A 45721-nucleotide genomic window follows, 5' to 3' on the forward strand; every position below is an offset into this window, starting at 1 on the left:
TTAGAGGTCCCTGAAGAGCCGTTAAAGACTATGACGTTGATAGGTTGGGTGTGTAAGTGCTGTGAGGCATTGAGCTAACCAATACTAATGACTCGTGCGGCTTGACCATATAACGCCAAAGCGATTTACTGAAATCGTTCCAGACGATTTTCAGCACTTCCTCCATCCCTGGAGGTCGTACGCCATACATAGATGAGTGTTAAGCAAGAACAGAATTCAGCATTTTGGGTTTCCACAACTTTTTCGCCTGGCGACCATAGAGCGTTAGAACCACCTGATCCCATCCCGAACTCAGTAGTGAAATGACGGATCGCCGATGGTAGTGTGGGGTTTCCCCATGTGAGAGTAGGTCATCGCCAGGCACCACTATTTACCTTGGGTTCGCTCAAGGCTGAAAAACCCCAATCGAGCAATCGGTTGGGGTTTTTGTTATGGGCAAAATAAGATGCTCTCACCCAGCGCCTCCAGTTGCTTAATGGAGCATCAAATAAGGAAAAGAGAGAAAAGCCAGTGCTTTCAGCGCTCCCATCACCAGGCTCATGATCAGGGCCCAGCCAAAATTGCGTATTTCAAAACCATCAACCAGGTTGCTGGCGAAAACCAGAATAAGGGCATTAATGACCCAGGTGAAAAGCCCTAAGGTCAGAACCGTAATCGGGAACGCCAGAAATGAAAGAATGGGCTTGACCAGAAGGTTCAGGAAAGTCAGTACCAGAGCCACGATCACGGCGTGCTGATAGCCTTTTATCTCAACACCGGGCAGTAAGCGGGCTGAAATAAAAATAATGAATCCGTAGACGGCGAAAACAAGTGCCTGAAACAGTAGAAACGATACAGTATCCACAATGTAATCCTATGGCATTTATGGGGATTATAGGGATTGTAGGTCATCATGAATGATCGTTCTTTACTCAGTGAACAGCATAGGGACGAAAACAGGCTTGAGTCTTATTTGTACGACAAAGTATTAGTAAATAGAGGGCCTTTTTTGTTTTGAAAGATAGAGCCAGTTGGCAAAGAAAATATTGGCACTGAAGACGGGTATATGTTCTTCTTACCCGTTTATTTATGCCTAGTTCAAGGAGTTTTTCATGGGTGGCGTCATGAGAGTATTGCCGGGTCTGCCGGTCATCATGCTCAGCTTTCTGCTGGTTGCCTGCGCCAGCGGGCCCAGGGTATCGGAAACCAACAGTGGTTTTTTATCGGATTACTCAAAGCTTGCGCCACTGCCAGAGCAGGAAAAGGCCAAGTTTTTAGGGTACAAGGCAAGACGATGGAAGATGCGGCGTTACAGCAAGGTGATTGTTGAGCCGGTTGTAATACACATCAGTGAGGAGACTCGAGAACGTTGGCAGGTCAAGGCTGAACGCTCTGCCATGCTGATGAACTACTTTCATGAAAGGCTCACAGAGCGAATGAAGCTTAAATACACGCTGACGGATCAGCCTGGCCCAGACACCTTGCGGCTCAGGGTAGCGATCACCGGTGGCGAGCTGAGCATGAAAGAGCTGGAGTTCTACCAATACCTGCCTTATGGGCTTGTCATTAATGGTATTGGTGAGCTGACGGGCTTGAGGGATAAGGTACTCAATATTATTGAAGAAGGTGAGCTGGTCGACAGCCAGTCGGGAGAACAGGTTGTTGCCCTGGTGGGGGGGATCCAGTATGGCCCGATTGATATGAGTGACTTTAAGAAAAGCTCTGCAGAGCAGCTGAGGCCTTTAGTGGATGCCTGGGTAGACTCATTCTATAACAATCTTCGTTAAGCAACAGGTTCATCATAAGCGTCTATATAGTGACGACTATTGGGGCAATAGAATCCTGCCCCTTTTTACTGCTTTTTCATTTCATATAAAACGGCGGTGGTCTTATTCAGTGTCTGCTCCAGAGAGGGGATCAAAGCTGAGGCTTCTTTGAGCAAATGGTCTTTGGCCTGGAGTTCAATCTCTTTGGCAATATCAGCAAGTACATTGGCTCCAATATTATTGCTGCTGGATTTCAGTGTATGAGCTGCTCTGATAAGCACTTTGGTGTCGGCATCACGGGAAGAGGATTGGATATCCGCAAGCAGCTTCGGGGCATCTTCAACATAGCTGTCTATCAGGGCTGAAAATTCCTCTTCCATAATGTCCTCCAGGGCCCGGTAGGTATCCAGGTCAATCATGGCCTGGCTGTCGTCTGTTAGCCTGGAGGTTTCTGTGTGCTTCTGGTCCTGTGGATACTCAGGATCCGTTATGTTCCCATCTTGCTTTTCCCCCGGTGCCCGGTTGTCTTTCACCAGCCAGTGCGCCAGCATTTCTTTCAGTCCATCCATTTTGATGGGTTTGCTCAAGTAGTCATCCATGCCAGAGGCTATGCACTTTTCCCGGTCACCGGGCATCGCATTGGCGGTCATGGCAATGATCGGAAGGCGGGAGGTTTGCCGGGTCAACTCATTCTGTCGAATGATGCCTGTGGCTTCATAGCCGCTCATTTCCGGCATCTGGCAATCCATCAGTATCAGGTCATAAGTGTGCTTCCGGTGCATGGCTACAGCCTCTTTGCCATCCTCCGCTATATCAATAGTGCTCAGGCCCAGTTTGCCCAGCATACTGATGGCGACTTTCTGGTTGACGACATTGTCTTCCACCAGCAGTAAGCGAATACTGTCAGAAAACAAAGGTGGATCCTCTTTCTGCGTTTCTTCCAGGGCTGTGTCTTGACCTGCTCTGTGGTGATGCATGACCTGAAGGGTGGCATCCAGCAACCGTGACTGGCGAAAAGGTTTGCTGAGACAGGCAGATATACCGGCCTTCTTCTGAGCTTTTTGGGAGATGAATCCCGCTGAACTCAGCATGATTCTTCGAAGAGGGTTCAATTGAGGGTCTTCCTCAATCGCTGCAGACAGCATCAGACCATCCATGGATGGCATGTCCATGTCGAGAAAGACCAGCTGAAAAGGCTTATGGGTAGATTGTGCTTGTCGCAGGCGTTTAAGGGCGGATGGGCCGTCTTCCACTTCATCATGATCCATTCCCCAGGCCGTCAGATAGTGGCGGAGTATTTCCCGGTTAGTGGCGTTGTCATCAACAATAAGGGCTCTGATTCCATCCAGTGACTGGGCTGAGCCTTTTTTCAGAGGACGGCTACTGGATACTTCCATTTCCAGAACAAAAGAGAACGTGGACCCCAGTTTTTCGGCACTGACAACGGATATATGGCCGCCCATCAGTTCAACCAGCTGGCGTGATATGGTGAGGCCCAGCCCGGTACCCCCGAATTTGCGGGTGGTGCTGCCGTCGGCCTGGGTAAATTCGGTAAACAGGGTTGGTAATATGGCTTCAGGAATACCAATACCGGTATCCTCAACGGAAAACTCGATTCTGGCAGTGTTACCTTCCCGCTCTACCAGATTGACCCGAACCGTAACCTCCCCCACCGATGTGAATTTAACGGCATTACCCACCAGGTTGGTCAGCACCTGACGAAGCCTGACCGGGTCACCTTTGACGATTCGTGGAAGGTCGACATCGGTGAGGCAATTCAGCTCAAGCTTTTTCTCATGGGCTTTTCTGGCCAGGAGTGCACAGATGTCTTCGCAGATATCGATCACGCTGATATCAATACGTTCAATTTCCATTTTTCCCGCTTCGATTTTGGAGAAGTCGAGAATGTCATTGATGATTTGCAGCAGGGAGTCGGCGGAAGAATGAGCGGTTTCCAGAAAGTCACTTTGTGTTCGATTGAGCTCTGTATCCCGCATCAGGTCAAGCATACCAAGAACCCCGTTCATGGGGGTCCGGATTTCATGGCTCATATTGGCGAGAAATGAGCTTTTGGCTTTGGCGGCATCCAGGGCTGCCTCTTTGGCCTCGTGCAGTTCAGAGATGTTTTCTTTCAGCTCTTTGTTGGTTATGTCCAGTTCATGGGTTCGGTCCCTAACCGCGGTCTCCAGGTTTTCGCGGTGTTGCTGGAGCCGCTGGTCCCGCTCTTTTACCTGGGTCATCATTTCATTGAAACAGTCGTAGAGCTGGCCAATTTCATCCTGGTTGAATTTAGTGACATGGCGGTCGTAGTGCTGATTTCGGGTGATATCGCTGATGGTGTCTGCCAGCTCAGTGATGGGCCGGGCCAGAAGCTTTTGCAGCCGGGAGCTGATCAGGGCAGCCAGGATGACCGAAATCAAGGCGGCCAGGAGGGCCAGTAAAAGGTTCTGGGTCAGTTGCAGATAGAGCTGGGATAAGCTCGATTGGATGTAAATGGCACCGATCAGCTGACCATCCATGACAATGGGGCGGTATAGGTGCAGCCGGGTTTTGCTGAACAGGGTGACCGGCTGATTCAAGTCATTCAGCGTAAAGGCCCAGGGCAGTTTCTTACTGCGATAAAAAGCGGCGATTCTTTCTCCGGTGCTGTTCAGGAGGTAGGCGTTTTCGATATCAGAAGCATGGGTGAAACCACTGAGCAGCCTTTCAGCGGATGCGGTGTCTTCAAACATCAAGGCGGCTTCTGCATTGGCGCCAATGACTTCAGCCATGGTTTCCAGGTTGCTGACCATCAGTGAGCGTGATTTCAGCAGGTCACTGATGGTTTGGAAGGAGAGGGTGACCAGCAGGACTGCATAGGCTGTCAGCAGCATAGCGTATCTCAGCTTACGCTTGATCGGGAGGTTCCGGAAGGTCACCATGAAGGTTATTTGGTCCGTTTGGCCATTCCGATCAGCTGGGAGTCAATGGTCAGGCCGGTTCCCTGAGTTGCGCTCTGGCTGATGGCAAAGCGAATGCGGCTTCCAGTCCGGTAAAGGCCAATCATGCCTCCCTGGTTGGCAAAGTTGTCGTTGTCGCTGATGGTCAGCACCGGTTTGTTTTTGAGTCGACGGGTGACATCCAGTGTGGTTTTGATATCGGTGCTGTGGATAAAAACAAGGTCGCAGAGTTTATCCAGGGGGGCGGTAGGGGCTTTATGGGTGACCGAAATACGTCGGCCGAGGCTGTATTTATGGTTGATTTTCAGTAGCTCCTGATTGATAGGGCCACTGCCAATGATGCACAGTGCCAGGGTCTGCTTTTTGGCAGGCCAGGAGACAAACTTGGTCAACTTGTAAATAATGGCGGCTTTGACTTTGTCTTCCTTGGTAGTGGCAGCTCCAGGCGGGCTGAACAGGGTCAGTAATACTAAGGCGGTAATGGCCACTCTTAAGGTGGTCGCGCTTATCAGCAAGGGCTTGATGATCGGCATGAAGCTGCTCTCCTTCATCCGATTAATGTTGCCAGCGCAGTTGCAGGTACCAGGCTTCCTGCACTTCGGTTGCGCCCAGGCCACTGAATATTTCGCTGAACTCCAGTCGCTGCCGGTCGAACAGGTTTTGCCCGACCAGTGACAGCTCCAGATTCTCTCCAAACTTTCTGGCAACTCTTACATCCAGTGCGGTGTAGGCGCCAATCCTGGCATTGGTGAGGTTATCCATATAGCGGGCCCAGATATCCAGATACCATTGATTCGGAAGATTCATGCTGGACCTTAAATTGGCGGTATTGGCCGCGCTGAGCTCTTCAATCAGGATCTCATTTTCTTTGTGGTAAATCTCGTCCTGATAGGATCGGGCATCCACCTGCAGGTTGCTGAAATTAGCCTGGAGTTTCCACCAGTCTTTCACTTGCCAGTCGGCAACCACCTCTATGCCGTAGGTTTTGGCACTCAGGCCGTTGGTGAAGGTGGTTGGGAACTCCAGTATGGCGTCTACGCCCAGGGTGCCTGAAACCACGCAGAGGTCCACCGGGCCAGAGGGTGAGTTAAAAGAGACAGTTGTTGTATCTTCCAGGCAGGTGCCCTTGGCTACGTAAGCCAGAATATCATCGTACTGATTGAGAAAGGCGGTGACATCCAACCGGAAAGTGTCATGGAACTGCTCTCGATAACCCAGTTCAAAAGAGGTCAGGGTTTCTGACTTCAGGTTCTCATTGCCCGAAATACTCATCATGTAGGGTGGGCGGGATATGGAGGTCAGCAAAGGGTTGATCATATCCTCGGTAAGGAAATTAATACCCCGGGTGGTGACGGAATCCTCACTGATGGAAGGGGTTTTTACGGCCCGTGAAACAGAAGCCCAGAAGGTTCGGTCCTCGGTGGCTTTCCAGGTCATTCTGGCATTGGGTTGAAACTCATACCCGGTGAAGTCATTGTGCTCAAAGCGAGAGCTGAGTGTCAGACTCCACTGGGGGGAGAGTGTGATACTGTCCTGAATAAATGCGCTGTACAGTTGATCGGTTCGAGAAGCCTGGGGTGTGGTGATGTAATAATCCATATCGCTGAGGTTGTATCCTGTCACCCGGTATCCCAGCCCCCAGGTCAGGTCGTGGTGCTCCCAGGGCCTGATATGATGTTGAATTTCCAGATCCCCGGTATCCCGTTTTTCCGTAATTCTGAAGTCGAAACTTTCATACCGGTCGTAATAGGCTCTTATGGAAACATCACTGCCATCATCCAGCGTTTCTTTATAATTGCCAATCAGGTGACCGCCTTTCTGGTCCCTGGATTGATGGGTGACGATTTCATCTTCCAAAGTGTTTCGATTAAATAGCTTTAAAGGTGGCCTGGTACTGCCCTGGTAAATTTCACCCTGAATATTGATGCTGGCTCCCCTCTGGGTCAGCCAGTCGGTGCGAAAGCCGGCCCGGTTGATGTGCCAGTCATCGGCGGCAGACACATTCTTCTCATTCAATGCCGGAGAGTTGGCCAGCCCATCACGTTTGAAGGATTTGAAGTAGACCCTGTAGAAGCCATCGTCGCCGAACTGCCCCCCATAGCGGTAAGCGCCGAAGGCCTTTTCTTCAGTGCCGATACCTGCGGATAGCAACCCCCCCTGAGTATCAGCCGCGTGCTTGGTGATGATGTTAATGACACCGTTGACCGCGTTGGCTCCCCAGAGGGCAGCCCCGGGACCCCGGATGACTTCAATCCGGGCAATGTCCTCCAGCATCGTGTCCTGAACATCCCAGTTGACCCCTGAGAACAGAGGGGAGTATACGGTGCGCCCATCAATCAGCACCAACAGCTTATTGGCGAAGATGTAGTTGAATCCCCGGGTGCTGATGGACCAGGTGTTTCCGTTAAGGCGAGCTACCTGGACTCCTGGAACCATCCTGAGAGCCTCCGGTATAGAAGTCACGCCGGAACGTTGAATATCTTCATCGGTGATGACATAAACAGCAGCCGCTGAGTCCATCAGGCGCTGTTTTCGACCGGAAACCGAAGTGACATCAGGTACTTCCAGGGAGATCAACTCTTCCAGACTCAGCTCAAGAAAGGCATCCTCTTCCTCCGGTTTTTCCAGATCATGGTCGGCCCAGATCAGTGATGAGGGGTAAAGCAGTGATGAAAAAAAACCTGCCAGCAGTAAGGGGTGATGTACTTTCAAATCTCCGCTCCGTGGAAAGCATGGCAGAGAACACTGCTGGGGAACTCTGCGGTCTGATTGTCTTTAAAAACAGTCTTACTTAAAACCTAGCTGAAATCTGTCCAGTTGGACGAATAAATTCCCTGGCATCAGGGCTCTTTTTGAACAGCCCTCAGGAACGCGGCAGCATCGATAATACCGGCACCGCATCTGGATTTAGAGCAGGTGCTCCCTCCTGGAAAAGGCCTGGCGGTCTCTTTTAACAGTGCTTCACGACGCTGGGGGGAGATCTCGGGATTAATGGCATAGCTTAAGGCGATCACTCCAGTGACGTGGGGTGCAGCCATACTGGTGCCCTGGTAGTAGCTGAGAGTGTTTATTGCTGGATCTGTGAGTCCTGAGTTGGACAGCGACAGGATGCCATTGCCCTGAAACCGGGTTTCTCCGCCGGGTGCTGAAATATCCACCTGATTGCCAAAATTGGAGTACCAGCTGAGGTTGGCTCTGCGGTTGGTCGCTCCGACGACAATGACATTTCGGCAATTGGCAGGGGTTGAAAATGCAGCATTGCGCCTTTCGTTTCCTGCCGCAACCACCACCGTAATATTATTGGCCACCAGAAGATCAATGGCGTCCTGGTAACTTCGTGGGCAGCCCAGCGCCTCTCCCCCCAGACTCATATTCACCACCGATACCATATGTGGGTTTTCCGGGACTGTGCGAAGCCGGCCTTTGCGGCTGCCTGCTGCATGCTCCATGGCAGAAACAATGTCAGACAGGTAACCACCACAGCGTCCCAGGGCCCTCAAGGGCATGACCCGGGATTGCCAGGAAACACCTGCTACGTCCTGACCATTGTTTGAGACAGCACCAATGGTACCCATTACGTGAACACCATGCCAGCTACTCGAGCTGGCATTCATGGGGATCAGATTGCCATCACTGACGCCGCAGTCACCTGGCTGGATGGAGTCCCCCATATCCGATGGGTTACTGTCCCAGCCATCGCCATCATTGGCTGACCAGGCGTTGGAGATAAAGTCATAGCCTGGTACCAGATTGGCTTTAATGTCCTGGTGGTCCGTCATGCCGGTATCGATGACTGCTGCAACCACTGCGGGGTGACCGGTGGTGATATCCCAGGCTTCAGGCATATTGATTCCGGCAATGGGTTCAAAATAGTGCCATTGCTCGTTGTAACGGGTATCGTTTGGCACCCGTAAAGTCTGCATGATCAAGTCCGGTTCTGCATAGGCTACCTGAGGATCGTCTTCCAGCCCTCTCGATAGAGAGGTGACTTCATCTATTTTCAGCTGTGTGCCTATTTCCAGGACGTCCCTTATCTTGCCTGCTGCTACACCAAAGCCTCCGTAGGTCACGCCATGTTTTATAAAAGCAATGGCATTGCCCTCTGTAGGCTTGGGGTGATAACGCACAATAATCTGGTCCGTGCTGTTCAGAATAAGGGGCTCATTATTGGCTTCTGCCCAGCTTTTATCCATAACTGCGGTAAGAGCGAGTAATAAAACGATCCTTGTTTTCATGAGAGTGATTACCTTGTCTTTCCTGAAGTCCCTGGCTTAAAAGAGCTTCTTTAATTGAGAACGCCTGGCTGTAAAAATGACTATAAAATACGGTTAGATGTCTTTTTCCCTTCTGGTTATTTTGGATTGGCCAGAGGCATGATTTTCATTTGCCTGTCCGGGTTGACGTAACGAATACGTTTCATTTGTATCAGCTTGCTGATGATTCTCCGGATCCGGAATGGGGTCGGGTTATCGACTTCCACCAGAATAGCGCTATTACCAATAGACCTGATCAGAGAGATTTCAACAGGCTGTTTCTCTTTCCACTGGGAATTAATGTTTTTTATGATGAACTGCGTTGCCTCAACAGCTCCTCCCAGCTCCTCAAATGCTTTGTCATGAAAGCCAATAATCAATCTGGAGGGAGGTGGTGAGTCATAGGCCAGTATAGGGTGGGCTAAAAGCCCAAAGTAAATAATGACCGTCTTTAAAATAAGATTTTTCTTCATGGTGGGTATTAGCTGTATTTCCATATTAAAAAAAAGTATGGTTGATAGACAGGAGTCCTTCAAAATTAGAATGCAGGGAGGCTTTTATGGCGCCATCGGCGAAGTATGAAAAGTGGGCAGAAGGCAGATGAATGACTGAATTTCTTCTGAAGTTTTCCAGTCATCCCTGGGCTTTGGCAGGTATTATTGTCCTTGCCACTTATATTCTCGAGGATGCTGCCATTATTTCAGCGGCATTAATGAGCGCTGATGGCATTATCCTTCCTGAGCTGGCTTTTCTGGCGCTGTTTATTGGCATTTTTACCGGTGATGCCGGTTTGTATGGTATTGGCCGCTGCCTTGGGAAATGGCAGTGGCTTGATAAAAGACTGGATACTGACAAAGTGCGCCAGGCTGGACAATGGCTGGAAAGGCGGATGGTCAGTACGATTTTTCTGGTTCGCCTGGTGCCGGGTCTGAGATTACCCTCCTATGTGGCCTGCGGGGCTTTTCGATTGCCGTTGGGGCGGTACCTGTTTTTGATCTTTCTGGCTTCTCTGATCTGGACCGCGATTATTTTCCTCAGTTTTTTTGCCTTTGGAACCTTGTTCTGGTCTGAGTTGGCTCAATGGAAGTGGTTACTGCTTCCGGTCTTTATCCTGCTGGTTCTGATCATCCATAGAAGAATAACAATTGCTCCAGGGGGCTCTTCAGGGAGAATATCGTCATGAACACCCAGGAAGTCCGACTTGAAACGTCTGCTAATGCCGATGCCTTTGACTCAGTTTCTGAACAGCCTGTTTTTTCCGACTTAAATAATCCTTCTCTGGTGACTTCATTCCTGCAAAAAACGGCACCGGACAAGCCGGTGCATCCGGGGATGCCGGAATTGCAGGAAGTTGAGAGGCCTCTTTCTTTCTTTGAGTTCTGGCCCGGGTACTTGTTTTATATACCAGTGGCGCTCCAGTGGTTTGGGTTGTCCCTGTGGCACCGGGGAGTGAGCCTGCCACTGATTGCCAACCCGTCCATTCCACTGAGCGGTATGGTTGGGGAGGCCAAGTCGGATATCTATTCCATGGCAACCGGTGTAGCCCGGGATAAAATGGCTCCCTGGATTGTGCTGGAGGAATCGGCTGACTCAACGGTCAGACTGGGAAAAGCGGTTCAGGAATTGCAGGCTTCTGGCCTGGATTTTCCGCTGGTGGCAAAGCCGGATATGGGGTGCCGGGGGGCAGGGGTTCAGACCATCAGCGATCGAGCTGAATTGGCCAGATACCTTGAGGCTTTTCCTGAAACCGGTCGGGTTGTCTTGCAAAAACTGGTGCCCTATGAAGCGGAAGCCGGTGTTTTTTATGTTCGCTATCCCGGGAGTAAAACCGGTGAAATTATTTCCCTGACCCTCAAATACCCCCCTTATGTAACCGGTAATGGTGTAAGTACTCTCAGGCAATTGATTGAGCAGGATCCCCGGGCGGGCCAGTTGAAGCACCTTTACCTGAAGCGGCACAGCGATCAGTTGAATGATGTGTTGCCCAAGGGGCAGCCTTTTCGCCTGGCATTTACCGGCAGTCACAGTCGTGGTTGCATATTCAGAGATGGACGGGAATATATTACCCGGGAGCTGGTGGAATCTTTCGACCGGGTATGTGATGACCTTCCTGAGTTTTATTACGGTCGCTTTGATATTCGCTTCCGGGATATTGATACCCTGATGACAGGCAGGCACTATTATATATTGGAAGTCAATGGAGCCAGCAGTGAAGCGGCTCATATATGGGATTGCCGGAGTTCTCTGGCAGAAGCGTTCAGAGTGCTGTTGTTTCAATACAGGACGCTGTTTCGGCTGGGAGCAATCAACAGGCGCCGGGGATTTTCCCCCCCTTCACTTGCAGAGCTGTTCAAAGCATGGAGGCGGGAGAAACGCCTTGTTCGTCAATATCCGGAAACGGAATGAGGAGGTTGAGAGCCATGCATCTTTTTTTAACAACAGCCGGCAGAACCGTCACACTTCTTCTGCTTTTATTCAGTGCTCATGCTGTGGCTGATAAGCACGTGTACACAGGGTGGTTCAGTAATAAAGCGGTCAGTGGCTACGATACGGTGGCTTACTTTACCCAGGGAAAAGCGGTGAAGGGAAGTGCACGGTTTAAAGCGGAGCACCTGGGGGCAGAGTGGTATTTTTCTTCTGAAGAACACCTTAATCTGTTTAAACGTCATCCGGAAAAGTATATGCCTCAATATGGGGGCTATTGTGCCTGGGCTGTGGCTGTCAAGAAACAGCGGGCTCCAGGGGACCCCAATTATTGGAAAATTGTGGATAAGAAGCTTTATCTGAATTATGACGGAAGTATTCAGAAAAAGTGGTTTGAAGATATTCCGGGCTTTATTCGGGCTGCTGACAAAAACTGGCCGGAAATGCTCTGAATCCATTGCAGGAGGCGATGATGGTTTATAAAGGATTTATCTGGTTGCTCAGTCTGTTTATTGCAGGGGTCTTTATTCAATCCCTGTTTTTTAAATTTACCGATGCCTATGAAACCCTTCATATTTTTGGGGTGTTGGGTGCCTGGTCCGGCTTTCAATGGTTTGCGGATTATGGGGCTTATGGTGTTGGAACCGTTGAGTTGATTGCGTCCATTCTATTGTTTACCCGCCTGAGAATGTATGGGGCCGCTCTGGCCAGCTGTGTGATGGCAGGTGCTGTTTATTTCCATCTTTGTACCCCTCTTGGTGTGGCTATGCCAGTATTTGATGAAGTGGGAAATGTTGTTGGGGATGATGATGGCTTACTGTTTTATCTGGCTTGTGGGCTTTTGATTTCGGGGTTGGTCATTACGGTCCTTGAATTTATCCGCACCGACAACAGGGTCAGGCGCAAGCTTTTTGGTTGATCTTTTCTTAATGGAGCAGGCCATAACTGGACGGTTTGTGGCCTGAGCGTTAATCAAACCGTCACTTTCTATTCACTCGCCTGTCATTTCGTACGCATATCTTTAAATGCAGAAGGTTGTTCAAAGGTCATCGTTTCACTGAAAAAAATAAAAGGACAGGGAAGATAAGATGCAGAACTCACCCTTTCGTCTGCCAAGAGTAACACCCCTGGGGGTATTGGAGTTTCTGGCAGAGTGGTTGCTCGGTCTGAAAGCCCTTGAGCGTCTTTATCTGAAAATCGGTGGAGGCAGCTATAAGGGTAAAGCGAAAGGCAAAGCATTTCTAAAACGGGTTCTTCAGGCTTTTGAGGTGGACTACAGAGTGACTGCAGGCTCTCTGTCTTCCCTTCCAGAGGAGGGGGCTTCGGTGGTGGTTGCCAATCACCCTTTTGGCGGAATCGAGGGGGTTGCCCTGGCGGACCAGTTATTGCAGATCCGTCCTGATGTGAAAGTGCTGACCAATGAATTGTTGTGCCGAATTCCTGATCTGCAGGATGTGTTTATTGGCGTGGATGTGCTTGGCTCCAATGCCAGGGAAAAAAACAGACAGGTCATCGCCCAGGCAGAAGAATGGGTAAGACAGGGACACCAGTTGTTAATATTTCCTTCAGGGGAAGTATCCAGCTTTGATGCAAAGTTGAAGAAAGTCAGTGATCCGAAATGGAGAAATACGGCGGCAGCCATTGCCCGCAATACTTCTGCATCCGTGACGCCGGTTTTTGTGGAAGGGGCCAATGGCTGGTGGTTCCAAATGCTGGGCCTGATTCACCCCAGGCTGAGAACAGTTCGATTGATTCGTGAGCTGATCAATAAGCGGGGCAAAACCATCCGCTTTCGAATTGGCAAAAGCCTGGATAAGGCGGATATGGCTGCTTTACCCTCCAATGCCGCGTTGACCAATTACCTCCGATTGAATACCTATCTACTCTCCTCCAGAGAGCAGGAACCGCCAAAGTCGTTCATGAAAAAAGAGCGGACACTGGAACCCCTGGTTGACCCGGTTTCCAGCCTGGCGGTTCGGGCGGAGATAGGGTCCCTGCCAGAGGATGCCCTGTTGATGGAGAAGGGGGAGATGGCGGTTTATTGTGTGGCTTCAGGGCATATTCCTTATACCTTGCGGGAAATCGGTCGGCTGCGGGAGCTAACGTTCAGGCGGGTCGGAGAAGGCTCAGGGCGAGCACTTGATCTGGATGAGTATGATCAATACTACCTGCACCTTTTTCTCTGGAATCGTGAAAAAAAGGAAGTGGTTGGCGCCTATCGAATCGGACAAGTGGATCAGATTCTGAGAGAGCATGGGGTCCATGGCATATACTCCCGCAGTTTGTTTCGTTACCACGCCGGCTTTATTCATCGTCTGGGCACTTGCCTGGAAATGGGGCGCTCTTTTGTCCGTCCTGAATACCAGAAAAGCCTCAGTGCGTTGATGCTGCTCTGGAAAGGTATTGGTGCCTATGTGGCCGCTCACCCTCAGTACCGGGTGTTATTTGGGCCGGTGAGTATCAGCAGTGATTACAGTGAGGTTTCGCGTCAGCTAATGGCCGGTTGTCTGGGGGTGAATCATTCCGACCAGGCATTGGCGGAGATGGTCAGGCCAACCGTGCCCATAAAAAGCAAAGGCCAGTTCTGGTCCTCGGGCGACTTACAGGGGCTGAAGAATGTAGAGCAGCTTTCGTCCCTGGTTCAGCAGATTGAAAAAGACAACAAGGGAATTCCAGTGTTGTTGAGGCAGTATCTGAAGCTCCGGGGTGAGCTGGCGGCTTTCAATGTGGACCCTGATTTCAACAATGCCCTGGACGGCCTGATCATTGTCGACCTTGTGAAAGTGGATGAGCGGACGCTCTGTAAATACATGGGAGCTGAAGGTGCCCAGCGGTTTTATAACCACCATCGCCAAGTCGCTTAAAGGAAGGCGCTTAAAAAAGGTGTTTAATCAGGAGACGTCCTGTTTTTCTTCGCTATGGGCTTTTGATCGATAAATCCGTGTTGAGGTGGCCAGTCCAAACGCTTCTGGTGGATTTCGACCCAGTAAATTCAGCAAAACGGCCACCAGAGCCATATGATGGATGCTGTGACTCTGCAGGAACAATAATTCACGGATGATTCCTGAGCGAGTGGTTACGGACTCACCCTTGATATTGATCTTGGCATTGAGTGACAGTGTTTTCTGACCTTCACCTTCCTGGCTATATTGGCCTGATAATTCCGATAACTGTCTCTGGATCTCTATGAGCTCTTGTATTGCCTGGGTACGATGCGTTTCGAAAAGGGGGTTTCTTGGGCGGTTGTCGTAATCCACAGAGCCTTGCTGAAGACCCCGGAAGAATGCCTGATAAAACTCTATAATATGCCGGACATGGTCTCCCACCGGGCTGGCTGTATTTGGGGCGAGCTGTGTGACAGGGCGGTGGTAATCCGGATCAGGAAGGGTTTCAAGCGTGGTTAACAGCTCGGCAAGAAGCTGTTGATTGCAGTGGCAGACTTTACTGAGAGACATTCGATCCTGAACCTTTTTTACAGGGCGTGTCGCCTTATCAGGCAGACGACGTTTCCTTTCCCTGGTGGTGAACTCTGTGTTTTGTTTTAACCAGTCTGGCATAGCAAATACGTTCATGTACATAACAGATCCTGATTTAGCTCAAGCCTGCGAATAAAGCCAATGAGCTGCTAAGCTGCACCCCTGGCAGGCAATGGGCGGAATTACCGAACCATGGCTATGTAATCTTGCGGGTAAACTGTTTAGAATGCCTGCCTCAGGCTGCCATGTACGAAAATATGTGCATGAAACGAAGTTGACTACTGGCGTCAAACGAGGACTTTCTGAATGAGTAACATACCTTCTGAGTTACGGTATCTGCGTTCCCATGAGTGGGTGAGACTGGAAGATGACGGTACCGTCACCATTGGTATTACTGACCATGCCCAGGAGTCTCTTGGGGATGTCGTGTTTGTTGAGCTGCCTGAGTCAGGTGCCACCCTGGGGGCTGGTGATGAGGCGGGTGTGGTTGAGTCTGTCAAAGCCGCCTCTGATATCTACGCGCCCCTGACCGGAGAAGTGATGCAGGTGAATGAACTGCTGGAGGATGCTCCTGAGACGGTCAACACCGACCCTTACAATGACGGCTGGTTTTTCAGAATGAAGCTGGAAGATGAGGGGGAACTGAACGACCTGATGGATTCAGACGCCTACGCAGAGTTTGTTGAGTCTGAAGCCTGATGAACGACGATCAGTTACTCCGATACAGCCGTCAGATCATGCTTTCCCAGGTGGATATTGAGGGGCAGGAAAAGCTGCTCAATGCCCGTGTCCTGATTCTGGGCCTGGGAGGGCTTGGGTGCCCGGCCGCCCAATATCTGGCCGGTGCCGGTGCCGGAGAACTGGTTCTGGTTGACCCGGATACGGTGGATATCACCAATCTGCAAAGGCAGCTTTTATACGCCAGCCAGGATCTGGGTTTACCTAAGGTCAAAGCGGCTGCCCAGAGGTTGTCGGCCATCAATCCTGACTGCCATATTGAGAGTATTCAGGCCAGGCTCGAAGGGGATGCATTGAGGGAACAGGTGCAAAAGGCCACGGTAGTGCTGGATTGTACCGATAACTTTGCCAGCCGGTTTGCCATCAACGAAGCCTGTGTTTCAACCGAAACACCACTGGTCAGTGGGGCCGCCATCCGGCTGTCTGGCCAGCTGGCGGTATATGACCATAGACAGCCCGATGCGCCCTGTTATCGCTGTCTTTATGATGAGCAGAGCAATGAAGAACTGAGTTGCTCTGAGTCAGGCATTCTAGGGCCGGTGGTCGGCACCATAGGCACCATGCAGGCTCTGGAAACCATTAAGCTGGTCAGCGGTTTTGGCAGGAGCCTCAGTGGCCGATTGATGATTTTTGATGGCGCCACGATGGATTGGCAGACCCTTGGGCTTTCGGCGGATCCGGACTGTCCGGTTTGCAGCGGGAAACGTCTTTAAGTGGAATGTGTTTGATGAGCGGGGATCAGGAGTTTTCCTCAACAGCCTTCAGCAGCTTTGCTTTGTGCTCCTGGTTCAGCTCGTTCCAGTGAGTACCAATAAGTGCTCCCTCAAGGGCATAAAGAAGAACCTTGGAAACTTTGAAGCCCCGGTCTCTCACTTTGCAGTAGGCAGCAACTGATCCCACTTCGTGGAGTTGTTCGAGCGTTCTGATGCCGACAGCGTTCAACCATTGTACGGACGTTTTACCAAGGTTTTTTAATTCGATCAGATCAGTCGCCATAGAGGTTCCTTAGTTCAACTCTAACGTCCATGCCAGAGGCTGTATTTTTCTGAAAGCAGGAATCAATTTTTCTTTAAGAATAGACCAGACTTTTGAAGTCCTCCCATAGAGTCATCAGTTATTACAAAAAGAGTTAAATAGAAGGTCCGCATTGTGGGTTCAGGTATTGAGTCAGCTTGTTTTTCAATTCCTGTTGCCATTGGTCACAGCCGGTGTTCACTGATATCAGCCATTTCTGTTGTTGTTCCGTCAGTGGTTCAATCCATTTTTTCTGGTGTTGCAGAGTCTCTACTGTTGCTTCCGAAGGCTCATCGTTTTGGGACCGGCGTAAACGGAGGCGCTGCTCAAGATCCGTTTCTTCTGCAATACACTGGATAATCCATTTTGGGATGTTCAGCTGTGAGGCCAGACTGAGAAAGCGGTCTCTTTCAGAGACCCTTAAGGCTGCTGAGTCAATAATGACTGGGTAGCTCTCCTGTATTAACTGCCTGGCCAGCTGTTCCATTTGTTCAAAGGTTTTTTTGTTGGTCTCCAGGGTATAAATATCGACGCCGGCTTCATGGCTTGACTGCAGGGGCGATAGACCCGAAAGGCGCCTTCGGACAACGTCTGCACGAACCCAGGCTGCCTGGAAGGTTTCAGCGATAAAACCACTGACGGTGCTTTTGCCTGAACCGGAAAGGCCACACAGAATGATCAGAAAAGGCCTGGAAGGCCTGCAGGGGGGAGTGGTCGGTTGCAGCCATTGATGGGGATTATTCATAAAAGAAGTATACGCTAAGCCTCCCTAAGTTGATCAGTGGTAAATACCATTGGCCAGAGGTTGGCTTGGCGTATAATCGGAACCATGGTCAAAAAAGTAGCCCGAAAAAAAAGCAGAACCCCCTCCAGAAAACAGCAGGGAAGATCGGTTCGCTGGAAGCCATTGCTGTTCAAACTTTGTTTGACCCTGGGGGTTGTGGTCTGTGCCTTTGCTGTTTATCTGGATGCCATTGTTACCCGCCAGTTTGAAGGCAAGAAGTGGGCGATACCGGCCAAGGTGTTTGCGCGTCCGGTGGAACTGTTTGAAGGCAGGCTGATTGCCCAGAGTGACCTTCAGTCACAGCTGAAACGTCAGGGCTACCAGGCGGTTCAACAGGTTACAAGACCGGGCACTTTTTCCCGAAGCGTTAACCGGTTTGTGATTTACAGCCGGGGGTTTCATTTTCCGGACGGCTCCGAGTCATCCCGCTATGCCCGGGTGGACTTTGTGGGTGATCGGGTGGTCAGTCTCACCGGGCGGCAGGGCAATAAACTCCCCTTGTTGAGGTTGGACCCCCAGCCTATTGGTGGCATTTATCCTTCCAGTTATGAAGACCGTTTGCTTATTCGTTCCAGCCAGGCCCCGAGCTATCTGACACCGGCACTTCTGGCAATAGAAGATCGTGACTTTTATGAGCATCATGGGGTATCACCCAGCTCAATTGCCCGTGCTTTGCTGGTCAACCTGAAAGCAGGCAGCGTGGTTCAGGGGGGAAGCACAATCACCCAGCAGCTGGTGAAAAACTTTTTTCTGAGCAATGAGCGCAGCCTGAGTCGCAAGTTCAAAGAGGCCATCATGTCTTTGCTGCTGGAATTCCACTACAGCAAGGATGAAATACTGGAGACCTACCTGAACGAAGTCTATCTGGGGCAGCAGGGACGGCGAGCCATTCATGGCTTCGGTATGGCCAGCCAGTTCTATTTTGCCCAGCCCATTCAGGAGTTGAACCTGGCCCGGACGGCGTTGCTGGTGGCGATGGTCAAAGGCCCATCCTGGTACAATCCCCGTCGTTATCCTGAGCGGGCACTGGAGCGGAGAAACCTGGTCCTGGACGTGCTGGCGGAGCAGGGGATTGCGACGGTGGCTGAAGTCGAGCGATCAAAGCGGCTGCCCCTGGGGGTTGTGAGTCGTGAGCAGGTCAAGACCAATGAATTTCCAGCCTACATTGATCTGGTCAAGCAGCAACTTCGCGAGGACTATCACGAAAAAGACCTGACCAGTGAAGGCCTGAGGATCTTCACCAACCTGGATCCGATCATTCAGCGCCATGCCCAGCGAAGTGTCAGTAAAACCCTGGATGATCTGGATCGGGATAAAAAGCTTCAGGGCGCCATGGTGGTGACCTCGGCCCAGAACGGTGATCTTCTGGCGGTGGTGGGAGACAGAAACCCTGGTTATGTGGGTTTCAATCGAGCCACTGAGGCCATACGACCTGTGGGATCATTGTTGAAGCCTGCCATCTATCTTGCCGCCCTTGAGCAGCCCTACAGCTACACCCTGGTGACCCCGGTCAATGATACGGCGGTTAAAATCCGAAATGGGCAGGGAGGTTACTGGGAGCCGCGGAATTACAGCCTTAAATCCCATGGGCAGGTGCCGCTTTATCTGGCTTTGGCAAAATCCTACAATCAGGCAGCGGCGAATACGGGGATGGAGCTTGGGCTGGACTCAGTGCTGGATACGCTTAAACGGCTGGGGATTGAGCAGAAGCTGCCTCCTTACCCTTCTGTTTTGCTGGGGGCTGCCTCCATGGCTCCCATCGATATTGCCAGAATGTACCAGACCATTGCCAGTGGTGGTTTTCGGATGCCTCTGAGAGCCATTGATGCAGTGGTGGATCGGCAGGGACGGCCGTTGAAGCGCTACAGCCTGTCGGTAGAGCGTGCTGTTGAGGCGGAACCCATGGAGCTGCTACGCACCGCACTGGCCCTTGCCATGAAAGAGGGAACCGGTCGGCGTGCCTACCAATATGTGGATAAACAGCTTCGCCTCGGGGGCAAGAGCGGGACTACCAATGATTTGCGGGACAGCTGGTTTGCCGGGTATTCCGGGAACCTGATGGCGGTCACCTGGCTGGGGCATGATGACAACAGCCCAACCCGGCTGACCGGCAGCAGTGGGGCTCTCAGGGTGTGGGGGCAGTTTATGGGCAGTGTCCCCATTCAACCGGTCAGCTCCTTGAACAGTGCGAACATTGAACTGGCCTGGGTGGATCCGGCCACCAATGCCCGTAGCCATCAGTATTGTCAGGGCGCCGTGGAGCTGCCTTTTATCAAAGGATCGGTACCCAAAGCGTATAATGGCTGTCAGTCCGATTCAGAGCCTTCAGTGATTGATAAGATCAAGGCATGGTTTCAGTGAGGCAAATGAGTAATTCCAAGGTGTTTTCTGTTCGTTATGGGCCGCTGTTGCTGGCAGCAGCAGTGATGGCAGGGTGTTCAACACCCGTTGTGCAACAGGGTGAAGTCCAGGATTCCCACTCACCCTACGAGCAGCGTGAAGATGCGCTGGGCACGTTGTTAAATGAAGCCTGGAATGCCAGTGCAGAAGGTCGCCTGGATGAGGCTGAGAGCCGTTTATCCAGGGCCATGCGAATCAATCCGACCGCCCCTGAGGTCTATTATCAGATGGCGCTACTGAGGCAGCAGCAGGGGCTCCTGGAGCAGGCTCGTCAGTTGGCTGGGCGGGCTATGAGTCTTGGACCGGATGACCGGCTTGAGCGACAGCTCAGTCGCTTATTGAACGGACTGGATAGTTAGAGCGTGTCTGTAAACATGTCGAGAGAAGTTGTAGAACTCCTGAATGAAATAGAGCAGGAGCTTCGTCGTTTGAATGCCTGGATGTCCATGCCCCCATCTGTGGAAGCAATGGCCAGCACCACTCCTTTCTGTATGGATACCATGGCTTTCAGTCAGTGGCTTCAATGGGTATTTGTGCCCCGGGTCAGGGCCATTCTTGATCAGGGAGGGCCGTTGCCGACAGGTTCCAATATGAAACCCTATGCGGAAGAGGCTCTAAGGGTTGAGAAACTTGAATCGATAAAGCTGCTGGAGCTGGTTGAGAAGTTTGACCACCTTATGAGCTGAAGAGCGGCCTCATGAGCAAAACTCTTTTTGTAACTTCTGGATTCGCTCAATTTCTCCCTGGCGCTCATCCTTGCCAAGAATTTCATATTCGCCATCGGGCCGTTTAACTCTCACTCTCGGACTGCTCTGAAGGGTTTTGATGTTGTTGGCAAGGGCTTTACAGTAAGCAATTTCTTCCGGAGTTTTGACTTCGGGATCTAAACTTTGAGCCTCATTGTTTTCCTCTTCCATCCCTTCCTCGTCACCCTGGTTTTCTGTCACTTTATTGGCACCCGCCAGGTCATGGAGGTCCGGTTTTGCCATAATTTCGGCATTTGGGTTGCCTTTGGGTGGCTTGGCCGAAAAGTGAACGACGCCACGTTCATCCGTCCATGTATAGATATCTTCTGCCGCCAGAGTCAGGCTCAAGGGCATCAGAGCAAGCAGTAACATCAGTGTTTTTTTCATGACCCCATCCTTGGCAGATGACTTTCCCTCACTGTTTACCACTTAAGTATTGTCCTTTTTTGAGGAAAATGCGTATTAGCCGAATTGTTGGCCGTATTTGTATTGACTGATGGCGTCTGAAAGTAAAGAATGGCATCTCCTGAAGCTGCCCAAGAAGCCGCATTGGGAATTATGCGACAACCTGAAACACTTACCTGTGAATTAGGGTGATAGCATTCCTTAGTGCACTGACTGGCCGATCTTGTGCTGAGATGGTTTGTTGGTGTACTGCTCCTACCCGCACAGGAATGTAGCAGTTCTGCAAGCCAGGACTGTGAGTCTCAGGCAGCCTGGAGCTGCACTTGTTGGTGGCTGGTGCTACGTCATCTGCTGCCCGTTTTGATACTCGATGAATCACGGTATTCACCCGGGTATTTTCAGGTTAAAAAACCATTCCATATAAAGAGTAAGGCCGAGGGTAAGCAAGTGGAGCAATTATCCGGCGCGGACATGGTGGTCCGATCACTGGCTGATGAAGGAGTTGAGTATATATATGGGTACCCTGGTGGTGCCCTCCTGCACGTTTATGATGCCATTTTCCGGCAGAAAGCGGTCACCCACATTCTGGTACGCCATGAGCAGGCTGCTACGCATATGGCCGATGGCTATGCGAGAGCAACCGGAAAGCCCGGTGTGGCACTGGTCACTTCCGGACCGGGGGCAACCAACACCGTTACCGGTATCGCCACGGCTTACATGGATTCGATTCCCATGGTGGTGATTTCCGGTCAGGTGCCTTCTGCCTATATTGGCAGCGATATGTTTCAGGAAGTGGATATGGTGGGCATTTCCCGGCCTATCGTAAAACACAGTTTCCTGGTCAAGCGGGCGGAAGATATTCCCGCAGTGATTAAAAAAGCCTTCCATCTGGCACAGACCGGCCGCCCCGGTCCTGTGGTGGTGGATATCCCTAAAGACATCACGGATCCGGGTCAGAAGTTTGATTATCAATATCCGGAAAAGGTCAGGATCCGTTCTTACAACCCCCCCACTAAAGGGCATAATGGCCAGATTCGCAAAGCGGTCGAACTTCTGAAGGGAGCCCGAAAGCCCATTATTTATGCCGGGGGCGGCGTTATTCTCGGTAAGGCCTCCGCTCAGCTGACGGCTCTGGCTCAAAAGCTGAAGGTACCGGTGACCAACACGCTGATGGGGCTGGGTGCTTATCCGGGTTCTGACCGGCAGTTTGTGGGCATGCTGGGGATGCACGGAAGCTACTGTGCCAACCAGGCAATGCATAATGCCGACCTGATTCTGGCGATTGGTGTGCGCTTTGATGACCGGGTCACCAATAACACCCGGAAATTCTGTCCGGACGCAAAAATCGTTCATATCGACATTGACCCGGCCAGCATTTCCAAAACCGTCCAGGCTGATGTGCCTATCGTAGGGCCGGTGGATGCGGTGCTGGATACCATGCTTCGCCAGATTGAGGAAACCGATACCCGCATTGAGGCGGATGCCCTGGAAAGCTGGTGGCGACTCATTGATGAATGGCGTGAAGGTCGGGGTGGGCTGTTCCCGTATGATGAGGGTGACGGCACGATTCTGAAACCCCAGCAGGTGATTCAGACTCTTTACGATGTCACCCGGGATGAAGACACTTACGTCACGTCTGATGTGGGTCAGCATCAGATGTTTGCAGCCCAGTACTACCCCTTTGACAAGCCTAACCGCTGGATCAACTCCGGAGGGCTCGGCACCATGGGCTTTGGGTTGCCTGCTGCCATGGGAATCAAACTGTCATTCCCTGACAGTAACGTTGCCTGTGTCACTGGTGAAGGCAGTATCCAGATGAATATCCAGGAGCTGTCGACCTGCCTGCAATACGATCTGAATGTCAAAATCATCAACCTGAACAACCAGGCCCTGGGCATGGTGAAACAGTGGCAGGACATGCAGTACGACAGCCGTTATTCCCACTCCTACATGGAGTCCCTGCCTGACTTTGTGAAACTGGCAGAATCCTATGGTCATGTGGGAATGAAAGTGACCGATCCTGCTAAACTGCATTCGGCCATGGAAGAAGCCTTTGCCATGAAAGACCGGCTGGTCTTTATGGATATTCAGGTAGACTCCAGCGAGCATGTGTATCCGATGCAGATCAAGGATGGCAACATGTCCGATATGTGGCTCAGCAAAACGGAGAGGACCTGATGAGGCGGATTATCTCTGTACTGGTTGAAAACGAACCCGGCGCCCTCTCCCGGATTGTCGGGCTGTTCTCACAGCGGAACTACAACATTGAAACCCTGAATGTAGCCCCCACGGAAGACAACACTTTGTCTCGCCTGACGCTGACCACAGCGGGTAATCCCCAGGTGATTGAGCAGATCACCAAACAGCTCAACAAGTTGGTGGATGTGGTCAAGCTGGTGGATCTGTCGGAAGGGTGCCACATTGAGCGGGAAATGATGCTGATCAAGGTCAGGTCCAGCGGTCCCCTCCGGGCTGAGGTGAAGCGGACTGCGGATATTTTTCGGGGACAGATCGTGGATGTCACCAGCTCGGTCTACACCATCCAGCTGACAGGCACAGGGGATAAACTGGATGCCTTTATTGAGGCCATCGGCCAGGCCCAGGTGCTTGAAGTGGTGCGCAGTGGCGTTACCGGGATTTCCCGGGGAGAAAAGGTGCTTTCCTGGTAATAGCGGGTGGAGCGTCCAGAGATGGGCGCTTCCGTTTTTCCCGGTTGGATATCTTGTTCGCAGGAGACGCCTTGAAGGGTTGTTTTTCATCTTCTTCATAGGGTTTTATCTGGCGCAACTTCCAGTAGCCATTCCCGTAATTGACCAGAAGCTCTTCACCAGGTTCGATATTTCTGACAGCTCTGATATAAATCCAGGGAGCTTTGATATCATCACGGACAACATACTCGACATTGAAGCGCTTGGAACTGTGGTTGATAAAACTGCCGGCGCCTCTTCGGAAATTTTTTGCGAAAACGGGATCTTTGTAACCTTTCATTACTTTAAACTGATCAAAGGCAATGGTATGGCTTGACGCTTCCAAGTCTTTCAGGTGCTCTTGTCTTTCTTTGGGTGTCAGCAGTTCTGTTTTTCCGTCAACCCAGGTTGGAAATTCCTTTTTACGAATAAAAACGTCAGCATAGACACCATTCCCTTTTCCTGGGCTGTTCTTTACCGTGAGACCGTCCCCAACAACCAGCATTTCTTCCTCTGATTTTGGATACGTTGTTTTGAGTTTCATAGTGGGGTGGCGCAGGGGAGGGACCTCTGGTACTAGAAGAGGGGGTTCGTCAATCTTATGATTTATACTGTTTTCCGGGCAGTCAGAGCTTGTAGATACTTGCCTATATAAAGCCGGTATTTCGGGCAGTATTGGTGGTGAAAGGCCCTCCTGGGGGTTGAGAGCTATTGAGCTCTTTCTATCTGGTTGGGAAGAGCATGAGAAGTTGAACTCATCTGTCTCGTTCATTGATTGATTGGTATGAATATCCGGTTCACTTTCATCCAGTGAACAATACCCTTCTGAATCTAACTCAGGGGCTTTTGGGCATTCAGAATCATCAGAAGAAGGTACTGCGCTGTCTGGAGAGCCAGGGGGAGCGAACTCCCTGGGCTCTTTCACGCGCTTTAAACAGAGTCCGACTCCGGTGGGTTTAAGTTCACACTTGAACATTGCTTCACTGATTGAACGCTTAAAAAGGGTTTTGGGGTTAACAGCCGGCTCTGCAGCGTCGAGTGAATCAAGTTCACTTTGAATCCTGGTTTCTGAGAGGGATATATTGGTCAGCGTTTTTGTATCAGTGGGACTGTTATCGGGGGATGTAGGCTGATACTCATAAGACTGCGCAGGGGATTGCAGCGAAACAGCGCATAGTGAAAATGGCATGGTAAGGCTTCCTTCCCAGGCAGATATCAGTGAGTTCAGGAAAAGAAAGCTAGTTGAATAAAGGGGGAAGTTCACTAACAGAGAGGTCAGCCTGGCTGACAATCTCGCTGAGATTAGCAGCCGGCCAGGTTAAAAAGCTGGTTATATAGGAGTATCCAGTGACCGTTGAAGAATCAACGCCATGGACAAAGCGTGACGCTTGACCAGATAGGGTGCCATAAAATCCTCTTTTTGCATGGCCGCTTTCAGGAACCGCCATTTGGGCAGAAGGGTTGGGTCTTTGACCGGTGAGTTCGCCAGAGATTTATCCAGGGACTGAATCTGCCCCTGGAAGTTGTACATCTCCATAATAGGCAGGCTGGTGTAGGCTTCGGAAGCCATAAAGACATAAATGGAGGCCAGCTGAAGAAGGGTATTGATCTGATAGGCCCGGGTAGTTACCTGTTCTGAGGGGCTCATGACATCTTGAATAAACCGGGTGAATGCCTGCTGTGAGCTTTCAACACCTTCGGCCTGTGTATGTCCTGGCGCATTGGTTTTCTGCCAGTCCAAAGAGAATGTTTTGAGAGACTGGGTCATTTCATTAATGGACTGCTCCAGTAGACCGTCGTAGTCGTCCAGATGCAACTGGCTCTGTTGCATATTCAATTCTCTGGGGCGGACATCAATACCGGGTCCTTCTTCAGAGTAGGCGTACTTTTCGGACCAGGAAATCATCTTCATCTCATAACTGTCGATCATCAGGTCAAGCAGAGAAATATCACTGCCGGTCACCGCTCGGCCGTAAGGGCTGATGACCAGTCCCAGAGACAGCAATAGGCTGAGCATAATAAATCGCTGAGAACAAACCCTGTATCTTTTTTCCACGGTTACATCCCTTTATTTTTGATTTTTCGATGAAGGATAAAGTCTGCTCTGATGATAAATCTATGTCAAAAAAGGCCACTTATCCCGGGGAGCTATAAAAAAAGACAGAGGTAGTTAATTTAGTTCTGGTAACTGTGACCAGAAGGCCCGGACCAAAGGGTTTTTAAGTTTTTTTTCGAGCACGCAAAAACCAACGTCGTATGGTTTAAGGTCTGGAGTTATGGCCAATATACGAACGCGGTCTGATAGAGGGCTGTTGTTCAGGACAATCTCTGGAACCACGCCGACACCAAAGCCCAGGCTGACCATGCTGACAATGGCTTCGTTGCCGGCCACTTGAGCGTAAATGTTGGGCTTCTTGCCCATTTCCCGAAACCATTGATCCAGCCTTCTTCGGGCGACTCCCTGCTCTGGCATGATCACCGGGCTGTCGGACCATTGTTCTGCAGACAACGGGGCGGTTAAGGGCGAGCCAGGCTGTGGTGAGTGAACCGGAGCAATAAACACCAGCGGGGATAGGGCAACCTGTTTAAACGCCAAACCGGTGGGCAGGTTGTCGGGCCGTGCGGCGATAGCCACGTCATCCTGCTCTGCAAGCACCCGATGGATAGCCAGTTCCGGGTCCCCCGTATGGAGTTTGATGGAGATCAACGGGTAACGGGGACGGAATTGGTTCAGGATGTCATAGAGAAAACTGTAGCTGGCGGTGACCGAGCAATACATGCTGAGAGAACCACGCAGTTCCCGGGCATCAGACATCAGGTCATTATGGATGACTTCCCATTGCAGCAAGGCTCCCCGGGCATAGTGTCGGAATTTATCACCCTCCGGAGTCAGGGTCACACTCCGGTTGTCCCTTTCAAACAGCGAGACTCCCAGTTGCTCTTCAAGTTGCTTGATGGTTCGACTCAGGGTCGATGGGCTGACATGGCAGGCGTCACTGGCACGGCTGAAGTGGAGTGATTCGGCCAGTGCCAGGAACTGTTTGAGTGGTCGGAGGTCTACTGCCATGGTTAAAGCCTTTATCAGGGGAGGGGCTGGCTATTTTGTGGTGCATTGCAATATATAAAAAACAGAATTGCAAATATATCACTAACTGCAACTATACGCAGGATCACCTATGGGGTATGGTGTACCACGAATCGCCGTGAGTCCTGGTAACAGGGTTAAACCATTGGTCTTGAAAAGGTCGTGAAAAACAGTTTGCTTTTTAGGCATGGGTGAGCGGCCTTAACCATCTTTCAGGAGTTTTCTGATGAAAGTGTATTACGATAAAGACTGTGACCTCTCTATCATCCGTGGCAAGAAAGTCTCTATCATTGGATACGGTTCCCAGGGCCATGCCCATGCGAACAACCTGAAGGATTCCGGGGTCGATGTGACCGTTGGCTTGAGAAAAGGGTCTGCTTCCTGGGAGAAGGCTGAAGCTTCTGGCCTGAATGTTGCCGAAGTGCCTGCTGCCGTTGCTCAGGCAGACCTGGTTATGATCCTGACACCGGACGAATTTCAGTCCCAACTCTACAAAGAAGTCATTGAGCCAAACCTGAAGCAGGGAGCCACCCTGGCATTTGCTCATGGTTTCGCCATTCATTACAATCAGGTAGTGCCCCGTGCCGATCTGGATGTCATCATGATTGCTCCGAAGGCTCCGGGCCACACAGTTCGTTCCGAGTTTGTTAAAGGTGGCGGTATCCCCGATCTGGTGGCTATTTATCAGGACGCATCCGGCGAGGCCAAAAAAGTGGCCCTCTCTTATGCCTCAGGAGTGGGCGGTGGCCGTACCGGTATTATTGAAACCACCTTCAAAGACGAGACGGAAACGGATCTGTTTGGTGAACAGGCGGTATTGTGCGGTGGTGCCGTTGAGCTGGTAAAAGCGGGTTTTGAAACCCTGACCGAAGCCGGTTACGCTCCTGAAATGGCCTACTTTGAGTGCCTGCACGAGCTGAAGCTGATTGTTGACCTGATGTACGAAGGCGGCATCGCCAATATGAACTACTCCATCTCCAATAATGCGGAGTATGGGGAGTACGTTACGGGCCCCAGGGTTATTAACGATGAGTCCCGTAAAGCCATGCGCGATGCACTGAAGGATATCCAGAATGGTGAATACGCCAAGAAGTTTATCTCTGAAGGTGCTCACAACTATCCGTCCATGACCGCCTATCGTCGCAACAATGCAGCGCATCCTATTGAAAAAGTAGGTGCCCAGCTGCGGGAGATGATGCCTTGGATTGCTGCTAACAAGCTGGTGGATAAAGCCAAGAATTAATCGCAATGGTCTCCATACAAAAAACTCCGTCTTGTACGGAGTTTTTTTTGGTAACAACTTGAATATAACCAGTACAATCAATTTGCAGGTGCAACTTGCATAGGCTCAGGCAGGGGGTTCAGGCGCCGGATGGCCTCTTGCCGGACTGTTTGTTTTAGTTGATTCAGCTTTATGGTTCTTAAGTATCTGGCTCGAACAGCCTCTGAAAATTGCTCTTCAGTTAATAGATTGGATTTATCATCTGCCTCCAATGTTTCTGGAAGTCTTAGGGCTATGTCAGGTGTTAATAATTCATGAATGTAGAAATCGAGCAAACGAACCGGAGAATCTTTAATAGCAATATAAGCTTCTGCCATGGCGGGAATCGCGGGCTCTCCAAGGCGAGCACGTTCCATGAAATCATCAAGAACTTGTTTAACATGGTTATAACCTGCAAGCTCTTCAGTGGGTACTTCAAGTACAAATGTTGTTGCCTTCATTGTTGGTAGAACTTTGTCCAAATGTTCATCTAAATTTTGCTTGAATTTGGAGAATGAGGTTTTTTCATGTTGTTTATTTTTGGCCCTAGGCTGCATCTTTTGCTCCATTACTTCGCAGGTGTCTTTAAGGCAATCTATACTGGCAAGCTCTCTGAATTCCTGAGCCAACTTTAAAACATAGAAAGAAACAGAGCTTCGTTCATTGATGATAGCTTCAAGAAGTGTCTGAAATTTCTCAAGATTGCCGCGGCTTTGCGCAGCAACTCTTTTCACATCGGTTCGTGAAGCACTGATCAGATCAGGTGTTACTTTAGGCTCTTTTCGAACACCTTCACCGGTTAATACTTCCTTCGTGGGTGTGTCGAGGCTGTCAATACCTTCACCCAGGAATAATAAGAAAAAACTATCAAACTGTTGTAAAAATCTGGCCAGACTGGATAAGACTCCCTTTCCAATTGCGGCAATACCTTCAGCTTTTAATGCATCACTGATGGATATTTTTCCATTTGAAAGTTCATGTGAGTGGGTAATAAGGGCTGATCCAAGAGAAAAGACCCCTTTTGCTCCAAATACAGTAAGAATTCGACGCCAGGCGTTGGATTTTCTTAAAAATGCAACGGCTGCCGAGTAGCAGGATGACGCTGTTTTGCCCATGCCGGGGTACTGTCTGACATGTTTTTCTGCCAACGAGCAAAACCCGTTGACAAACATTTCGGCGGCACCTTCCATAGGGGCTACGAAAAATGAGGCCAGGTCATAACTGGCTGCATATAGACCAAGTAGCTGAAGAGCTGCCCCCAAGCCATAAAAACGACATGAGCGATTTTGGAATGTTTCAAAAATATCCAGGTCATGCTGGCTGAAGACTGAACCTTCAGTATTTATTAGAACGGGTATAGCATTAGTACCGTACATATCAGCCAGGCGTTGACTGTCAAATGGGGATAGCTCTGAGCCGTGATAAAAATTCCATAGTGCTTCATGGCGGCTTTTAACGTCTAATCTGGATCTCAGGTTTTCGTGAATAGAGGTGAATTCATTTTGAGCATTCAGTATATCCCATGGTGTCATAATAAGGGCTGTTCCCTGTTGCAATGCGCTTTTGGTGACCACATTATTATATCCTTTAATAAAATTCTGTGGACCCATTCTGGAAAAGGAGTCAATTAAGCGCTTATCATTTTCACACATATGATATTGTTCGTTGTTGGCAACCCCCCCCCTTATGGAGGCACTTCTTTTAAAACACCTTGCTGCATAATTTAGAACTCTCAATGGAAAGGCAGCCGTTTTTTTCCACCAACTATCACCAACAAAATTATATTCAGGAGAAAGGTACTTTAAGGATAAAGCAGAAAGAAAATCGTTGAATCGGTCCCATGAAGACGCATAGTGATAATAAACCTTCTCTGGGCTACTTTTTGAATCTAGGGACATTTCTGCGGACAAGACCAGGTAATGTCGAACTGCATCGCACATAAATTCAGATGAAGGACCTGATAATGCCCAGGGGATTCCTTTACAGGATTTGAGCATTTCGTTGGTTTGACTGTTGTCTGAAAACAGGGGGGCAATTGTTAACAAGGAGACAGTTTGTGCCCAAGTTGACATGGCGGCTGAAAGCCAGTCAATACCAAGGTCTGGAACCCATGGGAAATAGGTAGATCCTATGGGTAGCGTCCCCCCACTTGGGTATTCAGCAGTGGATACTCCATGCAATTCAGCCAAGTAACGAGATATTGTCATTACCATATGAGATGTAAACCACATAACATAGGATACACCACCGTGGTCTTCTGCAAATCGGCCGGCTCTAACCAGCCAGAATTCACGAATTTCTTTTGTGGATAAGGTTTCACCATGATGAACTCTTGAGACCAATGCGAAGTACTCCCTTAATAATGTAACTGTTTCCAGTTTCTCCTGAAGGGAATGGGTGTCTTTAATTGATAAAAGAGATTCAGAGGCGGATGAATCTTGAGAAGGGGGGGGACTCATATGTATTTTTTGTGTCATTTCTTCAGGTGTTTGTTTTTCTGATTTTAGATCTTGTATCACCCTATCCATTGACTCCGTGATTAGCGATAGACCCAATTTAGAGTCGGTTTCTTGACCGGTCGCCATCCTGGTTTGTTGGACTTCAGCAAGTTTAGTCGTTATCGCTTCTTTAATTCGTTCAGTTATGTATGAAAGTACTTCGGTATCAGATTTGCGAAGCCGGTTCAAAGCATCCGTGAAATCAGGTTCGATAGGCTTTCCTTCACGCTGCATTTCTCCTAGTCGCTCGGCATAGGAGACTTCAATTCTATACATCCACTCAGAGTAGATTCTTTGTGCCAAGTTATAGGTTACGCTTAACTGTTGTTTTTCAATAGCTGAGACTGTGCTTTTACTTCGAAGATGAAGGCTGGCACCTTGTGTAAACTCAATAAGGGCCAATGCATTCGATATTTGAGAAACACTGGGCATAATGCTTCTTATCTGAAACATAACCTCCTGACGAAGTAAGCTATGTAAAATACCCAAATTGACTAACTCCAGGAGTTCAAGCATTTCCTCTGGAAGGTCTATTTTAATTGCCGCTGGTTTGTCTGGAATTGAAGCACTGTCAGTACGTATAGATTCCATATTTTCTTTGACTTGTTGAGACTGAGCTTTCAGGCTATCCATAAGTTGATGGCATAGCTGAGTTGATTGATCAGAATTAGGTTCACTACTGTCAGAATCAGATTGTTCCAAGTCTTCTTCTGTGGAAGTTATGACTCGGCATAGCTCTTGTACAAAAATAAATAACTCTGGCTCTACCTCGGTAGTATCTATGGGCGTGTCAATATGGCTTAATACATGACCGATTTGGTTGTTGATGAGAGTAATGACGTTATTATATCTGGAACCAAGTTTGTTTCTTAGTTGCTCAGAACTGTTGTGTTGGATAGTAAAACGGAGGTTCTTTAGCATAGTATACCGGATAGAGTTCCAAAGGGTGTTAGTATTGCCCTCCTCAAACGCTGTATCATGACCTGGTATTGGCTCTTTTAATACACCGTATTGGTTATGACGTGCACTGGTATCATGGATAAAGCTTGGAATAGGGCGCCTGGTTGATCGATTAAAAATTTCTAATGAATAAAGTGGGTTATCTTCCTTTTCTCTGAGAAGAATACTTTCCTCAATCCAGTTCGCAGGCTGATTTTCCCATGATAATTTATTTTGCGCTCTCCTTATAAGCCTATCCATTTTTCCTGCAATCCACATAACGGGCTTATGTTCTCTTACCAGTTGCGTTTTTAAAGACTGAAATTTAGGTGGTTCTTTTCCCCTGACGCTTGAGTAATGACGTAGTAGTTTGAACAGAGCAATATGAGTTTCAGGTATTGATTTCAAGGAGCGTAAGTGGTCGAGTTGCTGCATCATATGGGCTGCGGTTGCCTGGCTTTCCTGAGTCATCAGGGTATGTAAATTTCGAGAGAATGACTCTTCCATCTCTGTAACAGATTGTTCTAGATGGTGTAATCTTGGCCTTTGCATCCAGGTTGAGCGGGAGGGATCACCTAGCTCATCTTTAAAAAATTGTGTCATTCCTTCGGTTAGAGATAAAAATTTAAAATAGATATCTGAGCCGTGGGGTGAAAGTTTTAGTAAACTCTGATCATAGTTTGCAACCAGCACCTCCATTCTATAGTTAAAAAACATCATATCAGAAATAAATTTGCTTGTACTCTTTGAGAATGCCTTGTCGTCTGTAGATAATAACATTGTTGATAAGATTTTTTGCTCAAAATCATCTAATGAATTATGAACACTTGCATGAGTGTATTTTTTTAAACCTATGAAGAAAACAGTAGTCTCATGAGTCAGGATGATATCCGTAAGGCCTTTCACTAAACACAGAGGGCAATGTGGTCTTGGATCGGTTAGAAGTAGCTTTCGGTATTCGTTATTCCAATGCTGGATAGGAATTCTTCTTGAAATTGATTTGGCTTTTTCCTTGGCTTTTTCTCTGTCGGCGTATTCTTGGGGAGAAAACTTCTTCAGTTTTTCAGTCAGTTGTGCCGTGGCTGTTTTTTTTATTTCTTTTAAAGAGAGCCCAGCTAACGATAGGTATCGGCGACCATTGTTTCCCCCAATACCTTTTATAGTTGACTTCAATGGCGAGTCGTGAAGTGATGCAATAAAAGCGTCTGATACAAAGTTGTGTATCAACCAATGCTCAAAGAGATCTTTGCTGTTATCAGGATTATCTGTACTCATGTCAACAAAACGCCGTTGAAAAGATTTCAGAGGTTCGGTAACCATGGAGTCGGCTTCTTTAAATCGAGAGTCTACCAACTCTACAGTTTCATGATGAAACTCGAATTCTTCACGGATTAGCTCTTCAGCATGTTCATCACTTATTGCACTAATTATCTCTTTGAACGAGGATGGTGATGTTCTCTGGCTTTTGGTTGTCTTTAGATATGAATCAAGAACCATTCCTGGTGTAGGCTTAATTCTATGTAGGATTTTTATAAAATTAATTATTAAATTTCTGTTTTCTCTGGCCGCATAGCCAGGCCTGGGGATTCCTATAAATGTGATTAGCTGCTCAATTAATTTCAAAGGTATGTTGTAGGACCTCAGACTATTTTGAAGTTCAATAAGCATGAAAATAGCATCTAAATATTCAGTATTTATAGATGTGACTGGTCCTGTTAGATTCTTGATGGTGTGTTTTGCAGATTCTAAAACCCTAACTTGATTTGGTAATACTTCCTGGAAAAGCTCAGCAGTTCGGTTTACTTCCCGGAATAGATGAATGTTGTTAATAATAAAATTTAATTCACCAATATACTGGTTTAACTGTTTAATAAATCCTTTTGTTGCTTCTGGTGGAATGGCAGGAGAGTGTTCAAGAAGTTGAATAATTTCATCAACTTCAGTCGTAAGGCGAACTTCGAAGCTCGCAATAGGTCCGTAATCTGTCTCCTGTTTTTTTTGAAGGAGTGCATCATCAACTCGAGAACCACTTTCTACTGGCGGAGGAGGAGTATCATCACCAGTAGAATCCTGTATATTTATAATTGTTTCTTGATGATCCTGGCTCGTTGTTGAAATGGCTGAGGTTTGATGTTCTGAAGTTTTACTGTAGGCTAGGCTGGCTCCTTGGCTGTTAGTGTTTGTTTCTGGCTCTGGGGTAGTCAATGGAAATGATATACCCCAATGGTCATCCCCATTATGATAGATGAAAATATTTTGATTGAGATCCTCAACTTCTAATGGTCGGGTTGAGCCTTCAATAGTAGCTATGCTTCCTTGAATATTTCCTAGATGGTCAGGTACTACAAATACTATGTTCAATTGAAATAGTTCTGATGCCACTGGAATTAAAGCCATTTCTCCCCAGGAAATATTGCTGCTGAAACGACGAAGCAGTGTCCTGGCCTGATCTTCACCGGTCTGTTCAATAATGCGATGGCTATCCTCCCTGAAGTCACCATTGGTTACGATTTCCTTAAGTCTATCTACAATTTGCTGCCTGATCATCTGTACATCAGTTCTTGTCACTTTCGATGTGTGTTTTTGCTGGTGTCGGTAATGAGCAATTGCTCTGAAAAAACATTGCCCATCTCCTAGAATGGAAATATTTTGTCGTCCAGTTAATAAACGTTCTAAATTCGAGGTGTAGCTGGCTGTAGATGATCTACTTAATTGAACTGGAGATTCTTCGATACTTTGTGGGGGGGGGGTAGTTGCTTCATTACCAGCACTTCCACATTGTGATTCGGAGTTGACTTGACCCTCATGTGCTTTCGTTTTTTTATCAAAGTTGAGGATGTACTTTTTGAGATGATTAAAGGTAAGAAGAACGGACTCTTCTTTTGTTTCAACATCTGCTTTTACATAGACTGAATCTGTTAATATCTGTAGAAGTAGTTCTAATACTTCAGGTGGAGTATCTTCAGGGGGGGGGGAGGTGGAAAGAAGCCTGACTAACCTTTTAAAAGTATCAATAGGCACAGCATGGTTTTCTTGTTCTTTATCATATATAAAAAAATGTGCAGGAACCTTTTCTTTTTTGATGGTTCCATCACTGTTCCATCTGATAAGAATTATTACTGGGCTACCGTCTTGGTTGAATGAAATAGTGGGTGCAAAGTGAGCAGTATACTGAAGATCTTCCCGTAATTGGTTAAGCTCATCCTCGGCTGCCTGAGGAAAAAGTGTTTGTGCGAGATAAGTGCTTACTGAGCTCATTATCTCGTGGACTATGGCCGGAGGGTGTAATTGAAGTATCCAGTTCATAGCGAGGTTGATTGCCTGGTACTTCTCATTGGGAAAGTGGTAAGGGAATGGTTTGTGATGATCGTTATAATCTGTCCATGGGTCGGTATCTCCCGATGGAAAGGAATCTGAGCTTGTATCTTGAGGGGGGATTATGGATGGATGAAATGAAGGGCTTGACACCCTGAGCTTTACTTTTATTGATGGGTCAATGACGGTGACTTTTGGTTTGTTGCTAGCTGCGTTTGAGAATGTGTAAGTTTTATCACCCACCTTGAAATACGAACATTTTTCTAAAACGGGGTCATAAATGACTATTTTTCCACTTTTGTAGGGAGCGGGTTCAAACGTTGTGAAGTGATACTGCATCCCAGATATTCTTTCTATGCCAGATTTTGGTTGTCCTAATTTTGACATTTCCTGCAAAGTCAAATTGTTGATTCTTTGTTCAGTGCATAAATGGATTGCCCAAGTTAGGGCGCTTGGTGTGAACTCGATGTAGCTTTCATGATTTCTACCTGATTTCAGGGCGCTGTTTATAACAACTGGAATAGGTGGAATGCTCTTTTTGCTATCGGATGATGGACGAAGACTCTCTATTTTTATTCCGGCAGGTTGAAATTCTGAATTAAAAACTTCAATCACCCATTGAGACCTCTCTAACTCACTCATTGCTTCAGCGTAATCGCCATTTAATGGGTGAAAGTCTTCATCAAATAAATGCCCTTTGGTTACAGCTGTGAACATGGCCATTGTTAATGCGACGAAACAAGCTCGCTTTATCGGTTTGGTCTTTATTTTAGTCTTCGCTTGTGATGCTGTATCCCTTTTTCTTTCCATGGCTATTTTAAATAGAGTAAAGTGCATCAAGTTATACACCTGTGTAGTTTATTGAGTACTTTAATAAAAAAACAAAAGCTGAATTAATATTGCTTTTCACTTTTTCAGTGATCTTTGTTTTCTGAGTTATCAATGCCACAAATTTTCCGTTTTTAGAGGTATAGTAACATTCATCATGAATACAATCTTCTTGTAAGGAGGTATTTTTTCGTATCGATAGATATGCTGTAAGCAAGGGAAATAATAGTCGTTTATTCTATATATTTTCAAATTTTCATGTTATATATTTTTGCTATATTGAATCGCAATCATCCCCCTCTTTTTTCTACTGCGCTCTTTGCAGGCAAAGTAGCATAAAAACGCATTTTGCTTTTCTTAAGGGGGCGAACTTTTTCTGTTGGGAAAATACGGTAGCTAACGTAAGAGGTGATAGTTGACGAGTGACGCCTGTTATCTTCGAGGGTTAAGAGAATTTTGTTTTAATGCCATTATTGATCATTCCGGCATTTCTATTGGTGTGCATTGATGAAGCTTTAAAGAAACTAACCAGTGTCATGATGTATGCTTTGATTTTTTTGATGCAGGCTAGAAATGTACTCGCGTTCTGAATACGAAAATTTACTTAGAGAAAGCGAAATAAGAAAAGTGGCTAATATTAATGCTTTGTTTTGGTCTCATATTCCTCTTTTCTCAATTTACGAGAGTTGCTAGTTATGATGAATGAATATTATTTTTGCTTTAGTTTGCTTTTCATGGTTTTCTTTTCTTTTCTTGGTGTTTTTATAAAAAAATATTCCGTGATTTCTGTTTTGATAGGCTTGTTTTTTCAAGCCTTTTTTCAAGAAACAGTGAGTGCGAGCACTTTGAAAATAGCTGTTACGCCTGACTTCAATGACACGCTACAGTATTTGTCAAGTCAGTTTATGAGGAGAGAGCCTGGAGTTGAATTCAATCTTGTTGTGGGTGCTTCATCAGAACTTTTCGATCAGGTTATGATTCCTGGCAGTAATTTTGATCTTTTGTTTTCTCCTGACATTGCTGTCTTGAATCGGCTTCAAGAAGAAGGCATGCTTTTTAAGGATTCACGAAAAACCTATGCGTTCGGGAGGCTTGTGTTCTGGATTTCACCTCATACAGATCTTCCAGTTAATCAGGAGCCTAATTCAATTCATTCAATGTTGAAGTTTCTTCAGCAAGAGCTTCCGGCACTGTCTATAGCTAACTCAACAAGTACGACCTACGGAAATAGGTCTGTTGAAGTGTTAAAAAAAATGCATGTTTACCATGCAATGAAAAAATTTTCTCTAATTCATGAAGGGGATGATGTGTACGATGTGTTGAACGTTATTAATGGTGGCACTGCATTGATTGGGATTCTTCCTGGGTCATTGATTTTGTCTCACACTGAAGAAATGAAAGTTGATCATAACAATGTTACAAACACTAATATTACTAGTGTGCCAGATGACTATTATGACCCTATTGAACAGCAGCTTGCTATTTTGACCAGCACTAATCAAAGTGAGATTTGCTGGGAGTTTTTAAATTTTATTTTGTCTGCCGAGAGTCAGCGGTATATTGCAAGCCGGCGATATACGCCTGTTATGGAATTAGACGATATTATCATATCACAGTTGCAATGGACATCTTTTCAAGTCGCCTTCTATGTTACAAGCACTATCTCAGTGGTTGCTGCTATACCTGTGGCACTATACTCTATTGTTCTTCATAAGACAGTGTGGGCTAATTGAATAGGTTGTCAGCAATCCTGTTTATAATCATGGGCAAAGAAAAGTCAGTTATATGGCAAAAATCAGGTGTGGCTCAGTGAGTGATCGTCGCAAGGGGCTGGCCATTCTTGGCCTCATAATGGCCACTGTATGCTGGGGAGGAAACAGTGTTGCCGGCCGCCTCAGTGTGGGAGATATTCCACCAGTGTCCCTGGCGTTCTGGCGTTGGACCTGTGTGTTTGTAATATTGCTGGTTGTTGCTGGAAGCAATGTCTGGGATAAAAGGCAACAGCTTTGGTGCAGTGTGAGGCAGTTGCTGCCTCTGGCCCTGCTCAGTATCACTTCGTTTAACTCGTTGCTTTATATTTCTGCGCAAACGACTCAGGCCGTCAATATCGGTCTGATTCAGACGACACTGCCGGTTATGGCCATGCTGCTGAGTATACCAATACTCCGTGTCTGGCCTGTGTTCGGGCAGGTGCTGGGTGGTTTGATTGCGATTCCTGGCATGTTGCTGTTATTCAGTCATGGCAGTATTGAAAGCCTGGTGGATTTGAAGTTTGGTAGCGGTGATTCGGTAATGCTTCTGGCCACCCTGGGCTGGGCACTCTACACCGTGTTGTTACGCCGGTTTAATCTGCCTTTCTCGGGAGTGGTTCTACTGACAGTGCTGGTAGGGCTGGGCGTGCTGATGTTGCTCCCCTTTTATCTTTGGGAGCTGGCTGAGAAAGGCGGCTTTGCAATGAATGCTCATAACCTGGGTTTGCTGACTTATGTGGTGTTGTTTCCTTCACTGCTGGCTTATCTGGCATGGAACCATGGTGTAAAAGTACTGGGGGCCAGCCATGCGGCTATGTTCAACCTATTGATGCCGGTTTTTGCGGCGCTGTTTGCCATTCCCTTACTGGATGAGCCTCTTGAGGGGTACCATCTGCTGGCTGCCGGTTGCATTTTTACCGGCATCTGGCTGTCCGTTCGAAAAGAGAGACAGCCAGATGACTCACCGGTTATTCAGCCCTGAGGGCTTGAATAAACTGCCTTGACTGGTCAATGGACTGTTGCATCTCTTTCACCAGCTGATCTATGTCGGCCTTGATGCTCTTGAACTCCCCTTTCAGGGCATTGATCGCCCTGGCATTGAGATTGTGTTTCAAATAAAGCACCTGGTCCTGGAAGGCATCCAGAACCGGTTGCATTCTCTGCTCGGACTTCTTAAGGCTGGCCATCATTTTCTGATAGCGAACCCGGGTATTTCTGAGCTTTTGGGCGCTGGCACGTTTGAGACTTGCACTTTTGTAGAGCTGCAGTTCCTCTTCCCACTCTTCAAACAGCGCTTCTGAAACGCTTTCCACACTGGCAATGCGATCCCTGACTTTTTCCGCTGCAGAGAGGCTGTCTTCGTATTCGCCATTGAGGTCGTTATAGGCTGATTCCAGATCACCGCCATCAAAGTTGATGACGCTCTGGAATTGTTCCAGGGCGGTTTTGAACTGCTCCTGAGCCTGTTCCTGAGCGATCTGGGTGTCTTCGATTCGATCCACCATAATATCGCGCTTGTGGATGCCAACCTTTTCCATGGCACTGTAATAGGTGCTCTGGCATCCGGACAGGAGCAACGACATGGCCACCATCACCGTGACCAGAAAAGCGGTATGCTGTTTTTTGTTCACCAGGGGCAGGCTGAACGGTTCAACGATTGGAGTACTCATGATTTCAGTCTTTGTTTTCAATGGCTTCAATCAGCGCTTTGTTGCGTTTGTCCGCAAGATGGGTGTTGACAACAAAAAGCGCGTGAATCACTCCGGGTATCCACCCCAGCAGCGTCAGAATGATGTTGAGAACGACCTGAAAAGGTTTGCCACAGAGGAGCACGGCCAATGGAGGAAGAATGATTGCCAGGAAGTAGCGCATGGTATTCACCTTTTATGGTTCTTTTATTGTGTAAGTTCAGGTTATCTATTTTTGAGCTTTGTACCATAAACCCGCTGTTATGGCTAAAGGTATAGTCTGGACAGTAATGAGTGTATTTTACGCCGTCATAAAGCGATGCGGCCAAAATAGTTCAGTACTGATCGGGCCTATTGATCTACCTTATCCCTGATATCCCGATTTCGTGATAGAGTCACCTGCTAGTTCTGTAACCAAGAGCAGATGTGTCAATGACTGAGAAAGCGGAAAAGCCGGAGAGTAATCACGATGCCGTCGACGGCTTTTTTCCTGTAGACGAGCACGAAGAAGAGATTATTGAGGGTGGTGAGACCATTCGCCGCAAAGGCATCTACCTCCTTCCCAACCTGTTCACCACCGGCAACCTGTTCTGTGGCTTTTACGCCATTATTGCTGCCCAGGCCGGTCATTTCTCCCAGGCCTGTATCGCCGTATTTGTGGCCATGATCCTGGATGGCCTGGACGGGCGGGTGGCCCGGATGACCAATACCATGAGCAAGTTCGGCGAGCAGTATGACAGCCTGGCCGATATGGTTACCTTCGGGGTGGCGCCCGCCATGGTGGCTTTCAGCTGGGCGCTCCACGATTTAGGCAAGTTTGGTTGGATGGTGGCGTTTATTTATGCGGCCTGTGGAGCACTCCGCCTGGCTCGTTTTAATGCCCAGATTGAAGTCACTGACAGCCGTTACTTTACTGGCCTGGCCAGCCCTGCGGCGGCTGCACTGGTAGTGGGTATGGTTTGGGCATTAAGTGATTTTGGTATAAACGGCGACTCTATTGTGGTCGCGTTGCTGGGAGCCTTGATTACGGGACTGTCCGGTGTGCTAATGGTGAGCAATATCCGTTACCACAGTTTTAAAAAGATTGATCTGAAAGGCCGGGTACACTTTATTTTTGTGCTGGTCATTGTGTTGACCTTTGCGGTGGTATTTTCAGATCCTCCCCGGGTGTTGATGCTGATTTTCCTGGCTTATGCCTGCTCGGGGCCGATAATGGCGATGTTGCGTATGGGGCCTGACAGCAAAGAGAAAGCTTCGGATTAAGTAACACAGAGTGACGTTGAAAAGACAGCAAAGAAGCCAGCAGCTGCTGGCTTCTTTGTTTTTAAAAGCAAGAAATTTATTACCAACAATAAAAATACCCTCGTAGCCTGATAGCCGTCATAATAGGTGTGAAGAGTGCTCCAGGAAGGACGGTTATGCTTCTGAAAATAAATAAACCCTCGGACATTTCGCCCAGTGAGATAACCCCCGAAGGGGTCTATCAGGGTAGAAGGGCATTCATACGACAATCTGGTCGTATTGCCCTGGCGGGTCTTGGAATGGCTATGGTGGGTTGTACTGAAGACCGTTCAGCTGAAGCAGCGGTTGGAGTGTCAGGAAAGGGGCTGGCAATACCAGAGGCTTCAAAGGTTCCGGGCTGGTTGGCTACACAGGTCGCCAATTCCAGAAACGGAGGCTTTTCCACATCAGAAAGCCAGACGCCCTGGCAGGATGTCACTACCTACAATAATTTTTATGAGTTTGGCACTGGCAAAGGTGACCCGGTTAAACATGCCGGCTCCCTGAAAACCGATCCCTGGTCAGTAAAGATCGACGGAGAAGTGGGCAGGCCAGGAACTTACACTCTGGAAGACATTCTCAAGCCGCACGCCATGGAAGAGCGGGTTTATCGCCTGCGTTGTGTGGAGGCCTGGTCCATGGTGATTCCATGGATTGGTATTCCTCTGGCGGATATTCTCAAACGGTTTGAGCCCACATCAAAAGCCCGGTTTGTGGAATTTACAACGTTGCTTGACCCAGAGCAGATGCCAGGGCAGAAGTCTCCCTTCGGGGGGCTGGACTGGCCTTATGTGGAAGGGTTGAGAATGGATGAAGCCATGAACCCGCTTACCCTGATGGCGACAGGCCTCTATGGCAAGGTTTTGCCCAATCAGAATGGGGCTCCCTTTCGATTGGTGGTTCCCTGGAAGTACGGTTTCAAAAGCATCAAGTCCATTGTCAGGATCCGTTTGACGGAGCAACAGCCGAAGACCACTTGGGAAAGCACGGCTCCCGGGGAGTATGGTTTTTATGCCAATGTGAACCCTGGGGTAGATCACCCTCGCTGGAGCCAGAAGCATGAAAGACGGCTGCCCAGCAGTCTGTTGTCACCGAACCGGATCAAAACCCGTTTATTTAATGGCTATGAAGAAGAGGTGGCAGGGCTATACAGGGGCATGGATTTGTCCCGTTATTACTAGCAGCCTGTCGGGTTAATAGGTGGTGCAAATGGATAGGGTAGCTCAAGTTAAGTGTTTTGTTTTTCCGGCCTGCCTGGTGCCACTGGCGCTACTGGTGGTTGCTGCCTCTGGCAATACTCTGGGGCCTGATCCGGGAATGGCGGTTACTCATGAACTGGGTATCTGGGCCCTGCGTTTTTTGTTGATCACCCTGGCATTAACACCGCTTCGGCAATTAACCGGCATCAGCAGGTTGATCCGTTTTCGGCGCATGATGGGATTGTTCTGCCTGTTTTATGCAGCCTTGCATATCCTTTCTTATCTTGCCTTTATGCTCGGCTGGCAGTGGGATACTCTTGTTGAAGATCTGTATAAGCGCTCCTACATTATTGTTGGTGCCATGGCGGCTTCCATCCTGATTGCCCTGGGAGTCACCTCAACCCGGGCAATGATGAAACGAATGGGGAAAAGCTGGAGCCGGTTGCATCAGCTGGTTTACCCGGCAGCTGTATTGGTGGTTGTTCATTTTCTCTGGTTGGTGAAGAGCGATTATACCGAGCCAATGATATATGGGGCCGTGCTGGCGGTTCTGTTGACTTTGAGACTGCCGGTGGTTCGCAGTCATTCCTGGCTAAATCGGTAAGAAAGCAATGCGGCCAATGGTTTGAACGGTCTTCCGGATGGCTCGTTGGTTCTTCTGGGACATGAGGTTGGCCATCATATCCTGATTGGCAATTAACTTTCCGTAGAGCCGCTCAAAGCTGAGATTAACAGTCCTTCCTGTAGCATTGGTCAGTAGCAGCGGTTCACTCCTGGTATTTCGTCGGCTTTGCAGGCGCCAGGCCAGTATCTCAATGTTACGGGCGCTGTTGTACAGTTTTTGCTCATGAAGCTGATCCGTCATAAAGAACTCTTCCTTGTTTTCATAGCTGGCCCTGATCATGGTGCTCAGCCCTGCCATCAGGGCAAATACCCGGTCTCCCTGATAGTCGTCGTTCAGTGCCAGCAGCATGGCATCTATGCTTCGTTTTCCCCCGAGCTCGTTGAATTGTTGAAGGTAACGATTGATACCAAACAGGGTGGTTATTCTGTCTTCCAGTTTCACTCCAGGGGTTTTTGCCAGCTCTCTTGGGTTTCGGGCGTACAGCTTACGAGTCAACTCCTCCATCAGGCTTTCTGCAGTTTGCAGGTGAGTATCGGCGACTGTGTCAATTTCTGACTTGGCCAGGCTTTGAATGCGAAAAGACTCCTGGCTGCTGCAACCGGCCAGCAGTAAAAGGATCGTCAGAAATGGGATAGCCAGTAATACAAAACGCTTCACAGTCGTACACCCTGCTGACTCTGTTCAGAGTTGTTTCTGCCAGCCACGACGGCCGTCTGGGAAACTCTACTGGAAGCTGGGCCCCTAGAAAATGCCCTGGGGCAGAATATTCAGGGATTCTGCCCCAGGACAAGAGTCAATGGGAAGGTTTGACCAGATCGGTTATATACAGGGGGAACCCGGGGTAGCTATCGGGTGGAACGTGCAGCTTTCTTGTATTGTTTGAGTCCAGTATGCCGGAGACGTGTCCATGCTGATCATAAAGCTGGACCCAGGCATGGGCACTGTTTTTCATGTTGCCAGTAACCACACTGGAAGCGATGCCATACTCGGCCAGCAAGATTGAGAGAAAAATACTGAGTTCCCTGCAAACCGCAGTCTGGCTATCAATAATGATTCCAATATCAGCACAACCATGGCGATCATGAATCATCCTGTTTCTTTGTTCCCCATACTTATAGGTGCTGAGGCCATAAGGAAGGCTTTTATCCTCTACTAAGGGAACAACATCTGTAAGCCAGCACTGAATGATGGCTTCCCTGGCCTGAAGCGAGAGAGTTGGGTTTTGTCCTGGACGAACCCCGGTTCTCTGATGGATCAGACGGGTTACTGATGCCATCCACTTTTGCAGGGTGGGAGAACCATAGTCGATGGTGACCAGTTCGCCGGATCGGGCTTGATAGTTATTCAGTTTGTGGCTGTGAAATGAGTACTTATTCAATGGGGCAAAGTGGGACCTGGCTCCGGGGCTGACCCTGATATGTTTTAATGCCGAGCCTTTGAGAAAGCGGATCGCAAAGCTTCCATCAATATTACAGACCCTGGCCATCACACCTTCGCCGCTAACCCCTAGCAGCTGTGCTGGAAGCCGGGTATCTTCATGAGCAATGGACACATATTTACATTCCTCGTGGAGGCTTCCTGAGCGACAGGCTTTCCTGAATGCATCGATCATTGGATCCCCGGTCAGCTTTAACCGGGGAGTATTTCTGGGTGGTTGGTCTGTGATTGCCAGCAGCTGTTTGATGATTTCAGACAGGTCAGAGATATGAACGTCATTTCTTTTACAGGCATGGAAATAAGCTTCACTGTCTGCAGGGTATCGCTTTATGAACTTTATCAGCGTTGCGTCGTCCAGATTCAACGACAGCTTTTTATAGGCCTTAAAAAGGGGTTTTGGTGAATGGTATTTTTCATAAGGACACTTTTCTGGCACTAACAGCGGATAGTCGAGCCTTTGAGCATCGGGGATTAAGTCGTCTGGGAAGTGAGTCCGATTGGGGGGCGGTATTCTTTTTCGGTTGATCTGCCCCTGTTTGATGCCTCTGAACCTGCCACCTTGAATACCGGGTTCATCTTTTTCATTTGCTCTGTCTATGGGGAGGGTTTGGTCACTGAGGGCGTCATCACCCTGCAGGGTTTCCTCAGAAAGCTGTCTCTCCAGGTAAGCCTGGTAATCCCTGAAATTACCTGAGAGCTCAAGGGGAGGCTGAACGACGGTCTTTTGGTTGTGCTTCCTTTTGCGTTTCTTTTTTTTAGTCGACGGTGGCTCAGGGGATGGGCTTTCGTCCGTTTCTGTGTGCCGGTTGTTGGAGTTATCCTGAGCATATTCATCTATGAGTGGAGCTTTTGGCCCAAGGCATTCATTCTCTGCTTCGCTGTTATGTGGATTATCGAAGTGCTTTGGGCGGTGTATATCGATAAGCTCTGCAACCCGGTTGAACCGCCGGTTTTGTTTGTTGATGACTCTTCCTAGATGGTCCCCCACACCAGGCAGTTTGCTCATTAGCTGGTCCAGCCTGACCAGCTTGTTCACCTTGAATTTCTCAATACCTTTTCGTTCTGGCGCCTCCTTGACCAGCTTTCCTTGAATTAACGAGCAGGTACAAACGGTTTTCAACGCCTTTCTCTTGTAGAAAAGCGCACGGCCACTATCAATTCTCGCAGTTAGGGAGTCGGAATCTGGGTTTTCTCGATTGTATGCTTCGCAGACTTTGTTGAGCCAGTAGAGATCGTTTGTTGTCAGTGAGGACTGTGTTTGCCCGGGCACGGTGCTCCCCTTTTATTCTTTCCCTTTTTACCTTCACATTAGCATGAGTCAGTTATGACAACCTGCTTGTGTTGAAGTGTCAGCGGGGCGTGAGTGAAGAGCTTTCAACAAGAGAAGCTTTTGAGCTAGGTATATTGCGCAGGTTGCCAGAGCGCTTGGGGTGCGTATAATGCGCCCCACTTCCAAGACATCAGTCAGGACAGCGGAACCCATCGTTCATTGCTGACCGGCTTTTTTGATGTCGGTTGATGGAAGGTGTGGTTGGTTAAGCGGTTATCAAAAAATGACCAGTTGACAACGAGCCGCAGCGCGGTAAGATGCGCATCCGCTGACAGGGGCTGAGGCCAGCGTCAGTGAGTTGAAAAGCTTCTTTGCTCTGACGCAAAAGACTGCTTGACAACGAAAGCCGCCACGGTAAGATAGGCGGCCTTGCTGATCGGCATCAACGGCTGGTCAGGGTTGAGAATCTCCTGATTCTAACCAAGTTCTTTAACAAGATATCAGACAATTCGTGTGGGCGCTTGTGCGATTGCATCGGTTAACAAGGCTTCGGTCTTGAACTACTTAAGATGCTTAATTGAGCAAGCGAACATATCTGTTAATTCATGTGCGTTTAATTGCAAAATTGAGTCGTTGCTCGCTCTTCGGAGTGAAGTGACAAAACGATTTAAACTGAAGAGTTTGATCATGGCTCAGATTGAACGCTGGCGGCAGGCCTAACACATGCAAGTCGAGCGGTAACAGAGATAGCTTGCTATCTGCTGACGAGCGGCGGACGGGTGCGTAACACGTAGGAATCTGCCCGATAGTGGGGGATAGCCCGGAGAAATCCGGATTAATACCGCATACGCCCTAAGGGGGAAAGCAGGGGATCTTCGGACCTTGCGCTATTGGATGAGCCTGCGTCGGATTAGCTAGTTGGTGGGGTAAAGG

At 48.6% G+C, this 45721-nt stretch carries 37 protein-coding genes and 3 rRNA genes; 22 read left to right on the forward strand and 18 right to left on the reverse strand.

Going from position 1 to position 45721, the window contains the following annotated elements:
* Window positions 1-109, forward strand: a 23S ribosomal RNA gene (locus tag ACNRUY_RS13100); the annotation flags it as partial.
* Between the two features lie 137 nt (window positions 110-246).
* Window positions 247-362 (forward strand): 5S ribosomal RNA (rrf, locus tag ACNRUY_RS13105).
* Window positions 363-472: 110 nt separating this feature from the next.
* Here the strand turns inward: rrf and ACNRUY_RS13110 are convergent.
* Window positions 473-844: a phage holin family protein gene (locus ACNRUY_RS13110; RefSeq protein ID WP_488112092.1), complete on the reverse strand. Its 372-nt coding sequence runs from the start codon at window positions 842-844 to the stop codon at window positions 473-475.
* A gap of 247 nt (window positions 845-1091) precedes the next feature.
* On the opposite strand from ACNRUY_RS13110, the gene ACNRUY_RS13115 reads away from it, so the two are divergent.
* Window positions 1092-1766 carry a DUF3313 domain-containing protein gene (locus ACNRUY_RS13115; protein WP_488112093.1) on the forward strand — a complete coding sequence of 225 codons (675 nt, stop codon included), beginning with the start codon at window positions 1092-1094 and terminating at the stop codon, window positions 1764-1766.
* 65 nt (window positions 1767-1831) lie between these two features.
* Here the strand turns inward: ACNRUY_RS13115 and ACNRUY_RS13120 are convergent, their stop codons facing one another.
* From ACNRUY_RS13120 to ACNRUY_RS13140, 5 genes are all read right to left on the reverse strand, one after another.
* Entirely contained in the window at window positions 1832-4618 is a 2787-nt protein-coding gene (locus ACNRUY_RS13120; protein WP_488112094.1) for a response regulator, read from the reverse strand.
* A 53-nt stretch (window positions 4619-4671) separates the two neighbouring features.
* Window positions 4672-5217, reverse strand: coding sequence for a YfiR family protein (locus tag ACNRUY_RS13125; protein WP_488112095.1), 546 nt, complete (start codon window positions 5215-5217; stop codon window positions 4672-4674).
* Window positions 5218-5239: 22 nt separating this feature from the next.
* Window positions 5240-7396 (reverse strand): TonB-dependent receptor plug domain-containing protein, encoded by a 2157-nt coding sequence (locus tag ACNRUY_RS13130; protein ID WP_488112096.1) that lies wholly within the window; start codon window positions 7394-7396, stop codon window positions 5240-5242.
* A 128-nt stretch (window positions 7397-7524) separates the two neighbouring features.
* A complete protein-coding gene (locus ACNRUY_RS13135; RefSeq protein WP_488112097.1) occupies window positions 7525-8919 on the reverse strand; it encodes a S8 family peptidase in 1395 nt (464 codons plus the stop codon).
* Between the two features lie 116 nt (window positions 8920-9035).
* Window positions 9036-9410 carry a hypothetical protein gene (locus ACNRUY_RS13140; RefSeq protein ID WP_488112098.1) on the reverse strand — a complete coding sequence of 125 codons (375 nt, stop codon included), beginning with the start codon at window positions 9408-9410 and terminating at the stop codon, window positions 9036-9038.
* Between the two features lie 131 nt (window positions 9411-9541).
* On the opposite strand from ACNRUY_RS13140, the gene ACNRUY_RS13145 reads away from it, so the two are divergent.
* The 5 genes from ACNRUY_RS13145 (at window position 9542) to ACNRUY_RS13165 (ending at window position 14225) form a co-directional block, all read left to right on the forward strand.
* Window positions 9542-10120, forward strand: coding sequence for a DedA family protein (locus ACNRUY_RS13145; RefSeq protein ID WP_488112099.1), 579 nt, complete (start codon window positions 9542-9544; stop codon window positions 10118-10120).
* Window positions 10117-11343: a D-alanine--D-alanine ligase gene (locus tag ACNRUY_RS13150; protein WP_488112100.1), complete on the forward strand. Its 1227-nt coding sequence runs from the start codon at window positions 10117-10119 to the stop codon at window positions 11341-11343. Before ACNRUY_RS13145 ends, ACNRUY_RS13150 begins: the two co-directional genes overlap by 4 nt.
* A gap of 14 nt (window positions 11344-11357) precedes the next feature.
* Window positions 11358-11813, forward strand: coding sequence for a YHS domain-containing (seleno)protein (locus ACNRUY_RS13155; RefSeq protein ID WP_488112101.1), 456 nt, complete (start codon window positions 11358-11360; stop codon window positions 11811-11813).
* A gap of 20 nt (window positions 11814-11833) precedes the next feature.
* Window positions 11834-12280, forward strand: coding sequence for a MauE/DoxX family redox-associated membrane protein (locus ACNRUY_RS13160; RefSeq protein WP_488112102.1), 447 nt, complete (start codon window positions 11834-11836; stop codon window positions 12278-12280).
* 169 nt (window positions 12281-12449) lie between these two features.
* The gene (locus tag ACNRUY_RS13165) at window positions 12450-14225 is read left to right on the forward strand and encodes a bifunctional lysophospholipid acyltransferase family protein/GNAT family N-acetyltransferase (protein WP_488112103.1); all 1776 of its coding nucleotides are present in this window, start codon (window positions 12450-12452) and stop codon (window positions 14223-14225) included.
* Between the two features lie 27 nt (window positions 14226-14252).
* On the opposite strand, the gene ACNRUY_RS13170 is transcribed toward ACNRUY_RS13165, so the two are convergent.
* Window positions 14253-14933, reverse strand: a complete 681-nt coding sequence (locus ACNRUY_RS13170; RefSeq protein ID WP_488112104.1) for a DinB family protein — start codon at window positions 14931-14933, stop codon at window positions 14253-14255.
* A 210-nt stretch (window positions 14934-15143) separates the two neighbouring features.
* On the opposite strand from ACNRUY_RS13170, the gene gcvH reads away from it, so the two are divergent.
* Entirely contained in the window at window positions 15144-15536 is a 393-nt protein-coding gene (gcvH, locus tag ACNRUY_RS13175) for a glycine cleavage system protein GcvH (RefSeq protein WP_488112105.1), read from the forward strand.
* Window positions 15536-16288, forward strand: coding sequence for a HesA/MoeB/ThiF family protein (locus tag ACNRUY_RS13180; protein ID WP_488112106.1), 753 nt, complete (start codon window positions 15536-15538; stop codon window positions 16286-16288). Before gcvH ends, ACNRUY_RS13180 begins: the two co-directional genes overlap by 1 nt.
* Window positions 16289-16313: 25 nt before the next feature.
* On the opposite strand, the gene ACNRUY_RS13185 is transcribed toward ACNRUY_RS13180, so the two are convergent.
* Together ACNRUY_RS13185 and ACNRUY_RS13190 are read right to left on the reverse strand one after the other, a co-directional pair.
* Entirely contained in the window at window positions 16314-16571 is a 258-nt protein-coding gene (locus tag ACNRUY_RS13185) for a TfoX/Sxy family protein (protein ID WP_488112107.1), read from the reverse strand.
* Between the two features lie 133 nt (window positions 16572-16704).
* A complete protein-coding gene (locus ACNRUY_RS13190; protein ID WP_488112108.1) occupies window positions 16705-17334 on the reverse strand; it encodes a P-loop nucleotide/nucleoside kinase family protein in 630 nt (209 codons plus the stop codon).
* 84 nt (window positions 17335-17418) lie between these two features.
* Between ACNRUY_RS13190 and mrcB the strand changes: the two genes are divergently transcribed.
* The 3 genes from mrcB to ACNRUY_RS13205 are packed head-to-tail and all read left to right on the forward strand — an operon-like array spanning window position 17419 to window position 20459.
* Window positions 17419-19734, forward strand: a complete 2316-nt coding sequence (gene mrcB / locus ACNRUY_RS13195; protein WP_488112109.1) for a penicillin-binding protein 1B — start codon at window positions 17419-17421, stop codon at window positions 19732-19734.
* A gap of 5 nt (window positions 19735-19739) precedes the next feature.
* Window positions 19740-20132, forward strand: coding sequence for a tetratricopeptide repeat protein (locus tag ACNRUY_RS13200; RefSeq protein WP_488112110.1), 393 nt, complete (start codon window positions 19740-19742; stop codon window positions 20130-20132).
* A gap of 15 nt (window positions 20133-20147) precedes the next feature.
* Window positions 20148-20459 carry a YqcC family protein gene (locus ACNRUY_RS13205; RefSeq protein WP_488112111.1) on the forward strand — a complete coding sequence of 104 codons (312 nt, stop codon included), beginning with the start codon at window positions 20148-20150 and terminating at the stop codon, window positions 20457-20459.
* Between the two features lie 9 nt (window positions 20460-20468).
* Here ACNRUY_RS13205 and ACNRUY_RS13210 read toward each other — a convergent pair whose 3' ends face one another.
* A complete protein-coding gene (locus ACNRUY_RS13210; RefSeq protein WP_488112112.1) occupies window positions 20469-20906 on the reverse strand; it encodes a DUF4124 domain-containing protein in 438 nt (145 codons plus the stop codon).
* Window positions 20907-21371: 465 nt separating this feature from the next.
* Between ACNRUY_RS13210 and ACNRUY_RS13215 the strand changes: the two genes are divergently transcribed.
* Window positions 21372-23102 carry an acetolactate synthase 3 large subunit gene (locus ACNRUY_RS13215; RefSeq protein WP_488112113.1) on the forward strand — a complete coding sequence of 577 codons (1731 nt, stop codon included), beginning with the start codon at window positions 21372-21374 and terminating at the stop codon, window positions 23100-23102.
* Window positions 23102-23593, forward strand: a complete 492-nt coding sequence (gene ilvN / locus ACNRUY_RS13220) for an acetolactate synthase small subunit (protein WP_488112114.1) — start codon at window positions 23102-23104, stop codon at window positions 23591-23593. Before ACNRUY_RS13215 ends, ilvN begins: the two co-directional genes overlap by 1 nt.
* Here ilvN and ACNRUY_RS13225 read toward each other — a convergent pair.
* From ACNRUY_RS13225 to ilvY, 3 genes are all read right to left on the reverse strand, one after another.
* The gene (locus ACNRUY_RS13225; protein ID WP_488112115.1) at window positions 23553-24800 is read right to left on the reverse strand and encodes an SET domain-containing protein; all 1248 of its coding nucleotides are present in this window, start codon (window positions 24798-24800) and stop codon (window positions 23553-23555) included. The two genes, ilvN and ACNRUY_RS13225, sit on opposite strands and share 41 nt — an antisense overlap.
* A 141-nt stretch (window positions 24801-24941) precedes the next feature.
* Window positions 24942-25628, reverse strand: coding sequence for a hypothetical protein (locus ACNRUY_RS13230; RefSeq protein WP_488112116.1), 687 nt, complete (start codon window positions 25626-25628; stop codon window positions 24942-24944).
* 153 nt (window positions 25629-25781) lie between these two features.
* Window positions 25782-26678 (reverse strand): HTH-type transcriptional activator IlvY, encoded by an 897-nt coding sequence (gene ilvY, locus ACNRUY_RS13235; protein WP_488112117.1) that lies wholly within the window; start codon window positions 26676-26678, stop codon window positions 25782-25784.
* A gap of 244 nt (window positions 26679-26922) precedes the next feature.
* On the opposite strand from ilvY, the gene ilvC reads away from it, so the two are divergent.
* Window positions 26923-27939 carry a ketol-acid reductoisomerase gene (gene ilvC, locus ACNRUY_RS13240; RefSeq protein WP_488112118.1) on the forward strand — a complete coding sequence of 339 codons (1017 nt, stop codon included), beginning with the start codon at window positions 26923-26925 and terminating at the stop codon, window positions 27937-27939.
* Window positions 27940-28016: 77 nt separating this feature from the next.
* Here the strand turns inward: ilvC and ACNRUY_RS13245 are convergent, their stop codons facing one another.
* A complete protein-coding gene (locus ACNRUY_RS13245; protein ID WP_488112119.1) occupies window positions 28017-35549 on the reverse strand; it encodes a hypothetical protein in 7533 nt (2510 codons plus the stop codon).
* Window positions 35550-36232: 683 nt separating this feature from the next.
* Here ACNRUY_RS13245 and modA point away from each other — a divergent pair.
* Window positions 36233-37270, forward strand: a complete 1038-nt coding sequence (modA, locus tag ACNRUY_RS13250; protein ID WP_488112120.1) for a molybdate ABC transporter substrate-binding protein — start codon at window positions 36233-36235, stop codon at window positions 37268-37270.
* Window positions 37271-37346: 76 nt separating this feature from the next.
* A complete protein-coding gene (locus ACNRUY_RS13255; protein ID WP_488112121.1) occupies window positions 37347-38270 on the forward strand; it encodes a DMT family transporter in 924 nt (307 codons plus the stop codon).
* Here ACNRUY_RS13255 and ACNRUY_RS13260 read toward each other — a convergent pair.
* Both ACNRUY_RS13260 and ACNRUY_RS13265 read right to left on the reverse strand, forming a co-directional pair.
* On the reverse strand, window positions 38257-38958 hold the full coding sequence (locus ACNRUY_RS13260; RefSeq protein ID WP_488112122.1) for a DUF2959 domain-containing protein: 702 nt from the start codon (window positions 38956-38958) through the stop codon (window positions 38257-38259). The genes ACNRUY_RS13255 and ACNRUY_RS13260 overlap by 14 nt on opposite strands.
* A 4-nt stretch (window positions 38959-38962) precedes the next feature.
* On the reverse strand, window positions 38963-39160 hold the full coding sequence (locus ACNRUY_RS13265) for a YqaE/Pmp3 family membrane protein (protein WP_488112123.1): 198 nt from the start codon (window positions 39158-39160) through the stop codon (window positions 38963-38965).
* Between the two features lie 248 nt (window positions 39161-39408).
* On the opposite strand from ACNRUY_RS13265, the gene pssA reads away from it, so the two are divergent.
* From pssA to ACNRUY_RS13280, 3 genes are all read left to right on the forward strand, one after another.
* Complete coding sequence (gene pssA / locus ACNRUY_RS13270; RefSeq protein WP_488112124.1) at window positions 39409-40239, forward strand: CDP-diacylglycerol--serine O-phosphatidyltransferase; 831 nt, start codon at window positions 39409-39411, stop codon at window positions 40237-40239.
* Between the two features lie 155 nt (window positions 40240-40394).
* Window positions 40395-41438: a protein-methionine-sulfoxide reductase catalytic subunit MsrP gene (gene msrP / locus ACNRUY_RS13275; RefSeq protein ID WP_488112125.1), complete on the forward strand. Its 1044-nt coding sequence runs from the start codon at window positions 40395-40397 to the stop codon at window positions 41436-41438.
* A gap of 28 nt (window positions 41439-41466) precedes the next feature.
* Complete coding sequence (locus ACNRUY_RS13280; RefSeq protein ID WP_488112126.1) at window positions 41467-42060, forward strand: protein-methionine-sulfoxide reductase heme-binding subunit MsrQ; 594 nt, start codon at window positions 41467-41469, stop codon at window positions 42058-42060.
* Here ACNRUY_RS13280 and ACNRUY_RS13285 read toward each other — a convergent pair.
* Together ACNRUY_RS13285 and ACNRUY_RS13290 are read right to left on the reverse strand one after the other, a co-directional pair.
* Entirely contained in the window at window positions 42049-42738 is a 690-nt protein-coding gene (locus ACNRUY_RS13285) for a hypothetical protein (RefSeq protein WP_488112127.1), read from the reverse strand. The genes ACNRUY_RS13280 and ACNRUY_RS13285 overlap by 12 nt on opposite strands.
* A gap of 136 nt (window positions 42739-42874) precedes the next feature.
* Entirely contained in the window at window positions 42875-44788 is a 1914-nt protein-coding gene (locus ACNRUY_RS13290) for a hypothetical protein (protein ID WP_488112128.1), read from the reverse strand.
* Window positions 44789-45457: 669 nt separating this feature from the next.
* On the opposite strand from ACNRUY_RS13290, the gene ACNRUY_RS13295 reads away from it, so the two are divergent.
* Window positions 45458-45721, forward strand: a 16S ribosomal RNA gene (locus ACNRUY_RS13295); the annotation flags it as partial.

The sequence above is a fragment of the Endozoicomonas sp. Z74 genome (assembly GCF_057680865.1).

Excerpts from the sequence above, each read along its gene's own strand:
- ACNRUY_RS13115 (WP_488112093.1), top strand. The coding sequence starts at position 1,092 with ATGGGTGGCGTCATGAGAGTATTGCCGGGTCTGCCGGTCATCATGCTC.
- ACNRUY_RS13120 (WP_488112094.1), bottom strand. The coding sequence starts at position 4,618 with ATGCTGCTGACAGCCTATGCAGTCCTGCTGGTCACCCTCTCCTTCCAA.
- ACNRUY_RS13125 (WP_488112095.1), bottom strand. The coding sequence starts at position 5,217 with ATGCCGATCATCAAGCCCTTGCTGATAAGCGCGACCACCTTAAGAGTG.
- ACNRUY_RS13135 (WP_488112097.1), bottom strand. The coding sequence starts at position 8,919 with ATGAAAACAAGGATCGTTTTATTACTCGCTCTTACCGCAGTTATGGAT.
- ACNRUY_RS13140 (WP_488112098.1), bottom strand. The coding sequence starts at position 9,410 with ATGAAGAAAAATCTTATTTTAAAGACGGTCATTATTTACTTTGGGCTT.
- ACNRUY_RS13145 (WP_488112099.1), top strand. The coding sequence starts at position 9,542 with ATGACTGAATTTCTTCTGAAGTTTTCCAGTCATCCCTGGGCTTTGGCA.
- ACNRUY_RS13150 (WP_488112100.1), top strand. The coding sequence starts at position 10,117 with ATGAACACCCAGGAAGTCCGACTTGAAACGTCTGCTAATGCCGATGCC.
- ACNRUY_RS13155 (WP_488112101.1), top strand. The coding sequence starts at position 11,358 with ATGCATCTTTTTTTAACAACAGCCGGCAGAACCGTCACACTTCTTCTG.
- ACNRUY_RS13160 (WP_488112102.1), top strand. The coding sequence starts at position 11,834 with ATGGTTTATAAAGGATTTATCTGGTTGCTCAGTCTGTTTATTGCAGGG.
- ACNRUY_RS13165 (WP_488112103.1), top strand. The coding sequence starts at position 12,450 with ATGCAGAACTCACCCTTTCGTCTGCCAAGAGTAACACCCCTGGGGGTA.
- ACNRUY_RS13170 (WP_488112104.1), bottom strand. The coding sequence starts at position 14,933 with ATGAACGTATTTGCTATGCCAGACTGGTTAAAACAAAACACAGAGTTC.
- gcvH (WP_488112105.1), top strand. The coding sequence starts at position 15,144 with ATGAGTAACATACCTTCTGAGTTACGGTATCTGCGTTCCCATGAGTGG.
- ACNRUY_RS13180 (WP_488112106.1), top strand. The coding sequence starts at position 15,536 with ATGAACGACGATCAGTTACTCCGATACAGCCGTCAGATCATGCTTTCC.
- ACNRUY_RS13185 (WP_488112107.1), bottom strand. The coding sequence starts at position 16,571 with ATGGCGACTGATCTGATCGAATTAAAAAACCTTGGTAAAACGTCCGTA.
- ACNRUY_RS13190 (WP_488112108.1), bottom strand. The coding sequence starts at position 17,334 with ATGAATAATCCCCATCAATGGCTGCAACCGACCACTCCCCCCTGCAGG.
- mrcB (WP_488112109.1), top strand. The coding sequence starts at position 17,419 with ATGGTCAAAAAAGTAGCCCGAAAAAAAAGCAGAACCCCCTCCAGAAAA.
- ACNRUY_RS13200 (WP_488112110.1), top strand. The coding sequence starts at position 19,740 with ATGAGTAATTCCAAGGTGTTTTCTGTTCGTTATGGGCCGCTGTTGCTG.
- ACNRUY_RS13205 (WP_488112111.1), top strand. The coding sequence starts at position 20,148 with ATGTCGAGAGAAGTTGTAGAACTCCTGAATGAAATAGAGCAGGAGCTT.
- ACNRUY_RS13210 (WP_488112112.1), bottom strand. The coding sequence starts at position 20,906 with ATGAAAAAAACACTGATGTTACTGCTTGCTCTGATGCCCTTGAGCCTG.
- ilvN (WP_488112114.1), top strand. The coding sequence starts at position 23,102 with ATGAGGCGGATTATCTCTGTACTGGTTGAAAACGAACCCGGCGCCCTC.
- ACNRUY_RS13225 (WP_488112115.1), bottom strand. The coding sequence starts at position 24,800 with ATGCCATTTTCACTATGCGCTGTTTCGCTGCAATCCCCTGCGCAGTCT.
- ACNRUY_RS13230 (WP_488112116.1), bottom strand. The coding sequence starts at position 25,628 with ATGCTCAGCCTATTGCTGTCTCTGGGACTGGTCATCAGCCCTTACGGC.
- ilvY (WP_488112117.1), bottom strand. The coding sequence starts at position 26,678 with ATGGCAGTAGACCTCCGACCACTCAAACAGTTCCTGGCACTGGCCGAA.
- ilvC (WP_488112118.1), top strand. The coding sequence starts at position 26,923 with ATGAAAGTGTATTACGATAAAGACTGTGACCTCTCTATCATCCGTGGC.
- modA (WP_488112120.1), top strand. The coding sequence starts at position 36,233 with ATGATGAATGAATATTATTTTTGCTTTAGTTTGCTTTTCATGGTTTTC.
- ACNRUY_RS13260 (WP_488112122.1), bottom strand. The coding sequence starts at position 38,958 with ATGAGTACTCCAATCGTTGAACCGTTCAGCCTGCCCCTGGTGAACAAA.
- ACNRUY_RS13265 (WP_488112123.1), bottom strand. The coding sequence starts at position 39,160 with ATGCGCTACTTCCTGGCAATCATTCTTCCTCCATTGGCCGTGCTCCTC.
- pssA (WP_488112124.1), top strand. The coding sequence starts at position 39,409 with ATGACTGAGAAAGCGGAAAAGCCGGAGAGTAATCACGATGCCGTCGAC.
- msrP (WP_488112125.1), top strand. The coding sequence starts at position 40,395 with ATGCTTCTGAAAATAAATAAACCCTCGGACATTTCGCCCAGTGAGATA.
- ACNRUY_RS13280 (WP_488112126.1), top strand. The coding sequence starts at position 41,467 with ATGGATAGGGTAGCTCAAGTTAAGTGTTTTGTTTTTCCGGCCTGCCTG.